Here is a 57,671-nt window from a genome sequence, read left to right on the forward strand (position 1 = left end):
AACTACTCAACTACTCAACTACTCAACTACTCAACTACTCAACTACTCAACTACTCAACTACTTTGGAAATCCACTTCTTCCAAACTTTTCTTTCACACTTCCAAACTCAGTACCTGCATAACCAATGCGTCTGCGAGAGGATTCAAGGAAGGAGTAGCTCTCCTTGTAGTATCATTATAGCAAAAGAGTGAATGTTTTGCAAGTTAAAAAATAATATTTTTTTGATAAAAGGACAGTCATTTTCATGACTGCCCTATCACTTGCTATTCCTTTTACAGGAGGATTACATCATGGGCATTCCGCCGCCCATGCCTCCTCCCATGCCGCCCATACCGCCAGCAGCTGGTTCTTCTTCTTTAATATCTACAACAGCACTTTCTGTTGTTAGTAGCATCGCTGAAATGGATCCTGCATTTTGCAATGCACTTCTTGTTACTTTCATCGGATCTACAATACCTGCCTGAATCATATCAACATATTTTTCGTTCAATGCATCAAAACCGTGGTTTTTCTCAGAATGCATTACTTTCTCAACAATAACAGAACCTTCAAGGCCTGCATTTTCAGCAATTTGTCGTAGTGGCTCTTCTAATGCTCGCTTCACAATTGCCGCACCAGTTTTTTCGTCGCCTTCCAGGGTGTCTACTAGTTCGCCCAAGGCTGGTACTACATTTACAAGAGCCGTACCACCACCGGCAACAATACCTTCTTCCACAGCTGCACGAGTTGCATTTAACGCATCTTCGATACGAAGTTTTCTTTCTTTCAGCTCTGTTTCAGTCGCAGCACCTACTTGAATTACAGCAACTCCACCAGATAATTTCGCTAATCTTTCTTGTAATTTTTCTTTATCAAAATCTGATGTGGTATCTTCAATTTGTGTTTTGATTTGAGAGATTCTTTCTTGAATTTTCGCTTGATCTCCATTACCTTCAACAACAGTCGTGTTTTCTTTGTCAACTTTAACAGTTCTTGCTGAACCTAACATATCAATATCAGCATTTTTCAACTCAAAGCCAAGTTCTTCAGAAATAACTTGTCCTCCAGTTAATGCCGCAATGTCTTCTAGCATCGCTTTTCTTCTGTCTCCAAAACCTGGTGCTTTAACCGCTACGCACTCAAAAGTTCCTCTTAGCTTGTTCACCACTAACGTAGCAAGCGCTTCCCCTTCGATATCTTCAGCGATAATAACCAGTTTTCTTCCTTGTTGAACAATTTTTTCTAACAATGGTAGTATTTCTTGTACATTAGAGATTTTCTTGTCTGTAATAAGAATATACGGATCACTGTATACAGCTTCCATTTTTTCAGAATCGGTTACCATGTAAGGAGAAAGGTACCCACGATCAAACTGCATTCCTTCAACCATGTCTAAGGTAGTTCCCATTGATTTAGATTCTTCAACGGTAATAACACCATCTTTACCAACCTTATCCATTGCATCGGCAATTAAGGAACCAATTTCTTCATCCGCCGCTGAAATAGCTCCAACCTGAGCAATCGACTCTTTTCCTTCGACTGGTAAGGAAATATTTTTCAGTTCTTCCACTGATTTTTCAACCGCTTTATAAATACCTTTTTTCAAAATCATTGGATTAGCACCAGCCGCAACATTTTTAAGTCCTTCCCGAACAATTGCTTGAGCTAACAAAGTGGCGGTTGTTGTACCGTCTCCGGCAACATCATTGGTTTTGGTCGCTACCTCTTTCACCAATTGCGCTCCCATGTTTTCAAACGCATCTTCCAGCTCTATTTCTCTTGCTATTGTCACTCCATCGTTAGTAATCAGAGGAGAACCAAATTTTTTATCTATAACAACGTTTCTTCCTTTTGGACCTAATGTAATTTTAATGGTGTCCGCCAGCTGGTTCACACCACTTTCCAAAGCGCGTCGTGCATTTTCACTAAATTTAATATCTTTTGCCATGTTTTAATACCCTCCTTGATGATTTTAATATCTCGATATGATCAATTTACTCAACAATCGCTAATACTTCACTTTGTCTTAAAATAGTAACTTCTTCACCGTCAAGTTTCACTTCTGTTCCGGAGTACTTTGAAAAAATAACTTTGTCACCTTTTTTTAATTCCATTTTCACTTCTTTACCTTCTACCATGCCACCTGGTCCTACTGCCATTACTTCTGCCATTTGTGGCTGCTCTTTAGCACTTCCCGGTAAAACGATACCGCTTTTTGTTTTTTCTTCTGCCTCTAGTTTCTTAATAACAACTCGATCTCCTAATGGTTTAATTTCCATACCTGATACTTCCTCCTTTTCCTATTTCAAGATAATTATTGACATTGTATTGTTAGCACTCACCGTCATCGAGTGCTAACACACTACTATCATATAGAAAACCGAATAAGGATGCAAGGTTATTTTTTGGCAAATACTAATTATTTTTCCTCTTTTTTCTAAAATAAATTCATATAACTTTGTTTTACTTCATTTTTCTTCCATTTCCTTTCTTTTTGTTTAGATAACCAAAAAACTCCTTGTCTCTTATCGACAAGGAGTCTGGAACCAAAAGGGCCTTTCCTATAAAAAAACTTCTATTATTTGTAGAAAATATTGGGCAGCAGGTTGCACCAACGGATAAAAAACAGGGATAAAGACGGCTGGAAGCAGATTACCTACAGGTACTTTTTTAATTTCTAAAATATTCATCGAAATTCCGATGATAAGCAAACCGCCTACCGCCGACATTTCTATGACAACCGCCTCGGTCAGCAAATCTGCCAGACTCCCAGCGGCGATAGTAATTAAGCCTTGGTAAATAAACACACTCACAGATGAAAGCAATACTCCTAGCCCCAGGGTTGATGCAAAAATCACAGAAGATACTCCATCTAACAGAGATTTTGCATATAGGGTCTCGTGATTTCCTGTCATCCCACTTTCAAGAGCTCCGACAATAGCCATTGCTCCTACACAATAAATCAAGCTAGTCGTCACAAACCCTTTTGCCACTAAGCCTTCTCCTTTTCCCACTCTTTTTTCCATCCATCGCCCCAGCACCTCTAGTTTCTCCTCAATTTCTAAGGCTTCCCCCATAATACCACCAAAGACAATGGAAAAAATGACTACCAGCATGTTTTCTGTTTTCAGCGCTCCTGATACACCGATCACAAAAACAGATAAGCCCAGCCCCTGCATCACAGTTTGCTTAAATCTTTCAGAAATGCCTTTTCGTAATAACAATCCTACGGTGCCGCCAATAAGAATAGCCACACTATTGATAATGGTGCCCAACATTAGGCATCTTCCCTTCTCTTTTCTGGTACCAGGTAATCATGTCAGGTAATCATGTGTTGTTTTAGGTTTTGCTATAAAAGCATCGGATCGTAGATATGAATAGACTCATGGATCAAGTTTCCATTCATTACGTCAAAGTACACCATGGTTCGTTGACCACCTTTTGTCACCCGAAAACTATGCACTAATTTTGGGGCGTAGTGGGTATCAAAAGACCTTACAACACTTAAACCGTTATATGTCATCATCCCAAGCTCACTTGTCCACTGCTTTCTAATGTCCTGTCGCGTGATAACCACCGGTGTGGTTGGCACTTGGGTACGGCAGTAGCCATTTTGTAATTGTAGTAACCGACCATCCACAGCCGACACCTGAACACGATAGGCATCACTGATAATCTCAATGTCATCCCTTAATGGAGCAAATAAGAAGGCATAAAAAGGTTCTTCTGTCGTTCCATTAACCGGTTGAAAGTAAACTTCTTTACTAAACTCGCCTTCATAGTCTATATAGCGAAGGGCTGTTTCCATTGCTTCTTCCATCGTAAGGTGAACCTCTCCCGGCGAAGGCATTAATGTCTGAAATCCTCTGATGCGTCCATTTTGAGCATCAATTTCAATTCTACTTTCCTTTCCATTCTCTTGTCGCAAAATCATTCTATAAGCATGAATTCCATTCCGAATGAAGACCGTTTCCTGTTCCGGAACAATTTCAACAGGTTCCAGAAAAGCCATAGCATCCCATGCTATTTCAACAGCTTCTTCTATCTCCATATATTCCGGATGGTAGTTCGGGGTAGCGCTATGGCGATAAAGAACCGCTATTTCCTGTATTTGCTCCGAAATCTGCCCAAGTCCTCCATCCGATCGGCTCGGATCCACCAACTTGTCCAGCCGTCCTTCGATGTTATGGTAAATCATTAGAAAACGCTGTAATTGATCCTGCATTTTTTCCAACATTTCCCTGTCGTAGTAACTAAGCTGTTCCTTCTGATTTTGATATTGGCGGTCTAAATGATTCATGATGACATTTCGTAAAGCCTCTATTCCTTCAAGCCCTTCCTGAAGGCGCTTATTCGGTTGATCCTCTCTTTCATTCAGCATCACCCATTGCTGGAAGGCAGAAGCTAGTTCTTCCAGTCCCCACTGTAGCCTCATTAATGATTCCGGCGATTCGCTTTCTAACAGTAAATCCATCTGTCTGATGCTATGCCTGGTGATCCGTTCAATATTTTCAGATGTCATCTGGCGGACAACTTCTAAATGATGTTCTTGTTTTTGTACTTCCCGGTATAAGAATCCATTTATTAAAAAACTGATAAACAGCACCGACGCAATAATGGCTGTCAGTTTATTTGCTTTCAAAAACCTTCCCCTCCTTTTGCCTGCATTTCTATTATATGAAAAATACGATTCCCTGACAACTTAATTTTTCAAGCCACAACTCTATCTGTTTAAGACACTTTTTGAAAGTGTATGATATAATATGTAAAACCAATTTTTATCAAACTTTATAAAACACTAAGGAGGTTCTTCTGATGGATTTAATCATCAAGAACGGAACAATTGTGACCGCTAAAGACACTTATGCAGCCGACGTGGGCATAAAGGATGGCAAGGTAGTTTTAATCGGCAAGGTTCTCAGACACTCAGATGCAGAAATCGTCGATGCGTCCGGAAAACTGATTCTCCCTGGCGCCATTGATAGTAATACGCATCTTGGAATGCCGTTAAATAATATTCAGGCTGCTGATGACTGTGCATCCGGTACTTGTGCAGCTGCCTGCGGTGGAACAACCACCATTTTTGACTATGTTATTCAACAACCGGGAGAAAGCATGATGGAAACCATTCGCAAAAGAAATGACCTTTTCGAAAAAGGGTCTTATATTGATTATTCCTTTAATGTTTCTCTTACCAATGTCACCCCTGAAATACTGAAAGAATTTAAAGAAGCTGTGGATTTTGGAGTCAATCAATTCAAAATTTTTATGATTTACAGCAAGGAGCATCTTATGACAGATGACGGCACTTTTGTCAAAGCCATGATCCTAGCCAAGGAGTTAGGTGCTCGGATGGCGGTACATGCTGAAAACCCTTATATTATTAATATGCATACGGAGGAATTTTTAGCCGAAGGAAAAGGGCATCCATGGTACCATTACCAAAGTCGTCAGGAATACGTTGAAACAGAAGCTGTGAAACGTGCTGTTTACTGGGCTACTTCCTTCAACACACCTTTATATATCCCACATTTAGCTTGCAAAGAAGGTTTAGACGAAATATCAAGAGCACGCAATGAAGGTTATGATATTCTGGCAGAAACATGCCCACATTATCTCTACTTCACCAATGAAGTTTATAAATATGAAGGGGCTCAAAACTATGTTTGTTCGCCACCTATTAAAGGACCAGAAAGTCAGGATGCTTTATGGGACGGCATTAAACGTGGGGATATTTCAATTGTTGCTACGGACCATAGCCCTTTCCAGTCCCATGAAAAGGCGGCCGGCTTAGAAGATTATACAAAAATTCCTAATGGCGTTATGGGAATCGAAAATATGTATCCTTATATGCTTAGTGAAGCGAATAAAGGTAGACTATCTTTCAACAAAGTAGTGGAAGTGTGTTCCAGTAACCCAGCGCATCTTTTTGGCTGTGCACCTCAAAAGGGCACGATTGCCATCGGCAGCGATGCCGATCTGGTCGTTTATGACCCAGAAAAAACCTTTGTAGTAAAACCCGAAAAAATGCATTCTAATGTCGATCACACTATTTGGGACGGTGTTGAATTTTCCGGGTATCCTATCAAGACATTCTCTCGCGGAAAATTAATTTACGATAACGAAAAATTTGTGGGCGAAAAAGGTTGGGGACAGTTTCTAAAGCGAAATCCACTTTATTAAAAAACATTTGTTCAGCATTTATGGAGGTTTCCTATGAAAAGGGTTAATTGTCTTAATTGTCGCTACTTTAAGATCACATGGAATCCTAAACATCCCAGAGCTTGCACTTTCTTTGGGTTCAAAACTTCCAAGCTGCCTTCTCAGCTAGTATTTGAATCTACAGGCGAAGCCTGTCAGCAGTTTAAGCAACGGCGTAAAAAAACGAATCATGATTGAAATTTTCGCACATGAATCATCACCTGATCTATATGCAGCGAAGTCATGCCTTCTACTTCATCGATAATACTTTGTTGGAGTTTTTGTAAGGTTTTAGGAATGGAGACTCCATAAACAACCCTAACCTCCAATTGAATTTCCAGCCCCGTGGCCGAATTTTGAACAAAGGTTCTACCTACGGGCTGTACTTCCGAAAACTGGTTGAAACTATAATGCACCAAACTTCGGATCACTCCGTCGGATATTGTATAATTCCCCTTATAGCTGAAGGTAGGTCGTACAACTGACTTGTAATGCTCCGGTGATCCGCTCTCTTTTCCAAGACTCCGGAGAGCCTTAATAGGATTAAGGAAGTATCCTGAAAAATCTTTCTTTAATTGCAGGGCAGGAACGGGAATGACATGCTTCCCTTCCTGCCTTCTTATCTTTTTTGCAAGTTCTATCTCTTCACGGCTTACTAAATCCTCTAACCATAGGACAGTCTCCGGTTCACCAAGAGATAGATGCTCGCTGATAATATCCACCATTTTCCGAGAAGTGCCCAACACCATAATCGATTCAGGCTTTTCTTTTTCCAGGGTTTCTATTACTTTCTGCCGATGCTGCCGATCCATAAACAAAGCTCTCCTAACAGCCCCCAATCGTGATGCTTCTCGCTTTGCTGATTTTCCTGCTAGAATTTTATTTTCTCTGATGAGCAGCCCATCATCAATAAGATATCGAATATCCCGTTGACTTGCCAGACTCATTGCTTGATAGCTTTTACCAGTCCCACTGCTTCCAATTAAAAAAATCACTTTCATTAGACAACCTCCGAGTTTTTAATGATCTATTGTCCTTTTTGTTTTTCACGATATTTCATATCCACCTTAACTAAAAATTTAAGAATTGCTTTTTCTTCATTGAAGGTAAATTCATCTAACAATTCAAAGAGCTCCCTTTGCTCCTGTTTTCGATATTCCAGCAATAAGGCTTCTCCTTGTTCTGTTAAAACCAGTTCTTTGATTCGTTTATCCTCATCAGAATCTGCTTTGTAAATCATTTTTCGCTCAGTCAAACGCTTTACAGCAGACGTGATATCGTTCCGTTTCAGTCCAGTTTCGGTTATGAGCTTTTGAATACTGCTCCCTTTTCCTTTGCCCATATAACTCATTAACATCAAGTCCAGTATTTGCAAAGATTTTTTTCCAGAAAAGTTTCTTTTTTTATCTTCTATGATTAATGCATGTAGCAGCTTTTCTATATACTCATAAATTTGAACATAATAATTTCTCATCACGATACCCCTGACCCTCTGTATGATTTTCATCATATTATACCACGAATGAAGGTCTGCGAGAAATTTCTTTAAGCACACTAAAAAGCTCGAATATACAGAGATATTCGAGCAAGAACATAATGGAGATTAAGGATTTTGTTGTTCATCTCTTTGCATTTTCAGCAAATATGAAATAACAAACAGACTATCGCTTAAATGAACATTCTCCTGAACAATGTTTTCCGGAAGAATAATATCCACCGGCGCAAAGTTCCATACCGCCTTGACAGGCAACTTAACCAACTGATCAGCTACATCTTGTGCATTTTCAGAGTTTGTACAGATAACACCAATGTCTACGCTTTTGTTTTTTGCAAATTCTTCTAGCTCATCAATGTCCAGCACCGGAACGTCTCGGATTTTCAATCCAATAAGTCTTGGATTTTTTTCAAACAGCGCCAACACATGAAACCCCTTTTTTTCAAAGTTCGAGTAATTAGCGATTGCCTGTCCTAAGTTTCCAGCTCCAACAATGACGGTGTTATAGTGTTCTGTCAAGCCTAAAATTCGGCTGATTTCCGTGTAAAGTTCTGATACATCGTACCCATAACCCTGTTGCCCGAACCCACCAAAACAATTTAAGTCCTGACGAATTTGAGAAGCTGTAAACCCAATCATTCCGCTGAGCTCTTTAGACGATATCCTTGTCACATCTTTTTCCATTAATTCTTTCAGCCGTCTATGATACTTTGGAAGTCTTCTGATAACGGCCATTGACACATCTTTGTGATCTTTTTTCAACTTTTTCACCTCTTTATCTCGGGATGACAGGATGTTCATAGTCTATTATAATATAAATGGAGTCATAAAAAAACGTTTTTTTTTTAACAAATCAAAAATTCTGCCAATACTAACTTTTATCCATCAAAAAGGAGCAAAAAATGATTATCTTATCTGTCAATCAACTAGTCAAAAGTTTTGGCACTGATCTTATTCTGGATCAGGTGTCTTTTTCCATACAGCAAAAAGAAAAAGTCGGTTTAGTGGGAGCCAACGGTGCTGGCAAATCCACACTTTTTCAAATGATTGCTGGCGAAATACCCTTTGATAGTGGAAATATCCATATTCCCAATCATATTCAGTTAGGACGCCAAGATCAACTGCTGCATTTCAAACCTGAAGAAACTGTTTTTGATCATTTGATCTCTATTTTTACGCCTCTAATACAAATGGAGTCTCAGCTGCGTGAAATGGAGGCGACAATGAGCAACCTTGGAACAGACCCTCATAAAAGCAGAGAATTAGAACTCCTTATGCAAGAGTATAGCCTGCTTACAGAAGATTTCGAAGCACAAAATGGCTATGGTTTCAGAAGTGAAGTTCGGGGGGTTCTGAATGGCCTTGGTTTTTATGGTGACGACTTTTATCAGAAAGCATCGCTTCTCAGCGGTGGCCAAAAAACCAGATTAGCCTTAGCACGTCTATTATTGAGCAAGCCCAACCTGATTTTACTGGATGAACCTACCAATCATTTAGACATTGATTCGGTCCAATGGTTAGAAGGATTTTTGAAAACCCACCCTTCCTCATTGTTAATCATTTCACATGACCGTTATTTTTTGGATCAGGTAACAGACCGAACATTGGAGCTTGATCAAACCCATTTGATGGACTTTACCGGAAGCTATAGCCTTGCATTAAAAAAGAAAGCGGCTCTATTGGAATCTATGGAACGTCGACGAACTCGTCAAATGAAAGAGGTTCGTCAGCAAGAAGATCTGGTGCGCAAATTAAAGCAACATGGAACAGAGAAACTGGCAAAACGTGCTGCCAGTCGAGAAAAAAAGTTATCCAAAATGGAAGTCGAATCAAAAAAACATGCCACCCCGGTGCTCTCTTCCCTACAATTTCAAATACAAAGAAGCAGCGGCCGCCACGTACTAACGGCTGAAGAGGTGAGCAAACAATGGCCCGGTCACTCCCCATTGTTCCAAGATATTTCTTTTACTCTGGAACGTGGTGACAGAATGGCTTTGGTGGGACCAAACGGCATCGGAAAAACCACCTTGTTTCGAATCGCGATGAACCTCACCGAAGCAACTCGGGGAACGATCCAGTTCGGCCATCAGGTAAAGCCGGCTTATTATCACCAGGAACTTACGCAGCTCAACGAAAAACTGACCGTACTGGAAGAGATGCAGGAGAGTTTTCCTCAGCAAAAAGATTCTTTTTTACGAACCTGTTTGGGCTCTTTACTTTTTTTTGGTGATGATGTTTTCAAACCAATACACCTTCTTAGCGGTGGGGAAAAAGCCCGACTTTCTTTGCTTAAAATCATGCTTTCTCCACATAATTTACTCCTGTTAGATGAGCCCACCAACCATTTGGATATCCCTGCCAGAGAAAATTTAGAGGTAGCTTTGAATCAATATGATGGTACCATCTTTTTCATCTCTCACGATCGCTATTTTATGAATCAGATCGCTACGAAAATATTAGAACTGACACCTTCCGGTGCCACTACTTATCTCGGGAACTACGATCAGTATTTAAGGAAAAAAAAGCAATTGGAACTCGAAGAAGACCTTTTACCATCGCCGGCCATCACCAAAACCCAAAGTAAGCAGGAGAAAAAAAAAGAGCGAGAACGGCGAATGCAGGCAAAATCTCATCAAAAGGCATTAGACCAATTAGAACAGGACTTGGAAACCGTAGAGGCGGCTATTGTAGAAACAGAAGAAGCAATGTGTTTACCGGAAGTGTTTCAAAATCCGGAGAAAAGCAAAAAGCTCCACCAGAAAAGGCAGGAGCTGGAAGCTACAAGAGATTCCCTTTACAAGGAATGGGAGTCCTTATTGGATTAATCCTTCCTAAAAAAGATTAACGTCTTTCGCCTATAGGAATGCTGGCTTTTGCGTTCAGATCCCATCCAGAGCGGTAACCTAGGCAGTAATCATGGTATCCTGCACAGGCAATCATTGCCGCATTGTCGGTACAAAGGGACATCTCTGGTACATAAAAGGTCTTTCCTTGCAGCTTGCAAGCTTCTTGCAAGCTGTTTCTTAAAAGACTGTTGGCCGCCACACCACCAGACAACAGAATCTGAGATAATCCTTGATCTTTCGCACAAGCCATAGTTTTCTTTACCAGCACATCCACTACGGCTTTTTGAAAACTGGCCGCCACATCCGGTATCGAAACTTCTATGTTTTTCATCCGACAACTGTTTAAGTAATTTAAAACAGCTGATTTCAATCCACTAAAACTAAAATCATAATGATCCTCTTCCATCAATGCCCTTGGAAATAGGATTGCCTCCGGATTCCCCTTTTGGGCTTGTTCATCGATAAACGGTCCGCCGGGATAGCCTAACCCTAGAGCTCTTGAAATTTTGTCAAAGGCTTCACCTGCCGCATCATCTCTTGTTTTTCCAAGAATTTCATAGTGACCGTATGTTTCCATTTTGATAAGATGTGTATGACCACCAGATACAATTAAAGCCAGTAAGGGTGGTTCCAATTCCGGGTATTGTATAAAATTCGCCTGCAAATGTCCTTCAATATGATGAACTCCGTTAAGAGGCACTTCCAGAGCGTAGGCCATCGCCTTCCCATAAGCTACTCCTACCAGCAAAGCCCCTACTAATCCCGGGCCATAGGTTACGGCTATCTGATGAATATCCTTCAACGTTTTTCCTGATTTTGTCAGAGCCTCTTCCACTACCTGGTGAATACATTCCAAATGATATCTGGAGGCTACCTCCGGCACAACGCCTCCAAATTTCCGATGTTCCGGAATCTGTGACGCAATCATATTGGACAACACCTTTCTTCCATCCTGCACAAGGCTTACTGCCGTTTCATCACAACTGGTTTCAATCCCCAGGGTTATCCAGCCTTTCGGTGGGTATATAAGCCTTTTATCCTTCGCCAGGTGCAATGCTCATTCCTCCTTTTCCTTTTGAAATGTTAGTATCTCCAAATCGGGAATCAACGATCTGTCCCAGTCCCATTAACTTAAATAAGAATGTAAAGACTTTTCCAATCACCGTTATTTCCAACAGTATAAACAAAAGTGTTCCTATCAATAATTCAATCATACTTCCCCATTCTTTATGAAGGCTTCTGGCTATTTTTCGACCAAAAGCAATTTTAACGGTGGTATTTGCGCCAAATTCCATCAACATAAAGGTTGGAATAACTACGGATATAAGGGGTGCTCCCACTACTGATATCGCAAGAATTAGAATAAGAATCCAGGCTCCTGCATTAACCAGCAGCCCTATCAACGTCTTCCTTCCTACCTCATCGAAGGAAGCTTCGGCCATGCGCTCGAATCTCTCCGGAAAAACAAGAATAGCAATCACACCTAAGATAAAAGCAACGATCTGTTTGATAAGAAAAATGATTGCCAATAAAGCAGCCAGTAACCCAATCCCACTGAACTGAAAAGGCATTCCCCCTAAGACATCGATATGACTTCCCTCAACCGTGGTATCTTCCAGTCGTAACCCGCTTCCCATAATGGCAATAGCATCTCCGCTAATATGAGAGTGGTCCTTTCCTTCCACACCTCCCAAAATGGAGATAACATCCCCCTGAGCGGAGGCTCTGGTTAATGCAACGGATTGAAAAATAGATACCACGTCTCCCTGCACATGCCCTTCCTGTAAGGCAATGGAGCTGAAAATACCAACAACATCGCCTTTAACCTGTCCACGAATTTCCGTATGACCAAAAAAAGTAACCACATCTCCATTCACTATTTCGTTATGATCCACCGTAACAGAACTAAAAAACTGAATTTGTTGACCTAGTTCAATGGTTTCTGTTGCCGCATTGGCAGGAAGAAGGAGAAGCCCTGTGAGAAATACCAATAAGCTTATGGTCTTCCAACTAAACTTTTTCATAGCCTTCCCTCCCGCGGACCCTTCATCATTTTCTGAATAGAGAAATGTACCAGCAACAATAATAACAACAGATTTACCACACCAAAAGCATACCATAGCTGATGATCCTGACTAAGCCTGGATATCAGGTCTACCACCAACAGGCAGGGCGCCAGAACGTACTGAATCATTCTCACAATAATCGTTTCGTAAATCCTTATGGCTGTATGCATCGCCGTAAACTGTGGTAAACGTGCCGCCACCAGGTGACTCAGCCATTGAATTGTTTCAATCGTTAACGCATGAATCATGATTAACATTCCCATCATCACCAGCAAATGACCGCTATGGTGTTTTTGAAGCACCTTCCTTTCTTTGTGGTAAAGATTTAAATCAATCCTACTCATTACCTGTCGATTAAAGTCCGTTGAAGGATCTAATAGCGGAAGTTGGCACATTAATTCATCTAACTCATCCAAAGGTTCATCTATGGGGTTTTGGTCGAATGGTTGGTTGTCCATATCATTTCCTCCTTCAACTTTTTTAATTCCGTTTTTAAAATTTTTCTGGCTCGAAACAAGCGGTTTTTTACCATCGATAAGGGGATATCAAGGATTTCTGCAATGTCTTGATACGATTTTCCTTGTTGATGATACAACAAAACAACAATGCGGTATTCTTGAGGCAGCCGATCAATCGCCGTTTCGATTTCCTGGCTGGCTTCCTGCTGCAAAAACGTTTTTTCCGCACTGGCATCTTCTCGATGGGTTTCAATTTCTTCTTCTAAAGGAATGGTTTCCAGTCTTTTTTTTCGCAAGGCATCAATAGTCGTATTGGTAGCGATTTTTAAGATCCAGGAAGAAAACTTTCGCTCCGGATTATATTGTTTTAAGTGACGATACGCTTTCACAAATACTTCCTGAGCCAAATCTTCCGATTCTTCCCGTTGCCGAACCATTCGATAACAAATGGAAAAAACCGGCTTCCGATAACGAGATACCAATTCTTCAAAGAATACTGTTTCACCCTGTAGTATTTTTTTTACAATCTGATCATCTTTCAGTGTCACAGGGATGCACCTCAACTTCTCTCTTACACTCCAATACGACTATTATAATAAAAAGTCTGCTATTGTTAACTCTTTCCACATAATGATGGCGTCTTCTCCATTATCATGATAATAGCCAGGTCTGATGCCAGAAATAACAAAATCCATGCTTTTGTACAGCTCTAAGGCTATGGTGTTGCTTTTTCGAACTTCCAATGTCATTCTTTGAGAAAACTTTTTTTTCGCTTCTGCCACAAGCGCTTCCATCACTTTTCGTCCCAAGCCTCGCCTCCGAAAGGAAGGGTGTACGGCCACGTTCGTAATATGAGCTTCTTCCATAATAAGCCACATACCCCCATAAGCAGCAATTTTCCCTTCTGTTTCTACCACTTGATACACGGCCAGTTTGTTTCTCATTTCTGCCCGAAAAGCGTGATGGGTCCAAGGCGTAGGAAAACACGCTTTTTCTATCTCAATGATCCCCGGTATATCTTCTATTTCCAGTTGCCTTACCACTATTTCATGAGAATTCATCCCTGTATTCCTTTCAGCTCTTCCTGTTTCTGTTTCCAAGCCCGTTCTGCCTGAGATGTTCTTAAATACAGAGGCCTCATTTCTGCCGACGAAATAAATTGATTTTTCTCCGCTTTCTTCATCGCACACAAGGCTACCGAAGCAGCCGATGGCGAGTTATGCAAAGAGTCAGCGAATGCTGCCTGTTGTCCCAGACAGGATTTTATTCGTTGTCCATGAATTTCCACAGCATCGCCAGAAAATAAAAAAGAGTGATTCCTTTTTTTAAGTATTTCCATCCACTCTAAAAGATGAAAAACATCTGGCGGCTGATGGGTCACCCACTCACCGTTTTGAAACTCGTAAGCCGCTGTGTAAACCAGATTTTTCTGAGCATCAATCATCGGAATACACCAACCAGCATAATGAGCATTTTGTGCTGCAAGCGCTTCCAAACTATTGACAGCAACCACCGGCTTTTGTAAGGCATGAGCAAGGCCTTTCACTGTTCCTGTTCCAATCCGGATACCTGTAAAAGATCCCGGCCCTATATTCGCCGCAAAAAAATCAACCTCCCGAAGGGTTGATTCGCAGGAGGTTAACAGCTGATCCATCATGGGTAAAAGCCTTTCTGAGTGAGTTTTCTTATAATGTGTACGTATTTCTCCTACCAGCCGGTTTTTTTCCATTAATGCTACGGCTGCAACCATCGAGCTACTTTCCATTGCCAAACATTTCATGATGCTACCAGCCCTTTCAGCTTAAGTTCATTAAAATCACCTAATGGGATAAAGCAAATCTTTCGTTGGTCGCTGTCCAGCCATCTTATCTCAATTTGCAACCGCTTATCCGGCAAATAAGCTTCCACCATATCCGCCCACTCCACCACAGAAATGCCATCTCCATCAAAGTATTCTTCTGCTCCCAGATCATTGAATTCCTGAGGGTCATTCATTCGATAGACATCAAAATGATAGACGGGCACATTGCCCTCATACTCCTGTAACAGGGTAAAGGTGGGACTCGTAATATCTTCCTTTACTCCAAGAGCAGCCCCTAAGGCTTTTGTAAACGTAGTCTTTCCTGCACCTAAATCGCCCCTAAGGCCGATAATATCTCCCGGTTCAAGGTTGCTTGCCAGCTTTTCAGCTAAGGCTTCTGTTTCTCGTTGGTTATTCACTTTCACGCATATCATCTGTATGACTTCTTCCCTTCATCAAGCACAGGCATCTGTCCTGTTTTCTATTCATCTTCCGTTTCCTGAATTTACATTTTCAGCAGTGGTGATATTTTTTTATATAACAGTAAGGTGAACACAGCAATCATAGTTCCCTTAAAAATATTAAAAGGCGTCACCCCATAAATCACCAAGCTTCGTACGTCTACAATACGGCTATTAGCAACATTTCCCATCTCAATAATCGCATCAATGGGCATAAACTGTGAATACATTGGTATTAACACAAAATAGTTAGCAACCGCTCCTAAGACAGCCATAATCAGTGTTCCTACCGCCACTCCTATAACGGCATGTTTCCGATCCTTTTTGTAATGATAAATCAAGGCTGCCGGCACCACATAAAATACGCCGATAATAAAATTCGCTAATTCTCCTACGCCTCCAGACCAGCTTTTTGTGATAAAGTGAAGTAAAGCTTTCACAAATTGGATCATTACCCCCGCCATAGGTCCCATGGCAAAAGCACCTATCAAGGCTGGCAGATCACTAAAATCCAACATTAAAAACCCAGGAAAAATGGGAAGCCCAAATTCCAGAAACATTAGAATATACGCAATAACCGCTAAAACGGCTATTCTAGTGAGATGCCTGGTTGTCATTTTATTTTTTGATCTTCTTTTACTGCTTCCTACAATTTCAATGGTTTTTTCCATAAGAACCCCCGTAAAGATAATTGGTAGTTGATGGCTGATCATTACCTTCAAGTACTCTAAAGAGTACAAGAACTGACAATCAAAGGATAAAAAAGACGCCCAAATTTCTTCAGGCGCCAGGTTTGAACAATCTATCCATACCATCTTCTCGCATCCAGACTATACTGTCGGCTCCGGAATCACACCGGATCAATCGATCTAAGTGATCGACTCGCGGACTATACCGCCGGTCGGGAGTTTCACCCTGCCCTGAAGATTATAAATTTATTATACGTTATCGCAAAACAATTGACAAGGTTTATTCCTGAGGAACTCCCTTCATCGTTAAACCGATGCGTTGTTTTTTTACGTCTACCTCCAATACTTTCACCCGTACTACATCACCGACAGCCACCACATCCAGCGGATGCTTTACAAATCCATTGCGAAGCTGAGAAATATGAACCAGCCCATCTTGCTTTACTCCTATATCCACAAAGGCACCAAAGTCGATAACGTTGCGAACCGTTCCCGTCAGCTCCATTTCAGGCTCTAAATCTTCCATCTTCATCACATCAGTTCTGAAAACTGGTTTAGGTAATTCTTCCCTAGGATCTCGTCCTGGCTTTTTTAGTTCCTTTACCATATCTTCCAATGTCGGAATGCCAATTTCCAATTCTTCCGCCAGTCTTTCCAAGTGAAGCCCCGACAGTTTTTCTTCCAAAACCCGTTGCCCCTCCGCTGTAAGATCCTGTACCGATAGTCCGGTTTTTTCCAACAGTTTTTTTGCCGCTTCATAGGATTCCGGATGCACGCCTGTTTTTTCAAGAGGGTTTTTCCCTCCTCTTATTCTCATAAAACCAGCACATTGCTGATAAGCAGCGGGTCCCAACCGAGAAACCTTTAAGAGCTGCTTTCGTTCTTGAAAAGAACCAATTTCATTTCGATAGATGACCATATTTTCCGCCACCGCTTTACTGATCCCTGCTACATATTGCAACAAGGAAGGTGATGCTGTATTAACATCTACGCCTACCCGGTTTACGCAGTCTTCCACCACTCCGGATAATCTTTCACCAAGTTGTTTTTGATTGACATCATGCTGATACTGGCCGACGCCTATGGCCTTCGGTTCTATTTTTACCAGCTCTGCCAGAGGATCCTGAAGCCTCCGGGCAATAGAAACCGCTCCACGTAATGAAACGTCCAGTTCCGGAAACTCTTTGGTTGCCAGTTTAGAGGCCGAATATACAGAAGCGCCTGCTTCACTGACGATAACATAGGCTACTTCATGAGAAAAATCCGGTATAAGAGAAGCAACAAACTGCTCTGTTTCCCGGGATCCGGTACCGTTTCCTATCGCTATCACGCTTACATCATGTTTTTTCACAAATTCTTTGATGACCTCGGCTGATTTAACAAATTCATTTTGTGGCGGTACCGGAAAAATAGTGGCTGTATCCAGTAATTTTCCAGTCTCATCTACTACCGCCAGTTTGCAGCCAGTCCGATAGGCCGGATCAATACCTAGTACCCGTTGTCCAGCTACAGGCGGCTGCATTAAAAGGCCGCTCATATTTTTTCCAAACAACTGAATTGCCGCCGCTTCTGCCCGTTCCGTCAGTTCAGCTCGTAATTCTCGCTCCAGCGATGGTTGTAACAACCTTTTCCAGGTATCTGCTGCAATTTCTTGATAGGTTTCATTTCGAGGGTCTTTTTCAGAGCAGCATAAGGTTTTTTCCAACTGAGCCACCATTTCTAGCTCTGGTGCGGCCAGTTGGATTTTAAGTGCCTCTTCTTTTTCTCCCCGATTAGCCGCCAAAATCCGATGATCCGGAATTTTTTTAACCGGCTCTGTATAATCATAATACATTTCATAAACAGTTTCCGCCTCTGGATCTTTAGCTTTTGTAATAAAATCCGCCTTCTCCCATAACAATCGCCTTAACTTTTTCCGAAGATCCCCATCGTCCGATAACTCTTCCGCTACAATATCCATAGCACCCCGAAGCGCTTCTTCTGCTGTGTTGATTTCCTTTTCCGGATTCAGATGATTCTCCGCTTCCCTCAATGGAGGAGTAGTAGGGATTCTTTCTGAAACCAGCCACTCAGCTAAAGGCTCCAGACCTTTTTCTCGGGCAACAGTAGCTCTGGTTCTCCTTTTAGGTCGATAAGGTCTGTAGATATCTTCAATATCCTGTAAAGACTTTGCCTTTGCCAGTTTTTCTTCTAGCGCTGGTGTCATTTCTTCCAAACCGGTAATCAACCGATGTACCTCTTCCCGTCGTTGTTCTAAGTTCTGAAGATAAGTAAGCCTCTCATGGAAATCCCGCAAGATTTCATCACTAAGTCCACCAGTCATTTCTTTTCGATATCTGGCAATAAAAGGAATCGTGTTGCCTTCCTCCAATAATGCCAAAATTTGAGAAACCTGAGTACTTTTAAGATTAAATTCACCAGAAAGTTGTTTGATTAAATCCATCGAAAAACTCCTTTGTTTCGCCATCTAGAGGGATGTTCTATTCCTTTCTTTGGCAAGTATTTTTACTTATTAGTATATCATAAGTAGCTATTAAGCTACATATCAAGTCTGAATCTAAGCTTAGTCCTATGATCCCTTTTGACATTTCAAACAAGTAAGATATAATTATATGTACCATTCAAAATTCAACGTATCCCTTACGAAAGCGCTTCAACAAAAACATTGACAAAATCTTTTATTCTTTGATCTTCACCACTGTTTAATGTTGCAGGGAGGTTCTCCAATGAAAAGAATCAAGTTTCCTCATTCTTACGTGCTTTTCTTTTATATCATTATTTTCGTCACCATACTAACCTATTTTGTACCTGCTGGTAGCTTTGAGCGTAGTACCGATGAAAACACAGGAATCACCTATGTTCTTGAACATTCATATAAAGTAACTGAACAGAAACCCGTATCACCTTTCGGCATGTTTGAAGGTATTCTTGAAGGCATGCTAGATGCTGCTGATATTATTTTCTTTGTTTTTATTGTTGGTGGTGCCTATAGCATTATTAATAAAACTGGTACTCTCACCGTATTTATTGCTCACGTAGCTAATCTAAATCAAAAAAAAGGAAAGCGTTTAATTGTTTTTATCATGATTATTTTTTCTCTCTGTGGCACTTTTTTAGGAACGGCAGAAGAAGCTTTGCCATTTTATCCTTTATTTATTACTATTGCTCTAACGCTAGGATATGATTCTTTCACAGGTGTGGCTATGGTACTTTTAGGAACAGGTGCAGGTTTTGCTGCAGGCATCTTGAATCCATTCACTACTGGAGTTGCCCAAATACTTGCTGATTTACCTCTGTTTTCTGGGTATCACTTTCGTTTTTTAACGTATCTTCTACTTTTGATACCCTCTATATGCTACGTCCTCAGGTACGTTAAGAAAATAGAAACGAATCCTACTGCCAGCATAACTTATGCAGAAGATCAGTTAAGAAATCAGAAGCTTGATTTTAATAGGATTCCTTCCTTAGAAAATACGCATAAGAGAGTACTTACTATTATTTTCCTTTCGGTACTTTTTTTAATCTATATTGTTACTTTTGGCGAGTTTAATACCACAAAAATGGCTGCACTTTTTATTGTTATGGGAATTTTGTCAGGAATTGTTGCCAAACTAGATTCGTCAGTAATAGCTACTGAATTTATAAAAGGATCTTCAAATATCATGTATGGCGCTCTCATTATCGGTCTTGCAAGAAGCATTACAGTGATTATGAAAAACGGCTATATTTTAGACTCTTTAATTTTTCATCTCGCTTCTAGCATTGAAGGCTTTGGAAAGATTGGAGTAGGCATAGGAATGTTTGTTGTTCAAAGCTTTATCAACCTTTTTATTCCATCAGGAAGCGGGCAAGCTGCAGCCGTTATTCCGATCATGAAACCTATAGGGGATTTAACCTCACTCTCACGTCAAACAGTGGTGCTTGCATATCAGTTCGGAGATGGATTTTCTAACATTATAAGCCCTACTTCCGGCTATTTCATGGCAGCCCTTGCTATCGGAAGAATCAGTTGGAAAAAATGGGCAAAATGGGTTCTGCCTTTATTTTTATATTGGACAATCATCGGTGTTTTACTAATTATATTGTCTATTACGGTTCAACTTGGACCTTACTAGAATATACATATACTGGAGTGTTTATATGTCAGGAATTAACGAAAATACAATCGACACTGAGGTTATGAAAGCCTTATCCGATGAAACAAGAGTAGAAATTTTATTCCTTTTGGGAAATAAGGAGTTAAATGTCAATGAAATCTCTAGTAACTGTAAAATTTCTAGACCTACTATCTCGCATCATTTACAAATCATGAAACGAGCGGGTGTTTTGGTATCTAGAAAAAGCGGGAAAGAAATTTACTATTCTGTGAACAAATACAAACTAACTTCTCTCGCCGAAAGCATTCTTGCTTTTATCTATTGGTAAAAACCTATGTTTGTAGTTCAATTGAATTATTTAGAATAAATCATCAATTCCGCAAATAATAGGTTGATATTTATCAACCTATAGTATATAATGCTGATTAAGGTCACAATGATATTACATTGTGATATTTTAATGTCTAACGCGTTGACATTCTTAAACCTATCGAAACGTTATTAGGAGGTGCATAGTGATGGATCAATGGATTAACAAAAGCGAGGTCATTTCCTTAGCAGAAAAACTAATTAGTATCCAAAGTCATAAAGAAAATCAAGGACAGGAGTTTAACATCGCTCACTTTATCAAAGATGTATTTCAAGCTGAAAAAATCATGACAGAGTTAGAAGAAATAGAGCCCCACAGACCAAACATTTACGGGTTTCTTCCAGGTAGTAATAGTGATCATTATTTCATGTTTAATGGACATATCGATACCGTACCAGGCTTTAATATGGAGTATGACCCTTTCAAACCATTTATAAAAAACGGAAGACTTTACGGGCGTGGTTCAGTAGATATGAAAGGTGCTCTCGCTGCAATGATTAGCGCCATCATTGCCATAAAAAGAAAGGGAATACCCTTAAAAGAAGGAGTCGTTTTTGCTGGAGTTATTGATGAGGAGCAATGCTGTAAAGGAACAGAAAGAATTGTTCGAACTAAAGCTATAACACCTACACTTGCTGTTATTGGAGAACCCACTAATCTTAAAACTGCAATTGCTCATAAAGGAATGGAATGGATTGAAATTGCTTTCCAGGGTCTCGCTACACACGGAAGTACACCACATAATGGAGTTAATGCTATTTATCTCGCTAATGAATTTCTTACCTTACTTCGAAATGAACTAGAACCAAAGCTAAAAAATAAAACCTATCCATTGCTGGGCTCCGCCACTATAAATCCAGGAGTCTTAAAAGGAGGAAATGATCCGAATATCGTTCCAGATCATTGTGTCCTTCAAATTGATAGAAGATGGCTCCCTAGTGAAAGTATTTTAGAGCTTTACGAAGAAATCGAACAAATCGCCACTAAGGCGATCTCTAAAATTAGTGGCGGAAGTTTTTTAATCAAAAGAATGGATGAAGCAACAGCCGCCCTTTACAATATGCCCCATAGCATATCACCAGACGATCCTTTTGTTATAGAAACTCTTCGCATTGCTGAAAACATCACCAAAGTTGAATCTGAACCTGTAGCTTTCCCCGGCTGGAGCGATGGAGCTCAGCTAAGTAACAATCTCGATACTTCTGTTATCGTTTTAGGACCAGGGGATATTACTCAAGCTCACTCTAATAATGAGTTTTGTTCCATCGATCAAATTTGGCAGGCTACCCAAATATATTATAGTCTCATAGAAAAATTTTGTCTGTAAGCTTTTTTCATCATCTTATACCATCAACGATCGAATAGGAGGGTTTTTATGAATAAAATCAAGATACCTCACACATATGTACTGTTGTTTATGGTTATTGTCATTGCTGTTATTATGACCTATATTGTTCCTGCTGGAGAGTTCCAACGCGTAGAAGACCCCGAAACAGGCAGAATAGTGGTTGTCGTTGATAGCTTTGAATATGTAGAACAAACACCTGTTACACCCTTTGGATTATTTGAATCAATTCCCCAGGGTATGGTTCAAGCTGGTCTTATTATTTTCTTTGTATTAATGATCGGTGGGTCTTTTGGAATTATCCAATCCACCGGAACCATTGATGCAGGAATCGGAACAGTAGTTAAATCTATGGCAGGAAAAGAAAAATTAATCATACCCATTATCATGTTTGTATTTTCTTTAGCAGGTTCTATGTTAGGAGTTGCCGAAGAAGTACTTCCTTTTTATCCTATTGTCATAGCTCTGGCTTTAGCACTTGGTTTTGATTCAATCACTGGAACAGCAATGATTCTACTTGGAGCCGGAGCAGGTTTCGCCGGAGCCTTCGCTAATCCTTTTACGATAGGCATTGCTCAGGGTATCTCAGGACTTCCCTTGTTTTCAGGATTTACATTTCGCTTAATTGCCTATGTTTTAATTCTCGGAGTCTCTATAATCTATGTTTATCGTCACGCTTCCAAAGTACAAAAAGATCCCACCAGTAGTCCCACTTATGAAGAAGACTTAAAGCGACAACATAAGTTAGACCTTAATGATTTGAAGGAAATGACAGCACGTCATAAAGCTGTTTTCACAGTACTGATTATTGGCATTGCTTTTCTTGCACTCGGAGTAGGCTTATGGGGTTTTTACATCAATGAGTTAACAGCTCTATTTCTCATCATTGGTATTACAGCAGGTCTTGTCGGTGGACATAAACCTAATCAAATTGCTGAAGAGTTCATTAAGGGTGCCCAAAGCTTAGTGTATGGAGCACTCATCATTGGTCTTGCTACAACAATAATGGTTGTCATGGAAAATGGTAATATTCTAGATACTACTATATATACTTTAGCTAACTTAGTAGAAGGCTTGCCTACCGTCCTTAGCGGAGTTGGTATGTTTTTCGTCCAAACGCTGATAAATATTTTTGTCCCATCAGGTAGTGGACAAGCAGCAGTATCTATGCCTATCATGGCTCCTATGGCTGATGTTGTAGGAATAACTCGACAGACAGCCGTACTTGCTTTTCAGTTTGGAGATGGTTTTACAAATGTAATTTCGCCTACCTCTGGATATTTTATGGCAGCACTGGCTATTGCTGGAATCAGTTGGGAAAAGTGGGCTAAATGGATGCTTCCTCTTTTTCTTATTTGGACAGTTATAGGCATCTTCCTAGTTTCAATAGCTGTTCTTATTGACTACGGGCCTTTTTAATTAATCCTTATGACAGCATAAGTAACTTCTCCAAAAAAAGTAAAGGATGTTACCATTCCACCACTCATCTACTCTATCATCAGATGCTACATCCTTCAGTAAAAACCTATCTATGATTTGTAACTATAAAAGGAGTAGCCGCGGCCACTCCTTTTAACTCTTATCTATTAACTATCCACTTTACCCTGTAACCTATACCCTGCTTTTCTAGCCTTTCCCTAATCGATCATCGCCATCCATAAGACTTTCATTAAGGGTTCCTTTTCCATAAGTCATTCCAGCAACAATAGATGGTCCTTTTTGACTGAAAGTTTCTTCGGTAAGTGATGGGTTTTTCTCTAAATGCTGCCATCCTTCTAATATAGGCTCTAAGACTTTTTTTGCTTCTTCTAATGGTTCTTTGATGCTCCGGTTTCCAGCATCGGTTACCAATTTATTGAGGTAAATATATACTTGCCGAGAAGAAATAGCCACTTCCGAATCTCCCCATAAAGTTGCTAGCAATTCGGTTAAAATAGCTCTGGCTTTATCAACCGCTCTTTCAAGCGCTTCTTCTTCTTTCGTTTCTATCGCATTGATGCCTCGATCAAAGGCTCCATCCAATCCTTCCAACATCATTACTACTAACTGAACCGGACTTGCATTTTCAACCTTTTCCGCTAATACTTCTTGCTCTGTCATAGCCTACCCCCTAACATCTGGCTCAGTGGAGACGGAGCCCCCATGCGCCTTTCCCTTATCTTTTACCTCTAACCTGTTCCCTTTTAACTTATACCCTGCTTTTCCGTTACCTGATCTTTTCCTTATCTTTTACCTCTAACCTGTTCCCTTATCTCCTATAACCTGCTTTTCTATAACCTGCTTTTTAACTCTAATCTCTTAACTTTTAACTTTTAACACCCTATAGGGTGCAGGCTGCTTTTCCAACTGCTTCTATCCCTATCCTTGTAACAACTGCAGTACCATTTGCGGTTGCTGGTTTGCCTGAGCAAGCATGGAGGTTCCTGCCTGCATCATCACGTTCATTTTCGTGTATTCGCTCATTTCCAGAGCCATATCCGCGTCTTCTATTCTCGAAAGAGCCGCTGTCATATTTTCCATCGTATTATCTAAGTTGGCAGAGGTATATTCCAATCGATTCTGGATAGCTCCCAGTTCCCCACGAAGCTGAGCTACTTGAATGATAGCGTTATTGTACACGGTGATGGCAGCGGTAGCGCTTTCTTCATCCGAAACGTTAAGAGAATGCTCAACCATGCCTTCAGAAAGTCCATCCGTAACCCCTTTTACCTGTCGATAGGAAGCACCTCTGACTCCGGTATTTCCATCCGGTGTTTCAGAACTGATATTAAGCTGTACCGCTCGAATATCTCCAACGGAAAGACGGAATCCCTGTCCCTGATTTGGTCCAATTTGTAAGTTAGCGACAAACTCCTTCGGAGTGCCTTCCAGGAATATAGATTGCCCAGCAAATCCTTCTTCTGTAGCCGTAAACACAATACGATCAACATAGGTCCCTACTGTGCTTTCAACGGTAATGTCTGTCCCTGAAGCGGTAGTTTCGGTTATAGTAATGGGGTTTCCTATATCAGTTGCAGTGAATGTTCCTTCGTCACCAATAGCCGTTTCTAAATTTGCTATTGTAGCGTCTAGATCAGCACCAATTTCCACTCCGGAATCATCATTGGTAAAAGTAAATTCCACGCCTCCAATAGTAATGGTTTCCCCTGCTACCGGCTGGCTTAGTAGTTCGAAGGAGTAAACTCCTTCTACTTCACTACCAGCTGTATTATCACTTGGTGTTATCACCTCAAAATTAACCGGTGTACTGATTCGATCTCTTTCAATACTATCAATTCCTGCAAAATCCATGCCTGTAATAATATCAATAATCTCTTCCAAATCTCTTGGGTTACCATCTCCATCGCTGATATCAATTGGTCGGTATGAACCTGTATAAGGCTCTACGGAACTGTCAAAAAACTCAATTTTTGTGCCACCAATGGTTAGAGTTGATCCAGCTTCCGGTATCTCATCAAACAGAATACTTCCTTCTGCATATCCGGTATCTACTTCCGCTTTACCACGAGCTGTGATTGGCTGTGCTTTTAGATCACTATCATTATAATCTTCTTCACTCATCAACCCAAAACCATGCAGGGCCAGTTTTGTCCCTTCAATCTCTATATTGCTATTACCACCTACCGAGGTGCTTCTAATTTCTATATTGCCACTACTAGTCAAAATAGCATTTCCTAAGTCTCCAATGGCATCATTAATAACTTCTACCATTTTGTCTTTTTGTTCTTCTTCCGAACTACTTCCATCGATACTGGCAAGACGTATCACTCGTTCTTCTCCATCAATGGTAATGGTCATGTCTTCGCTGGATAAATCCGCATCACCTTTTATTTGATGAGGTGACACAATCGTTGCTGCTTCTCCCGTACTCATACGGTGTACGGTTGTATTGGAATTTGGACCTTCATTTCCTCTCAGCAGGTTTCGAGTATTAAATTCTGTACCGTTAGCAATACGGTTTACTTCTGAAGTTAACTGGTCTATTTCTGATTGAATGGCTTCTCGGTCATCATCTGTGGTGGTTCCATTGGCTGATTGCACCGCAAGCTCGCGCATTCGTTGCAACATGGAATGCACTTCGTTCATAGCTCCTTCCGCCGTCTGGATCAGCGAAATACCGTCTAAAGTATTCTGGCTGGCTTTTCGAAGACCACGAATCTGGGTTTTCATTTTTTCACTAATGGCCATACCAGCCGCGTCGTCTTTTGCACGATTAATTCTGCGTCCAGAAGACAGTCTTTCCATTGTTTCAGATGCTGAATTGTTGTTTCGACTTAAAATTCGATGGGCATTTAATGCCGGGATGTTATGATTAATTCTCATGGGTGATTCCCTCCACTCTCTTATTTTTTATTGTCTGAACCCTCCATGGTATTGACGGCGGCACAATGCCCTCCCTGGCCTGTTGCCGATTCTTTCTTTTATGCCGTCCCGATTGCTCTTAGGACGTTCACCTGTGTTATCGTCATATTTCCAATGATACTTTAGGCTTTTCTTCGCACTCTTCGCGTCCTTTGCGATTCATGACTTTTGACTCTTCTCCTTTGAACCTGTTTTTATTTGTTTCTCATTTTTTCAAGTCACTGAATTTCCCTTTTTCTTGATCCACAGATTCTACAAATACCAGTACCTGAGCTACAATTTCGTATAACTCCTCCGGTATCTCTGTCCCAATTTCAAACTGAAGCAATTCTTTCACCAGCCTCTCATCTTCGTAGACGACCACATCATTTTCCTGAGCCTTTTGTATCATATTGTCAGCAACAAGCCCTTGTCCCCTTGCCATGACTTTAGGAGCAAAGTCCTTTTGAAGGTCATAACCCAGGGCTACCGCACGCTTTCTTTTTGTTTTTTCGTCCAAGGCTATACCCCCTCATAGCGTCACCGTGAGGTCAGTTGTTCTCTAGATTTGTAAATCCAGAAGACTACTTCTCAACCCACGAAATTTCTGCACTTCATCAGCCAAGGATAAGGTGTGCTGTTCTTCCTCGACACGAAAAGAAAAATCTTTTATTTCATAACCCAATTCTTCCATGGTTTCATGTAGTTTTTCAGAGAAACTTTCCATCCACTGACGATCTTCTTCTTTTTCCACACCCATTTTCATGACAATCTTTTTGTATTTAACGCCAACAAATATATTCAAGTTTCCTAAGTGAGAAGTTTCAAAGTTAAACAGTACGGACATATCCTTCGGATCAATTTTTTTCCCTTTTTGATCATTCATAAAAAACATTTGTAAGTTTTTGGCTTCGCCATTCATCATAAAGGGCAACTGGTATACCGCATCTTCCCTATTTAGTTGACTTTGCAGTTGCAGGGCATTCATTAGCTGCTCGGCTGATCTGCCGAAGCTTTCTCGATCACCAGAACTCATTGATGCCATTTCTTGTTCCGCTCCCTGCAGTACATTCCCTATCTGTCGATATAAATCCGGTGCTGGCGGCTGTCCTTTCCTGAGTGAGTCACCTGCCTGCTGCATTAGCTCCTGGAGTTGTAAAGCCGCTTGCCTTACCGGATGCTCCGGCTTATCTGAGTATTGAAGCAATCTTTCTGTCAATTCTCCCAATAACTGACCTATCTGGTTTTTGTTCTGTAAAAACAAACCGGTCTGTCTCACTTCTTCTAAATTAACCGGCATTGCGTTTTTAACCATAAGGGACAATACGCTGTCCTGTCGGCTTTCATCCGATGCCAGAGCTTTCAGAACCGTCATATTCTGGTTAAGCCGCTCCATTTGCTCTGGCGTTATGTTCCTCGGCTGTAATTCATGGTTTCGGCTTGTTCCGGGGTCAGTTTCTCCGGGTATCATAACTGACCTGGCTTCCGATTTTTCTGATACTTCTCCCATCTGCCGGATCATCTGGCTCAGTTGACTGATGCTTGTCTGCCGGTCGATATCTTCCGGTGCTTCTCTCACCACTTGCGAGCTGTTGGTCTGGATAATTTCCTGTTGTTTGAGGATCTGCATCATCTGTTGAAGGTTTTCCCGACTCAAAGGCATTTCATTCACCATTAAGGCTCTGGCTGCCTGTTTTGCCAAGATCATTTCTTCGCTTTCTCTTCCTAGGTGCGGCATCATCTCCTGCAGGTGCCGGCTGATAAGGGTATCCATTCCCGCCGGCACTTCCCGGGGCTTAGTGATCCCTTCTGGCAGCTTGTCAGGCAGTTTCTCCGATGACTGGTTTATCTGCTGGCCTTCATTTCCCTTTTGACCAGCTAATTCGGTTGTTTTTTCTGTGGCCGGTTTCATGTCAGCGAGCATTTCATTCATTTCTTTCCGATAGGTTGCTTCGGTTATTTCTCCCTTTATCCACTGCTGGGTCAATTCCAGAGCCACTGCCGTCATGGGCAGGTTTTGCTTTTCATGAAAGGCTAGGGTTTCCGGCTGAATTTGCTGCAAGGTATTCACCACTTCCATCCGCTCCATTAGCTGCCCCAGACTTGCCGTCATTTTCCCACCATATTCTGCGGAAACTGCCTGATTCAGGGTAACCTGATCCAGAGCAAATGAATCCATTCGCTGCAGCTTCTGAACATCTTCCACCGTCATATTTTGCTGCATATTTTCCACCGCACCTCTTAATTCATAAAGCTGGGCGATCCGTTCTTCCGTCAGAGGCAACTGCTGCAAACTAAGGGCTCTTGCCGCTTCAAAGTCTGTATGCTGTTGAAGTGCATGAGCACTGGCCCCTCGTTGTACCAGGTAAGTCTCCATCACTTGTTGAGCTTTTTCTGCTCCCTCCGGTGTTCGGCTTTCCGGTGGCAGAGCCTTCTCCGGATGGTCAGCAACCAATTGTTGACTCTGCACCAGGCTTTCCAACGTCATCGGCGCCTGTTGGCGCTGATGATGAGCGGCCGCTTCCAAACTGAAGTCGTTGAGTCTGCCGAGAAGCTCCGCCATTTTCAGCACTTGCTGATCTGCTTGGCTTAAATTGGTGATGGTTACTTTCTCCGCTATTGGTGCCAAATGGCTTAACTTTAAATCCCCACCCTGTCTTACCAGCTTCAAAAGTTGCTTTTCATCCAGCTTTCCCAACTTTTCCATCTGTTGCTCCAGCTTTTTTAAGATTGCTTCCTTTTCCTTTCCGTTCATTTTCTGAAGGGGTTCTTCACCAGTGCGAGATTCGCTATCCGTACTTCTTGAGGTTTCACCATTCTTTTCATCAGATCGGTTTTCATATTCCTGCAACCATCTGGCAATTTCGGTGACATCGGTTTTTTCAGCATTAATGCCCGCCTTTTGCATAGCTGCTACTTTCTCCGGATCCAATTTGTCTGTTACCGTTTTAACCGCTTCCTTTAGTGCTTCCATTCGCTGAATATTTTCTGCCGTCACCGGAACATTATTCTTTAGAAAGGATTTCGCCGTAACCATCCGCTCTTCATTTACTTCCAATCCTTCTGCACGAAGCTGACGGGCGATGTCTTCCTCCATTCGTTCCAAATCAGCTGCCGAAAGGGTTGATGCGGATGTTACCGCTAAGGAAGAAGGATGTTGCCGATGATAGGATGTCATTTGCTTCTCTCCCTCTTCCGATGCTTTCGGCAATCCACCTGTCGCCAAGCCTTTGTTTAACTTGTATAAGGTATCCAGCGTTGGTTCCATTTTCCCTTTCAAAGGTTCCAGCAAAATCTCTTCCCGAAGCTCTCTAAGGGCATATACTTTATCCATTATTTGCTGCACTGAATCAATCCTGCTTTTTGTCACATTCATCCCCATACGATCTAACGCCTTGATCGTATCTGTAACGTCTTTTCCCATTTTGCTACCATAAAGCTTGCGAGCAACTTTCTCTGCTTCTTCTGTGGTCATTTCTTTTTTTAATCCTAACCACTTTAAAAAAGAAAAATTTTCCGCTTTCTCCGGCGTTTCTTTAAGAAGCTGAGCTAATTCCTGCAATGAAGAGCGATCTAAATCGATGTTCTTTTCTATTAACGCTAATGCCTTCTGGGGGTTAAAATCTTCCATCACCTTACTTAGCAATTGTTTCGATGTCATAAAGGTCATGATATTTCCACGGGTTATTTCCACCCCATGATTTTGTAACGTCTCCAAGGCTTCTCTTGATTCTTGATTTGCTTTGATTTGAAATCTTTCAAGGACTTTGTCCGTTTCTTCTTTGCCTTTTTGACCTTCTGTTTCAGCCATTTGTTTATTTGCTGCCTTTTTGACTTCCATTTCTTCAATATTCTTCCGATCAATACTAACCATCTCTCCAGGTTTTTCCTGTATTTCCTGCCGAAGCATGGCTTTTACGATGCGGCTGTCTGAAATCCTCACTTGCACTTCCCGACCATTTTTTTTCATTAGTTCACCTGTAATGGTCTGTGGTGTCTGAGGTTTTTCATAGGTTAAGCTTTTTACCGGAACCGATATTTTATCAAAAAAGGATGAGATCATCGCTTACTACTCCTTCCAATCTTTTCTCTCTGCTATATTATCGACTACAAAGCCAAAAACCTTTAGAACCGTTATGAAAGTAAGCATTCATCAGAAAAGCGACGGATTTTTCCGCCGCTTCCCTTTTTGTTTATCTTTACGCTTTCTTATCCTGTGGATATTCTTCCTAAAAGGTGAATTGAGCACTCGCTTCTTGAAGTTCCTGAGCCAGTTTTGCCAGATCTTCACTGGTATTTGCTATTTCATCCATAGCCGCTGTTTGTTCTTCTACGGAAGCGGAAGCTTGTTGAGTGCCAGCCGCATTTTCTTCTGATATGGCTGCCAGGTTTTCGATCATTGAAATGATTTCATTTTTCTTTTCTTCCATCTCCTGACCTGATTCATTGAGACTCCTTAAAATATTTTGCATGCTCTCAATCGCTTCGGCAATGCCATGAAATTTCTCTGTCGTATCTTCAACGCTGGTATTTTGCTCTTCGATTACCGATCCTACGGTTTGTACATTAGATGCCGCTTTTTCTACCTTTTCTGTAAGGTTAGAAATAACTTTTGCAATTTCATCCGTAAAATGATTGGACTGCTCTGCCAGCTTTCGTATTTCATCGGCTACAACAGCAAATCCTTTGCCGGCTTCTCCTGCTCTGGCGGCTTCAATGGCTGCATTAAGTGCCAGAAGATTTGTTTGCTCCGCAATGCTTTTTATCATTACGCTGGCTTGCTCAATTTGCGAGGTGCTTTCCTGTGTCTCGTTCATGACAGCGTGTATTTCTTTAATTCCTTTTTTTGTTTCACCGGATTTACCAATCAGATGATTCATTTTTTCCAATCCTTCAGATTTATAGTGATCTACAAGGTCCGCCGACTCATTGAGCTGTTTCATATATTCCTGATTTTTTTCCATCGTGATGCCAAGAGTCTTGACATGTTCAGCACCTTTTTCAGTTTCTTTTGCCTGATCTGAAGCACCTTCCGCAATTTCTTCAATCGTCTTCGCCACTTCCGCTGCTGCTGTCGATGCTTCTAAGCTGGTAGAAGTCAGTTCTTCCGAAGATGCGGCCACATTATCAGCCTGACCTGCTATCTCTTTTACCAGCTTTGTGAGATTTTCCTGCATTACCGCCAAGGATGCTGTCATTTGTCCTATTTCATCTTTTTGTTTCTGGTATCGTTGCATTTTGCTGTCTTTCTCAATACTTAAATCGTATTTAGCCAAGCGGTCAACTACCTTTTGGATTTCTATGATCGGATTCGAGAAAGAATTTCCAACCAAAATTGACACAACAACCCCTATGGCTATCATCACGATCATGGTTATCATCAAGGTGTTTCGAAGTCTGGAGACTCCTTGTAAGATTTCATTTTCTTCTGCGACGGTTGCTATGATCCAGTCTGTACCGGGTATTTCTTCAAAGCCTGCATGAACATCAATCTGATTAAAAAAATATTGTCCATGGCCCTGTCGTTCTGCCAATATGGTTTCAAACAACTGCGCTACAGGTCTTAAGGATTCGTCTTCCTCTGCTGAACGAATAGGATTAAACTGATCGATGACCATTTCCCGGTTATGGTGAGCAATTACAGTCCCGTTTTCATCTATCACATAGCCATAGCCCGCTTCACCATATCCGATACCATCTACGATATAACTTAAAAAATTTCCGTCTCCAACAGCGACAATGGCTCCTACGATACGATTTCGATGATACAGCGGTACCGAATATACCATCACCACACCGCCTTCATCATCTGGGTTTACACTAACGGCTGGTGGCATCATAGCTCTTTTTCCTTCCAAGGATTCATGATAATATTCTCTTTCAGAAATATCGACAATATTTCCACCGATTCCATAGCTATCCGATAAATAAAGATTGCCATTAAGGTCCGCTACCCCTATTCGAATAAAGGGACTCTCTTCTGCCTCTGCTAATAAAATAGTCATTTTTTCATCTAAGTCTGCTAAAGGATCACTTAAGCGCTGAATTTTTCCTAATCCTTCCAGAAACACAAATTGTCCATCGATACTTACTTCGGCAATGACAGCCGCCTCCTGAGCCTGGGTCTGAAGCCCTTGAACCGCTTCTCCCAATACAGCGTTACTAGCCGTATTAATAGAGATAAAAGATAAGGTAACACTGAAAAGTAAAATCACCACCGTTAGTATACAGACCATTTTCATTTTAATTGATTTCATCCCATCACACCCTCCCCATTATATAAAAGCTCTCCCCTTTTTGCTCCCTTTATCAGAACACGACTGATGGTCAAAGGGTGGCTTTCTTATTTTGTTAATACCCTTTTTTTCTCCCATGACCCACTCCTAAAATCCGTCGCTTATGGATAATCATCGAAAGAGGGATGTTGCTTTTTTGAATTCTATGATATGATTTAAGAAATCTTTATAAATGCCGATAGTTATAGTGAAAAGTAGTCTCATCGTATGTTATTGTTGTATGTCATTTTTCTGATGTTGGAGTGATAATCATGTTAAATAGAGTAGAAGGTATCTTGTCGCCAGAGCCGGCACAAAAACAAGAATCAGCGCCTCAGGTACTCAAACCTGATCAGGCGAATTTTATGGATAAGCTAAGTCGTGTAAAATCTGATGAGGTAAGAGATCATCTTCAGGGTCTTTATGGAAAAATTAGCAAACAAGCTGATAAAATTTCTGAAAGGCTCTATTTAGATGATGTCCTACATTATAAAAAACTGGTTCGTGAATTTCTTGATGTAGCTACCAAGAATTCCCATCAGTTTTCGAAACAAAACTTTTTGGATCGGCGTGGACGGCACCGGGTGTATGCCATTGTTAAAAATGTGGATCGGGAATTGGATCATCTGACCAAAGAATTTATCAACCAGGAAGCAGATCGTATTTCTGTAATGAAACGGCTGGATGATATTAGAGGGATGCTGATGGATATTATGATGTGATTATCGTAAAAAGGGTGCTGATGACTTTCTAGTCATCAGCACCCTTTTTGGCTTTTCACCTTTTGAACTTTTAGTTGCTTTTCAACTACTTCTCAACAGCTGTTTTTCAATTACTTGCCAACCGCCTTTTGCTGCAAGTATCCATAAATAAAACGATCCAAATCTCCATCCATGACACCTTGAACATTCCCTACTTCTACGTTGGTTCGATGGTCTTTCACCATATTATATGGATGGAAAACATAGGAACGAATCTGGCTCCCCCAGGCAATCTGGTTATACTCTCCCTGCAGTTCGTCAATTCTTTCTTTATTTTCTTCTCTTTTCAACTCCAACAGCTTTCCTTTTAAGACTTTCATTGCCGCCTCTCGGTTGCTATGCTGAGAACGCTGGTTTTGACACTGTACCACCAGGCCCGTTGGTAAATGAGTAATCCTCACAGCCGAATCTGTTTTGTTGACATGTTGCCCACCAGCACCACTGGAACGATAGGTGTCAATACGAAGGTCCGTAGACTTTATCTCCACTTCCACCGTATCATCAATTTCCGGCGTTATATCCACAGAAGCAAAGGAGGTGTGTCGCTTTCCGGAAGAATCGAAGGGAGATATTCTCACCAGGCGATGAACTCCTTTTTCAGCTTTCAGATATCCGTACGCATTTTCACCTTTGACAAGAAAGGCAACACTTTTTATCCCGCCTTCCGGATCTGATTGCTGATCAAATATCTCCAGTCCAAATCCCTTAGATTCTGACCATCTGGTATACATCCGGTAGAGCATTTCAGCCCAGTCCTGAGCATCCAATCCGCCTGTTCCTGCATGAATCGCCACCACACAGTTCAGATGATCATATTCTTCATTCAACAAAGTGCGTAGCTCCATCATTTCTAATTTCTCTTTTACTTTTTCCAAGCCTTTCGTAAATTCCTTCTCGAACTCACTTTCTCCTTCTTCTAAAAAATACATCATGGTTGTTAGTTCTTCATGCTGACTTTCCAGAGAATGGTATTCTTCCACCTTGTCTTTTAGCTGCTTGCTCTTTTTCAACATTTCCTGAGCGCGTTCCTGATCATCCCAAAACCCTGGTTCACTCATTTTAAGTTCCAGTTCTTCTATTTGTTTTTCCAATACAGATACGTCAAAGAGAAGTCCCCATTTCTTTAATCTTCTCCTCCAGTTCCATCACTTCCTGACGATAATTGTCTAAATTAAGCATCTGTCTTTCAGCCCTTTCTTGTCACAGTGGGGACGGAGCTCATTTTCCCCGAAAGTCACGGAGTAAACGACCTGCCCTCCCCGCCTGTGCCTTTATTCCGCAATTTGCAATCTGTGACCTGCAACTATGCTATCTTTCAACAATTAGCCGAATCATGTGCATAATCTTTTTGCTTGACGTTGGCTTTTCTTCGTGCCCTTTGCGCCTTCGCGGTTAATACCCTATAGGGCACAGGTTGATTTGTTTTTTCTTTCTACTTTCTACTTTCTACTTTCCAACTTTTCACGCCCCACAACATTTTTTATATTTTTTCCCACTGCCACAAGAGCAAGGATCGTTTCTTCCTGGAGTTTTTTCACTTTTTACCGGCTGAGGTTTACCACCGCCGGCAGGAGCTCCGTTAGCACCAACTGGTGGATTCACTCTCACTACCGCTTTTCTCTCTACCTGACTGTCTTTTTCCAGATGAAATAAGTATTTCACTGTATCTTCCTGAATGTTTTGGATCATTTCCTGGAACATATCAAACCCTTCCGTCTGATAGGCTCTCACTGGATCTACCTGCCCGATAGCACGAAGGGAAATCCCTTGCTTTAACTGATCCATCGCATCAATATGATCCATCCATTTGGTATCTACTACCCGTAGCATAATGATGCGTTCAATTTCCCTCATTCGTTCTTCTTCAATTTCTGATTCTTTGACCTCATAATGAGTTTTGCATTTCTCAACAATAGATTCCTTCAAACTTTCTTTGGTAAGGCTTTCCACATCCTCCTGAGGGAAGAAATCCTTCAAACCAAATTTCTGCTGCAACCGTTTTTCCAGGGCATCCAGGTCCCACTCCTCCGGGTACTGACTGTTGGCTGTATATAGTTCAATGCTGGTATCAATAATGGTTTCTACCATGGCCATCACCTGGTCTCGTAAACTCTCACCATCCAGGACTTTACGCCGTTCATTATACATAACTTCACGCTGTTTATTCATCACATCGTCATACTGTAACACATGCTTACGAATGCCAAAGTTTCTTCCTTCTACTTTTTTCTGTGCATTTTCAATGGATTTTGAAAGCATGGCATGTTCAATGGCAACATCTTCTTCCATTCCCAGCTTTTCTACCATAGACTGCATTCGTTCACCACCGAAAAGACGCATTAAATCATCTTCCAGAGAGATAAAAAACCTGCTGGATCCTGGGTCTCCCTGACGTCCGGCACGACCACGCAGCTGATTATCAATCCGACGTGATTCATGCCGTTCCGTGCCAATAATGTGCAGGCCTCCGGCCTCAATGACTTGCCGCTGTTCTATATCTGTTTCTTGCTTGTATTTTTCATATAATCCTTCGTATTCTCTCGCTGCTTCTTGCACTTCTTCATCTTCCGGAATGGTTAAGGCTGTCACCATGCTTAACATATTTTCATCAAAGCCTTTGGCTTTTAAGTCTTTTTTTGCCATAAACTCCGGATTACCGCCCAGCAAAATATCGGTCCCACGTCCTGCCATATTGGTAGCAATCGTAACCGCACCTTTACGGCCTGCCTGAGCAACAATGTCAGCTTCCCGCTCATGATGTTTCGCATTTAACACTTCGTGCGAAATGCCTTTTTTCTTTAAGAGCGTGGAAAACAGCTCGGAATGTTCAATAGAAATGGTTCCTACTAGAATCGGTTGCCCTTTTTGATGCTTTTCCTCTATTTCTTCTGCAACTGCCTGATACTTCCCATTGACGGTTTTGTAAATAGCATCCGGATGATCTTCTCTTGCAATGGGTTTATTGGTAGGAATTTCTACTACATCCATCCCATAAATAGACTTAAACTCTTCTTCTTCTGTTTTTGCTGTACCGGTCATGCCGGAGATTTTTTCGTACATTCGAAAGTAGTTCTGAAATGTAATCGTCGCCAGGGTTTTTGATTCTCTTTGAACATCAATTCCTTCTTTTGCTTCAATCGCCTGATGAAGCCCATCGCTATAACGACGACCGAACATAAGCCTTCCTGTAAAGTCGTCTACAATAATGACTTCGCCATCTTTTACGACATAATCTTTATCTCGTTTCATTAACGCATTTGCTTTCAATGCCTGATTAACATGATGGGACAGCTCCATATTTTCCGGATCAGAAAGGTTTTCAATCGAGAAATCTTTTTCTGCCCGCTCTACCCCTTCTTCTGTTAATGCTACGGAGTTGGCTTTCTCGTCAACGCTATAATGGGTTTCATTCTTCAAAGTTTTTACAAATCGATTCACTAAAGAATACATTTGTGTTGATTTTTCGCCTTGACCAGAAATAATCAAAGGGGTTCTGGCTTCATCAATCAGAATGGAGTCTACCTCATCCACAATCACATAGTTAAGTTCTCGCTGTACCATGTTTTCCTTTTGGATTACCATATTGTCCCGAAGATAATCAAATCCAAATTCATTATTCGTTCCGTAAGTGATGTCCGCCGCATAGATTTCTTTTTTTTCTTCCGGCTTTAACCCATGGACATTAACACCTGTAGTTAAGCCTAGAAACTCATAGATTTTTCCCATCCATTCACGGTCACGTTTTGCCAGGTAATCATTGACGGTGACCACATGGACACCCTTTCCTGTCAAAGCGTTTAGATACACCGGCAGTGTTGCTACCAATGTCTTTCCTTCTCCTGTTTTCATCTCGGCGATCCTACCCTGATGCAACACAATACCGCCATAAAGTTGTACACGGTAATGTTTCATTCCCAGTACCCGAAAAGCTGCTTCCCGAACCGTTGCAAAAGCTTCCGGAAGAATATCGTCCAAGGTTTTTCCCTGCTCTAATTTTTCCTTCAATAGGGATGTCTGTTTTTGTAAAGCTTCATCCGTTAATTCACCATAGGTATCTTCCAATGCCTCAATGGCTTTTACCTGTTTGTCCATCCTTTTTAGTTCCCGTTCACTGTAACTTCCAAAAACTTTTTCAAATAATGCTTTCAACTCATTCACCTCATTAATTATTTACCTTTTAAGAAATTTTCCATGATGATCAACCTGTAGCATTCGTGCCCGCTGATAATGCCCCACTCCCAAAAATAGATGCTGTATCCAAAAAAACAATCCCAGTGAAATAAACAGATCTCCCGGCGAAAAAATTTGTGCCACCGGATAGAAGGAAGGTGGGGTAAACCGTTTTGCAAAAAAAGACATAAGCGTAGTCGTTTCTTCTATCAAGGTGTAGTGGGGAAGCCTTCCTGCTTCGATCAAAGAAAGACGATTCAAAAATCCAGCTTGTTGCAACGCATCCGCTGAAATTAAGATGGTGCCATTACTCAGAAAGATAACGGCAAAATTCATGATGCTTCCCGCTATAATGAACCACACCACTTTATGCCCCAGATTAAAAAACAAGGCAATAAACAACATCCCATAGCTCAATGCATAAAGAAGCATTCGGTGATGAATAAACCAGGTACTACCGGCTAACATCATAAAAGACAACACCAGTTGTAACAAAAAGGCAGCAATCAACAACACCGGCATCCGTATATGCATTAATCTCATGTTTTTCACCGTGCCTCCCCGAAAGAAAGCAACTACCGTTCCTAAAACTAATGCTTCAATGAACACGAAATCACATCCTCACGATTAGCTTCCCTTTCCTCACTTAAGCACTCCAACAATAATTCTTTTTATCATGACTATCATTATATCAGAAAAACCACAAAAAAAAACAACCTACCGGATAGTAATCCGACAGGTTGATATTTTTTTGCTTCTTTACTCAAATTCCGGCTCAATAAGCCCATAATTTCCATCTTTCCGTTTATACACTACATTCACTTCGCTTGTTTCATCATTTGCATAGACATAGAAGTTGTGGCCTACCAATTCCATTTGCAAAACCGCTTCTTCATGACTCATCGGCTTAACCGCAAATCGCTTGGTTTTTACAATCCGAGCTTCTTCTTCCTCCTGTTTTTCCTGAGCTGGAATATTTTCAAACCGAATGGTCTCATAATTATTAATGCGATTTTTCTCTAATTTTGTTTTATGCTTTCTTAACTGGCTATCCAACTTATCTACCACTCGATCAACGGTGTTATACATATCTTTTGTAGATTCTTCAGCCCTCAGTACGGAGCCGCTTAGGGGAATGGTCACCTCCATAATTTGCCTTTCTTTTTCTACTGAAAGTGTAACCTGTGCTTCCGCCTCCTTGTTGAAATACTTTTCTAACTTATCCAGTTTCGATTCAATGGTGTCTCGCAGAGAATTTGTTATGTCAAAGTTTCTGCCTGTTACGATTACTTTCATATTTCCAGCCCCTTTCCAACATGTTTTCTTTCTAATGTCTCTCCTGGCTGCTGCTTCATGATTTTCCATGAAGTATGTATCTTACTTTATACCCTATTCTTTTTTGATCAAACCAGCAATTATTCACTCTGTTTTATCTCTTTTTCCATTTTTCGTTACCAAGCTGTGGATAAGTCTGTGGATTGTGGATAAAAACACTTCTTTCCTGTGGATAATGTGGGTAACTCTGTTGATAACTTGGAATCAGCAGGTTCGTTTATGTGGAGAAAATGGGGAAAACCGAAGTAACAAAAATAGTTTTCCACATTCTAAAAAGTCAAGTGCAAAAACTAAATAAAAGCCGCCTAAACGACTTTTATAGAACAGAAGCTGACCTGGTCTTTGCCCCCACACTCGCCTGCTGGAAGGTTTGCTCCGGGTTCGCCGTCACGCCACTTCTCTCGAGCATTATTGCCCGGCAGGACTTACTCCTAAGCCGCACCATGCTCCACAACACTTTTGGCTGTGTTACGTGGGTCCTTTTGCCTGCGACTGGCATGGACTTGCAACCACAGACCTTCTGTTCCGTTTCCATTATACCATACAACCATATCGCTGTGCGTCTATTCTCATTAGACACGATGATCCTTTTTTTCTTTTTTGTCCATAAATAAGGAAGGCTGTTTTTGCTTGGTATTGGCATAACCATGAATCGCTTTTTTCCCTTTTTGAATCTGTTGAATCTCCCCTTTAAGTGTTTCCATAAAAGTTTTCATGGTTTCCCTATTTTCATTATCGATGGCCGACACTTGTTGGAGTTTTTCTTGAATTTCTTGAGTTGTTTCTTGTAACTTCTTTACTTCCTCCGCTTCAAAAATACCTTTTGGCACTTGATCCAAGTATAAATACCCGGTTTTATCCTTTAGTTTCTGTATTTGCTCCAAAAAAAGCTTGTCCAAATCATCGATAGATTCCATCATTCGGTTACGCTCTTCCACGCAAATTAAAAAAGCTTCCTGATTGAAAGCTTCATCAGAAATTTTCAGCATTTCCTTTTGTTTCACAGTTAAATTCAGGAGATCCGATAGGATCTCCTGCTTTTCTATCAATAGATTAATAGCATTCTTTAGAGAAATTCCACTATTCATACATACCTCCTAAAACTGCATTAACTGTTGCTGCAACCAGTCTGCCTGATTGTTCATTTGCCCCATTGCTTTTTCCATCGCCGTAAACTGAGCCCATAGTTGTTCTTCTCTTCGAGCTAGTCTGCGTTCTTCACGTTCGATTCGTTGATTAATCGATAGAATATCTCGATCCGATACACTCAAACTGCTATTTTTTGTAACAAAATCTACTAACATATTCCCCTGCACAGAACGCAAAGTATCAGCATGATCGCCTACCCCTAATCGGCGAACATTATCCTGCATTCCCGCTACCATTTCATCGCTCATACGTTGAAAAAGACCGCTTTCTGCTTTTCGCTGTGCCGGATCTTCCGCATTGGAGGTTTTGAACAAAAGATTTACCACTCCTTCTGCGTCTTCGTTAATCGCATCTCGTAACCGGTCTTCATCGATGACAAGTTTTCCACCGTCCTGGTAATTCCCAGTAGTAATACCAATCTGTGTAATCTGATTAAAAGCACCTGTGGCTCCTTCCACTTCCTGATACATGCCTAAACGGAGATTTTGCATCATACGGGTCATGGATTCATCATTTCTTAACAGACCACTTTTCGCCCGTTCTTCCCACATCTCAACTTCACTATCAGACATCGCTCTTTTTTCTTCGTCTGTCAATGGTCGATAGTCCCGATACTCTTCTTGCTTAAGCTGTTCGTTCACATCATCCAGCAATTTATTATATTCATCCACAAAATCTCTAATTTTCTCTACCATACCGTCCACATCGGTTTGAACGCTGACGGTGGTGACTTCATTCAAAGGTGCGCCACCCTGAACATCCAAGTGAATGCCAAAAATCTCAATATTGTTGCTGTGATGTTTAATTTCTTCTCCATTAAACTCAATGATGGCATCCTGACCTTCTCTTTCTATTTTCCCTTCCGCATCAAAAGCTTCAAACATATTAGCTCCCAGACCATCTTCAAGGATTGTAAAAGACTGCTCCAATCCGGTTTCCCGGGTGGTAATCATCATTCTTCCAAAGTTAGCATCATAAGAGGCATTTAAGCCAAGGCTATTGCCATCTTCATCTGTGGCATTCCGAATATCAGCCGCTAACGTGGAAACTCGGTCTCCGGACTTCACCGTAAACTCTTTGGTGGTGTCTCCCACTTGAATGCTTAAGGTTTTCTCTTCCACTCCATCTTCAAATTGAAAGGTTCTTCCGTCTTCCGAGGTAATTGCCGCCATATCTTTTGAAGTAATGCTCCCTACCTCAGCTCTTTGTTTTACTTCCACTGTATGATTTCCTTCAATGGCGTTGGCATTAGCTCGTGCTCTTACAACAGATTCATTAGAGGACTGGGCACTTTTAATCCAATCAAATTGATTCACATCAGAGGTTCTGATTTGACCACTGTAACTTACCTGGTTTAACCCAAAGCTTTGCCTGCTGTCTAAAACAAACTGAGCTATCCGTTTGTTCATATCATGAGCCGCTTCCTGACGCCATTGAATGGTCTGGCTTCGCTGATGAAAGCGATCCACTCTCATTCGTTCTACCTTCATCATCTGATCAATCATATCATGGGTATCGATTCCGGAGTTCAATCCACCGAACCGCATTCGATCCATCATTTTCCTCTACTCCTTTCTATTACGCTGTCCTTAAAGATCAAGACAGTCCCTAGCCACGTTCATCTACCAAGATTCCTGCTACTTCCAACATATTCGCTACCATATCCACCAGTTTTTCCGGTGGAATTTCCCGAATCACTTCATCCGTTTTTGTATTAATCACTTTTACCATAACTCTATTCAGCTTATCATGGGAAGAAAACTCAAAATGTCGGTTTAGCGGCTCAAAACTTTTATTGGCCTGATCCAGAGCATCCTGAAGATTTTCAACTCTGTCACCTTTTTCCATTTGTTTTTCCATTCTTTCTTGCTGAGTGACTCTATTTTCTCTTCTTTTTTCGTTGTTTTCTGTTTCAGCCACCGACCCCTGGCTTCCCTGCCTTAACTGTACACGCTCAGCCATCTGTGCTGACTGTACACGATCCGTAGCAATACCATCTATTTTCATATTACTCCCTCCCTGGAATGGTGCGTATTTGGTTCTTTGAATCCTTCCCCTTCTGAAAAAGCACACAATTAACCTGTTATAAATAGTATCGGATAAAATTCAAAAAAGTTTACCTTCTTTTCAATATTTATGAACAATGATACAATATTAGTTTAGAATCAGGAGTAACTAATAAAATCATTCTGTAACCTAAGTACTAAGTCGATACTTTAGTACTTAGTCGATACTTTGGGAGGTAATGCTGATGCAGCGAGAAATTGAAAAAGACTTTTTTTTACGAAACGGCTTTGCCTATTCTACCGATCAGTTTGATCCGGAAAAAGTAATTATCACCCCTTCGGTATACGAAGTTATTCGAGTGATTAACGGCGTTCCTCTTTTCTGGGAAGCTCATCTAGATCGGATGCAGCAGTCCCTTTCTTTACTGGGATATGATATCTCTTTCGAACCAGCAAAAATCCATGACCAGTTGCACAAACTGATCCAAAAGAACCACGTCAGTGATCATAACATAAAAGTGTTGATGAACCATCTGGATGAAAAGCCGCTAACCTTATACCTTTTCTTTATTACCAGTTATTATCCATCCAAGCGGCAACTCGAACAAGGGGTTCCTGTTATAAGGATTGCGGCTGAAAGAGAGAACCCCAAAGCCAAGGTAATTGCTACAAAGTTTAGGGAACCTATCCAAAAAGCCATCCAAGCGGCAGGTGCTTATGAAGCTTTACTGATCAATGGAGCTGATGAAATCACAGAGGGCAGCCGCTCTAATTTTTTCGTTGTGAAAAATGGCCAGTTTTACACATCACCTTCCCAGAAAGTATTGGAAGGAGTGACTCGCAAAACGGTTTTATCCTTACTTGGCCGACTAGGGTATTCTTGCACAGAAAAGCCTATTACCCGAAAATTAATGGAAAGTGCCGATGGCCTGTTTTTAACCGGTACTTCACCAGGAGTTCTACCGATTAGCCAGGTGGACCAACAGGCCTTTCCTTCTGCCCACGTAAAAGAAATACAGGAAATACAAGGCTTGTATCAGCATTTTGTCAAAACCTATATTGCCATTAATCAGCCATCAGCTACTTTACCTTAGCTCGCTTCCTTTAACCGTAAAATAACCGTTAACCGTAAAATAACCGTAAAAAATGAACAACAAAAAATATAACCGAGGCATTATTGTCTATGCCTCATTAAAAATGAAGGAAATCAGGAGGAATAGAAAATGAAAATTGGAATCGTGGGACTGCCCACAACAGGAAAAACCACCTTATTTAACTTACTGACCGGTGCCGAAGAAGAAACGGCCGGTTTTGCTACAGGGAAGGTGGAAGCGCACACTGGCATTGTTAAAATACCCGATGAACGCATTGACTTTTTAGCCACTCACTACCAGCCAAAAAAAATCACTCCGGCTACGATAGAGCTAACAGATGTACCTGGACTGGTTCAAGGAGCTAGTACAGGCAAAGGGGTGGGTAACCAGTTTCTGGACACCATTCGAAAAGTAGATGCATTGATTCACTTGGTAAGGGTTTTTGAAAATGATCAAGTACTGCATCCAGAAGGTTCTAACGACCCTATGCGTGATATTGAAACCATTAATATGGAACTTCTTTTTTCTGATCTGGGGGTTATCGAAAACCGGATCCAGCGGATTCAAAGCGGAAAAAAAGTGACGAAAGAACATCTGGCTGAAAAAGAAGTGCTAGAAAAGTGCCAGGAAGCTCTTGAAAATGGAAAGCTGATTCACGAACTAAACCTGGAAGAAGAAGAACAAGAATTATTAAAAACCTTTGGGTTTTTATCAGAAAAACCAATGATGATCGTTGTCAATATTGACGAAAATCAACTTTCCGAGGGAAAATACCCGGCACAGGATACGCTGGAAAGTTATTGTAAAGATCGTCACTTACCATTAATTGCTCTTAGCGCTAAATCCGAACAGGAAATTAGTCAGTTGGAAGATGAGGATCGGGAAATGTTTATGGATGAACTGGGTATCCATGAGCCTGGTATCCACCGGGTAGCACGGGCAGCCTACGATTTGCTGGGCCTTATTTCTTTTTTAACCAGTGGAGAAGACGAAGTCCGGGCATGGCCTATCCGAAAAGAAACCATTGCCAAAAAAGCCGCCGGTAAAATTCATACTGATATTGAAAAAGGATTTATTCGTGCTGAAGTAACCGCTTTTGAAGATTTTAAAGAAAACCCTTCCACCGTTAAACTCAAGGAGCTTGGAAAAGTCCGTTTAGAAGGAAAAGAATACCTTGTAAAAGATGGGGATATTATCAATTTCCGCTTTAATGTTTAATCAGTAAACAAGATCATTTTATCGACGACGGCGCCGCCCAAAGCTGCTCACCTGGCTTTTGGTGGCGTTCCCTTTTTGGTTAAGCTCTATTTCAAGCTTTTTCTTTTTGCATTCAAAACAATAATCCCCATAATCTACCGCAACACCACAGGTTTTACAAACCCTCATCATACTTCGCTTTTCCAACAGCGAGATGCGACCTTCCCGCACATAACGCATAATCAAGGACCGGCTCACCCCTGTAGCTTCTTCAGCCTCCAGTACAGTTGCTCCCGGATGGTCATAGACATAATCTCTTACTCTTTTATAAGGATCTCCTGACTCTTTGGCGCATTCCAGACAGAGAAGCTCTCCTTCCGGCTGATCCATCACCAAATGACCACAAACAGGACAATTATGGTATCGCATTCCTTATTCACACTCCTTCATATCTCAAGAATAAAGACACTTCGCATCTTATAAAGGATTAATCGTCAGGGGTACTCCTATGCTTTCCTTATCCAGCATAAAAACAACCCCTGCCTATGATTATATCATAAACAGGGGTTCCACACCCACTCCACTCTTTTTCTTTTCTGAATCTTAAGAGGATTTAACACTTTCCATTGCCTGTTTCCATGTATCTCTCATCTCTCGTGTTAAGTTTACCGTTTCTTTCAGTTTTTCGATGCTTTTTTCTGAATTGGCTGCTATCAAGTGGTAATGAATAAACTCATACATTTTGAACAGTTCATCAGAGATTTCATATTCCTGATCCAAACCGTTCATTAGTTCAAGAAAAATATTTTGAGCCCGCATATTAAAATGATGTGCTTTTTCCATGTCCTTTTTTTCAATGGCTGCCACCGCTTGGTTGATAAACCGGATAGCACCATCATAGAGCATTACCACCAGTTCTTGCGGAGATGCTGTCATTACTTGGGATTGCAAGTAGGGATTCGCTTGTTTGGGCCCATTCTGTGCGGTTGATTTTGTTTTTTCCTGGTAGGACTCTTGGTTCAGGTTTACCTGTTTTTGCATTTTGTAAATTTTAGGATTCTGCATCTGTTTGTTTTCTGGATAAGGGTTATTCATCGCCATTTTAACACCTCTTTAGTATTTTATCTTCTTGATTTATGATGATCCATTGATAATTTGTCTATTGTTATAATGCGTTCAATACTATTATCGGCTAAAACAGCTAAAACTTAACCCTATAATTGAATATCCAGATTGCCTCCCAAATGAGGAGTTACCGATTGTTCCAACATTTTTGTATTGGCATCCAACATTTTTTCTAAACCTTCCATTTGAGAGGAACCACCATCCATTGCCATCTTAAGCACGGATACACTGGCTTCCTGTTGAAGTTTCATCTGGTTCAGTGCTATTGACATAGCCGCTACATCCATTCCTTCATCCCTCCCATCACCGTTTCCACTTCTTCTTTCCAAACCTGAAACGCAGGAATCACCTGATCTGTCATCTGCATCTCCATTTCATCCGCTTTTTTTTGGTGATAACTTTCTAAAAAGCCTCCCACTTCGGACATCAATTGCCTGGTCGAATCATTAAACTTATTTTCCGGCACTTGAGCCGCCATCGGTAGTACGGCTTTCTGAAGGCTTTCAATTCCTTTCATTGCATTCTCCAGAAGCATTATCGTCTCATCATACCGCTCTGCTTCTACCTGTTTTTGCATTTGAATAAAGGCTTCATTAATCACACCGGTAAGGTTCATGATCTGATCCACCATGTTTTGTGATAGTTCCATTCATTACCCTCCCTGCATCTTTTCCCTTGATTATAACATACTTACCCATTATATCCTTCCTGTAAAAAGGTTTTTATTTCTCCCAGAGATTTCCCTTCCAGTCCCCAATCCTGTACGGTGCACCCAGTTTGATAATAATCCTCATCATTCAACGCTGACGCCAATACAATGACGGAATCCATCACTGGTGTTTCAATTCCTAACGCATCTCCCAGACTCGCCAGTGCCACCAAAGAACATTTTGTATCTTCTACCAAATACCGATCCTGAAGGCTGCTGGGTCCTTTTAACGGATTAAAGGCATTACTGTCTCGATAGCATTCATAAAGGGTTTCTCTTTTGGGCGCATACCCCATTTTATAAAGACGTTCTACCGCTGGAATTCCTTTATAGCCTAAAGCCTGACAAATGGAAAGTCGTTCCTGATCCACCCGTTCATTCACCCGGGCAACGGAAGGCGTGATCCCTTCCCGGTAATGATAATGCTCTCCATTAAAGTATTCAATTTTCCCGGCATTTAATACGACCGGCGCTGGATGAGACACCGGATTTCCGTTATTTAAAGAGCTTTCCAGCACATCTCTTACCGGCTCAATAGATGGATAAATATGCTTGGTCAGTTCTGCCATTTCATCGTTATACTTTGAAGGAAAGGTTGCAAAGTATAATTTCTTACACTCCAGTAATATCAGTGCTTCATTCTGCTCACCATTGCTTCGGGCCGCATAAGGCAATGAATGAATCTCCGCCACCCGAATTTGATGATTTCCCAATTTTTCATATAGTTTTCTCGCCATGATCAAAGCGCCACCGGTACTACCCGGAGCCAGTAGAATTCGTGCATCCGGTTTAAGGTGTTCTGCCAATTCTTCCGCCAGCTTTGCAATGGTGTATGCCGGCAACACCGGCATAATCAAGTCTACGTCTTCCAGCGCTTCATCAATATTTGAAGTCACCTTATTGAGAGTCGCTTTTCCTGTAGCTCCCACACCGTCCAATTGAATGGTTTTTTCTGAAAACAAAGATTCCAGCCGGTTACGGTATTGATCATTTACGTAAAAGTTTACTTGATGACCTTGCAGCGTTAAATCTGCCGCTGCCGCTAAAGCCCCATTTCCACTTCCAATGATACATACTTTTAATTTCATATATCAAATCCCTCCCGTCGATTCTTGTGCGCCCCTTATTATATGGGAGAGAACTAAAAGATACAAGCCTTCTATCCGATCTTTTTCCTATTTTTCTAACAAGAAATTCCTAAAAGGCTATTGAATCAATGTGTATTTTTTTATATACATTTTGGATGATATGTATCAAATAATCCTTTTACCGCTTGAATCCTTTTTTGATTAATGGTACATTGTCATTATATGCTATCAATCCCTATTCACTTGTGAAGGTAATGACAAAGACACCTTCGCTAATTTATATTCCTTATTGGAAGGAGATTCTATATGGAAAAGAAGTCAGAAAGTTATGATTTCATGAAGAAAATATGCGATGATGAGTTGTCTGAAATACTGGATTTATTATCCGGCATTTCTTCTATTATGATGGATCTAACCATTCATAACGAATATCTGGTTGATGACTGTCTGGAGCGGATCGGCCACTATACAAAAGCCTCCCGAGTGTATGTTTTTATGTTTCGTGATCAACTAAACTATATGGATAATGTTTATGAATGGTGCAATGAAGGTGTTTCTTCTGAGATCAATATGTTACAACATTTAGCCACCGATGATTTTCGTTGGTGGATGGTTAAGCTCCTGAAAAGAGAAATTATTTTTATTGAAGACGTAGCGTCAATGGACGCCTCCGCCAGTGCCGAAAGAGAAATTTTATTAAAACAAGGAATCCAATCCCTGATTACCGTCCCTATTTTTTATCGTCAAGAATTGATCGGGTATATCGGGATTGATTTTACAAAAGAAAAAGCTAAGTGGAATGTCTCTTGTCCTTTCATCCTAAAACTTGTTTCCGAACTTTTTTCTTCCGGCTTTGAACGATTGCGACAGGAAAAACTTCTTTATGAGTCTCAACCAACCGATAGTCACAGTCCGCTTTCTCCCTGCGAAAGCATTCCTCCTGGGGTTTCATTTCCAGCTGGATCAAAAGCTGAAAATGTGAACGGAATGATCGAAGAACTGTTTTATTATATCGATGCAGATTTGCGTCTTTTCGATCATATAGAAAAAAAATTAGCACCTGAAAACCCCTTTATCTTTATCAATAAGTATGACTTTTTTCAGATCTTAATGATTCTCCTACAAAACAGTATTGACGAAGTAAAACGTTATCAAAAAAATGCCTTAGACGGTCATAGCAGCTATCTCAGTATTAAAACCCGTCAGAATACAGACTGTGTTGTGATCGAACTGTTGGATAGCGGAGAAGGATTTTCACATCATGACAGTACAGAAGTTTTTAATCCTTTCTTTACTACCAAAGAATTAGGAGAAGGAACAGGGCTTGGCCTTACCTACGCTTATGACCTTATCGTCAACAAATACCATGGTAGTATCCAGACTGGAAACTGCCAGGAAGGTGGTCTCGTTACCATAAAACTACCCATCTTTCAATAACAAGGACGCTTTGAGTCTATTATCATCGATAATTAAGAATGGATCATTCCGTTCAAATATCCTTTAGGGTACCTGTGCTATTCCCTAGACCATAAAAAGGAGCTGACCTTATGCAAGTCCATCAACGAATGAAATCAAACGTTATATCTGTTAAGCCCATAGATCCTTTGAGCAAAGTGCTTGACATAATGGAGCAACAAAATATCAATGGCACTCCGGTGATAGATGATGCCAATCATCTAATCGGTATGATTGTCAAGGCCGATATTTACCGGTTTTTAATGGATCCGGGCCATTACAAAAGTTGTCCTGTGGAATGGGTTATGTCCTCAAACGTGGTTTACGGCGAAACACATGAGGATTTAGTAACCATCGCTAAACGTTTACGTGAACATGATATCGTTGCCTTGCCTATTCTTGAGAAAGATATCATTGTTGGGATTGTTTCGATTGAAGATATCCTTGATCATTTCATTGAAACCCATCCGTAAAAGCACAGCCAAAAGGCTGTGCTTTCTTACTCTTCACTCTGTTCACTGTATTATTTTCTTATGTTAGAGGCAATCTTATTCCCACCGGTCTGGATAAACTGGACCAGGATAACTAATAATGCGACGGTGGCGTACATAACCGTTGCTTCATAACGCAAATGACCATAGCGATATGCCAAGTCTCCCAGTCCTCCGGCACCCACCAATCCTGCCATGGCCGTTGCACCTATCAGAGAAATGATTGCTGTTGTCAACCCTAGCACAATAGAAGGTCTTGCCTCTCGAATCATGACATGCCAGATGATCTTTGGCGTTGTAATTCCCATGGACTCATAAGCTTCAATCACACCGTCGTTTACTTCTAAAAGAGCTGATTCCATTAACCGGGCCACAAAAGGTGCTGTGTGAATGACTAAAGGAACCAACACACCTTTGACCCCAATCGAAGTTCCTACCAGTAATCGAGTGAAAGGCAGGATAAAAAACAATAAGATAATAAAAGGGACGGAACGAAAAAAATTAATCACCATGTTGATTCCACTGTAAAAATACTTGTTTTCGTAAGCACCACCATCTTTGGTTAAAATGAGGCATACGCCTAAGGGAAGCCCCAACAAAACAGCAAACAACATGGCGATTCCTACCATTTGAAAAGTCTCAAGGCTGGCTTTTACCATTATTGGTGCCCATTGATCAAGAAACAGCTTCATGCGAACCAACTCCTTTAAGAATTTCAGTGCGAATGCCCTTCTCTTGCAGATAACGCAAACATTTTTCTGTTTCTATCTTATTACCCTGCAATTCAACCAAAAGCTTTCCATAATGATCTTTTTTCAAAGGAACCATATTGCCAGAAAGAATATTTGGATAAACATCAAACTTTTTTGCGACTTCTGCTAACACTGGTTTGTCCGCAACATTTCCAACAAAGGATAACTCGACAATCAAATGACCTTCAACCCAAGAGCCTTCTATAAGCGTTTCGGCACCTGAGGGAAATTGACTGTTGATAAATTTTTGTGTCGTGGGATGCTTTGGCGATGAAATCACTTGAAGTAAACTTCCTTCTTCTACAATCTTTCCAGCTTCCATTACGGCTACCCGATCACAGATTCGCTGAACTACCGCCATTTCATGGGTAATAAGCAAAATAGTAATCCCAAAATCCCGATTAATCTGGTTTAATAACTCTAAAATAGCCTCTGTCGTTTCCGGATCCAGAGCGCTGGTTGCCTCATCACATAACAACACCTTTGGACGATGAGATAAGGCTCTGGCAATGGCCACTCGTTGTTGTTGACCACCAGACAACTGTGATGGATAGGCCTGTTCTTTCTCCAACAGTCCCACCACCGATAAATATTGGTGAACACGCTTTTTAATGTCACCAGCCTTTAATCCGATCAATTTTAATGGCAGTGCAATGTTTTCATAAACCGTAGCGGTTTTCAGCAAATGAAACCCTTGAAAAATCATCCCCATATCCTGCCGCTTTTTTCGCAATGCTTCTGCGGTCAAGTTTGTTAAGGTTTCACCATTAAAAACAACTTCACCAGCCGTCGGCTTTTCTAACAAGTTCGCTACCCGAATCAAGGTGCTTTTGCCTGCACCACTGTGCCCAATAATCCCATATATTTCTCCCCGATTTACCTTTAAGGACACCTGATCCAAGGCCAGGTTTGTCTGGGCTTCTGTTTTGAATTCTTTTGATATATTCTGGAACTCAATCATTGTTCATTTATCCTTTCCGTCCTCCTGTTTCCGGATCTTTTTACCACCCGGGAACAATGGAACCTTGAAATCGTTCTTCAATGAATGCTTTGATATCATCCTGATAATAATATTCCATCAACTGAGCAATCGCAGGATCATCTTTATTCTCAGCTCTGGCGGCGACCACATTCACATAGGGTGAATCTCCCGGCTCCATTAGAATAGAGTCCGTGGTAGGAACAAAGCCATACTCAATAGCAAAGTTGGAATTAATAACAGCTGCCGTTACCTCTCCTAACTGTCGGGGCAACTGAGATGCTTCCAGTTCTATGATATGGAAATTCATAGGGTTTTCTGCAATGTGGTTGACAGTCGCTTCTACGCCTACCCCTTCTTCCAAAGTGATAAGACCGGCACTTTCCAAAAGAATCAATGCTCTCGCGCCATTAGTAGGATCATTAGGAATGGCAATACGATCCCCTTCCTGAAATTCCGAAATATTTTCCAAAGATTCAGCGTACAAAGCGATAGGAAAATTGATGGTATATCCTACGTCTACCAGATCAAGATTTCTTTCTTCGCTGAACTTCTCCAGATAGGGCTTGTGTTGAAACATATTTAAGTCTAATTCACCTTCTGCCAAAGCAATATTAGGCATTACATATTCTGTAAACACTTGCAGTTCAATGGTTATTCCATCCTCCGCAGCCTTTTCCTTAACCTGCTCCATTACCTCTTCATGCGGTCCCGGAGTCACACCGATGATCAAATGATTTGGATCCAATGTATTTTGTGCATCCGAACTGCCACAACCACTTAGTAAAAAAAGTATTCCTACCATCCATAAGACTATTATTTTTTTCATGTTCATCATCCTTTTCTATAAGTTTGTTTTTCTGTCAAATAACCGCTTTTTCCCTTCCCTCCATTCCTCCTTTTTGAACAATAAAAAACTCTCTGTCAAGACAGAGAGGCAATTTAGTAAATCACATTGACTCTCTCATCTTCCGGAAATTCCGCAGGATTTAGCACCTTTAGCTGTTATCGATCTGATAAACAGTTATGGTTGCCGGGTTTCATCGGGCCAGTCCCTCCACCACTCTTGATAAGAGTTTCATATTATTCGGTTGTTTGTTTTCACTTGCAATTTTCTAAACCTGTATAGCATATTAATATGGATTTGTATTTTTGTCAACTATTTTCATCATTCTTTTTTTCAAAATATTTTCCAAGCATCTCTTCCGTTAAGGGACGACTAATATAGTAGCCTTGAACCATATCGCAATCAAAGTGCTCCATTGCTTGAAGTTGTCCTTCGTTTTCCACCCCTTCCGCAATAACATCCAGATTCATATTATGTGCCATCGTAATAACTGAATCAATCATTACTTCTGTGTCTTTATCTGTTTCCATTCCCTGAACAAATGCTTTATCAATTTTCAATGTATTAATCGGAAGATGTCTTAAATAAGACAGGGAAGAAAATCCAGTTCCAAAATCATCTAAAGAAATTTTCACGCCTATCCCTCTTAGCTCATTTAGGATTGTCACGGCTTCATCAAAAGAATGAATAAAAACACTTTCTGTCATTTCTAATTCCAGTAATGACGGATTAATCTTATACTTGTTTACGTATTTTTTTACCATATCTACAAAGCCACGGCTTCTGAGCTGTAAGGTTGATACATTGACAGACATCGTAAGCTTGTGCGATAGCCTACCGTTAAAGGACGCCAGTTTTTCACAGGCCTTTGACAGTACCCATTCTCCAATAGCAAGAATCTGTCCGGATTCTTCGGCTACCTGGATAAATTCATAAGGAGATACAGAACCAAATACCGGGTGATGCCATCTCAACAACGCTTCAACCCCCCTGTCTTCTAAGGTCTTAGCAAATACTTGCGGCTGATAGCATAATGACATTTCCTGGTTCTCTAAGGCCCTTCTCATCCCTTTTTCCAGATCCATTTTTCTTCTTAAATCAAGTTTCATCGATTCATGAAAAAAGGTATATTTATTACGCCCTTCCTTTTTTGATGCACTAGTGGCCGTATCAGCATGTTGAAGCAAGATCCCCACCGTATCACCATGCTCTGGATAAAGGGCAATGCCAAAGCTTATATTCAAGTAAACCTCTGTGTCCCGAGAAGAAATTGGTAAAGCAAATTTCTTTCGAAGGCTATTTATTTTTTCCAGCACCGTCTCTAAATCCTTGATTTCTGGAAGAACACAAACAAAATCATCACCACTCATCCGAGCTACCGTACCACTTTGATTCTCTTCCGCTAACAACCTTTCTCCTACCTGAGTTAATACTTCATCGCCGAAGGTGTGTCCGTAGGTATCATTGATTCGTTTAAAATGATCTAGGTCAAAATAAATGACCGCTAGTTTTTTATTTGCCTCCTGGTGCTTTAATAGCATTTTCCCAAGAAAATCATGTACATAACTGGCGTTCGGAAGTTTTGTCACAGGATCAAAGTAGGCTAGGTCTCGCAGCCTTCGATTTCTTGACTCAATTTTATCAACCATGATGTTGAAACTTTCCGCTAATTGGTGAAATTCTTCAAAACTGTCTGTTTGAACTCGCCTCTCGTAATTCCCTCTGGCAATTTCCTTAGTTTGAGCCAAGAGCTCCTGGAACGAATGGGTTATTTTCCGTAAATTTCGCCGTGTAATACTGGCAGACAAGACAAAAAATATCAGCATTACCAGAAAACCCACGAAAACAATCCTTTTTACCGTACCATACAACGTATCAACGGATTGATAAACAATCGTATACCAATTGGCATTTTCGACAGGGTAAGCAGTAATCCAGTGGTCCCGGTGCTTCCCGGTATAAAAATCTTTTTCCTGAATTCCTTCTCTTATCATCTGAATATTGGGATCCATCTCTCTCTGGTATACCTTTTCCAGTTCTTTGTAGGAAATATAAACACCTCGGCGGTCAGTGATAGCCACCAGCATATTATTTCCATAGCTTTCACTCAACTGTGATGACAAAAGGCTGATCTGCTCTAAATTCAAATAGGCTACCAATACCTTTGATTCATGCTTCATCGCCACTGTCAAGGCAGGACTTCCTGTCTGCTGTGAAATAAAGCTCGTAGAAAAATAGGCTTTCTCCTGACGGTTGGCGATTTGGTAATATGCCTGATTCACCCGGCTAATTCCCAACAAATGCTGGTCAAAGGGTGCCATATACCGAACACGACCATTTTCATCAATGATCTCTAAGCCTTCCAGATAATCGGCATGAGTCACCACCGTTTCCAAATATTCCATTGTCTTATCGGTTGATAGAATTTGCCGATCCATTATATCCGCAATTTCTTTCAGATCTGCTATGGGTTTATCCAACATTTGGCTAATCCGCTGTGCAATGGTAGAGGTAATAATATGATTTTTTTGTTGCATCTCTTTTTCATTGTAATAAATAATAATTGACACTACCAGCAGACCTACCATCAGAATAGGTAATAGCACCGCAAGAATGTTGCTGCGAATAATGTAGTCACGTAATTTTCGACTTTTTTTCATGCTTATTCCACCTTAACAAATTGACCATTCTGAATGGTGTATTTGAAAATTTCCCTGCTGGCATCACCATATTCATTTATTTCAATAAGACCTTGTAACCCTTGAAAGCTTCTGATATCTATAATAGCATCTTTTACCTGCTGCGAGGTTATTTCTTTCGAATCCAAAGCCTTTATTCCCTCAAACAAAACCGTTGCCGCATCATGAGCAAAAACCGCTGAAAAAGATGGTTCTTCTTCGTATCGTTGTCGATATTCATCTGCAAAATCTTGGTACTCCTTTTTTTCACTATCCTGATTTATCAAGCTAACAATCCGAACACCTTCTACGGCGATTCCACCATGAGAAATTAAATCCGTTGTCATCGACCAGGTTGATAAAAGAATTGGCATTTCAACTCTTAGTCGTTCTATTTGCTGGCAGAACATAGCCGCATCAAAGGCTGAAGATAAAATGATCAATGCATCCGGCTGGCTATCTACCACCTTCTGGATGGTTTCTAAATAATCGATGCCTTTCTCAGAAGAAAAAGCCAAGGACATTACTTGCTTTTCTCCCCCTGTTTCAAAAGATTCAGCGAAAAAATCGCGAATCACGGCTGTATAGGCACGATTGGACTGGTCGTAAAGAACCATCACCCTCCTAATTTCCGGTTTCTGTTGATAAATTTCGGCCATAAAGATGGCTTCATCACGATTAGACGAAACCACACGAATCAGGTAATCATCCTTTTCACTTAACTCATCAGAACTCATAGTAGGGGTGACCATTAACATTTCTTTTTCGTTAATAAAGGGAAGGGTTTTTTCAGCCATGTTGCTAGTCATATGACCAATAATAAACTTAATTCCTTGCTGATAAAGGGCCTTATCTGTTTCCAAAGCCTTTTGTGGATCATTTTCATCATCCTTTACCACTATCTTTACTTCCCTTCCATGAATCCCTCCCATTTCATTTATCTTTTGAACCGCAATCATCAACCCATTACGCCCACTAACCCCAAGCTCTGATGCCGCACCGGTAAGCCCTGCGGAAAACCCAATGACCAACGGTTCTTCTTGTCTGCCTAAGCTGAAGAAAAAGAAGCCTATCAGCATTACCATCAGCAACAACCCTATGATCAACGTTTTTGTTTTCGGTTTCATTTTCATGCCTCCCCAAGGCTCGCCTTCATCCAATTTTATCCCAAATCTTTCTTTTACATATAATACCCTTCCATAAGTCCTGCAAACTTCTATCCTCTACAAAGAAGCCTACTCATTCAAGTCATAAGCAGGTACAAAAAAAGACACAGCCTTTGCCATGTCCTATCAGTCTTTTTGTTTTTTTATATTCGCCTGTCCATGATCAGACCTAAGGTAGTCGCTTTTGACCGCTCTGCAATTTCAATGGCTGATTCTGTTGGAAAAGCGGCCACTAGGTTGCCACTGTTTTTCATCGTTACTCGAAATTGACGACCTCCAGTAGCTTCATCTAGCCGATAACTAACATTATAATCTGTATTCTCTACCAGTTTTTGCAAACTCTCATACACTTTATTGACACTCTCCTGCACCACTTTTTTGACCGAAGGATTACTGATATTCTTTTCCTGCTCAAGGCCTTGCTGCCTCGGAGTCTTAAAGTTATCATAGGCATGAGTAGGAGGCTTTACAATAGGCCTCAGGATAGAGTTTGACGTTTCTATAATCAAAAGCATACACCTCCTTCTCAATTAGTTGCTGATAGTACCCTAAGCTTTCCTAAAACACCGTACCTATTTCCTTTATTATACCATGCCGGAATAAAATCATCAATATTTTCTGATAACGACATTTATACAATACCGTTCTTGGGTTATGCCCTTCTACGCCCTTTGAAAACCATTAGGCACATACTTCATCTAACTCTTTAATGATAAAAAGAGACAGATGTTTCATCAGGTCCACCTCATCCATTGGCTCATTTTCTGTGTTTAATACTCGAACATAAGGCCTGGTTGGCTGTTCCCGATTGTTTCTTACTACCATGGCTTTTTCTCCATTAGATAAGCGAACAATTTGTCCCGGTGGATAAAGATCTACATTTTGCATAAAGGCACGAAAAACCTTTTCATCATAGCCTTTATGCACCTGCGCCATAATGATTTCAACAGCTTGATATACCGGCACCCGATCTCTATAGCAACGGTCACTGGTCACCGCATCAAAGATATCCGCCATGGAAACAATTTGTGTCAGTAGATGTACTTTATCGCCGGAAAAACCATTGGGGTAACCGCTACCATCCACCCGCTCATGATGAGACATAATAATGGCTTTCGTATAAGCACTAATGGACAGATTATCTTTAACCATTCGATAACCTTCCTCCGGATGGGTTTTCATTAGCTTCCATTCAGCTTCTGTCAGACTTCCCTGTTTATTAAGTATTTCATCTGGTATGGCTATTTTTCCAACATCATGAAGCAAAGCTCCCACACCCAGTTCTTTAATCTTATCCGGTGGCAACCCTAAGGACTGAGCCGTCAAAACCGAAAGAACCGCCACATTTAAACTGTGGGTATAGGTATACAAGCTGGAAGACATCAGTTCTGCCATATTCATCGTAGCACCTTTATTTCGCTGCAGATTTGCCATAATATCATCGAAAGTACTCTTGACTCCTTCGTAGTGTTGATCACTAATATACCGAGTTGCCATTTTACTGTTTCTTTGCTCTTTTAATTCTTCAAAAATTTCCTTGATTTGCAATACTGCCTTTACGCGGACTTCCTGATCAATAGCACTGGCTATCTCTACTCCACGAGACAACGCATCATCCACATACACCGCCGGAATGTTTTTACGTTTTAGTTGAAATATATAAGAATCTGTCAACTTAACACCTGATCGTAATAACACTAATCCTTTTTCGTCATATACTGTTTTTCCCAGTTTTACACCAGCTGTCAAGCCGGAAGTAGACATAATTCTCATTTCATCTATCTCCTTATGTAGATACCTTTAAACAAAATGCATCTAAAAGTTTCATCGATCTAAGGGTTTCCACTGTATTGGTTAATGATCAATATACGATTTGATCATTTCTTCCATTTCCCGATGCCATTTTTCTAGAGATTCAACAATCGCCATACTCATCTGCTCTTTCATTGCTTCATGTTCTTTGTCTCTGTAAAAATCCAAATATTTATCCACTTTTTCCATCAAGTCTTTGTGCAAGGATTCAAGCTTCGACGCCTCTTCATCTTTCGCCAGAGGTAATAAAGCCATCTGGACACTTTCCGTCCCCTTCACAACATCTTCCAGAAGTTGGATCGTTTCTTCATAACGAAGTTCTTCCAATTGTTTTATCATATGATCTACTGCTTCATGAATAGTCTTCATCAACTCTTGCGCCTGTATCATCATTTCTCTGTTTTCTTGCATTAGTAGCCTCCTAGCCCTAGT

Annotated in this window: 53 protein-coding genes and 2 riboswitches; of the genes, 12 read left to right on the plus strand and 41 right to left on the minus strand. The window is 40.9% G+C overall.

The window, feature by feature from the left end:
* Positions 1 to 284 precede the first annotated feature (284 nt).
* From groL to BLV55_RS04560, 4 genes are all read right to left on the minus strand, one after another.
* Positions 285 to 1,928: a chaperonin GroEL gene (gene groL / locus BLV55_RS04545; RefSeq protein WP_093311689.1), complete on the minus strand. Its 1,644-nt coding sequence runs from the start codon at positions 1,926 to 1,928 to the stop codon at positions 285 to 287.
* Between the two features lie 46 nt (positions 1,929 to 1,974).
* Positions 1,975 to 2,259 carry a co-chaperone GroES gene (locus tag BLV55_RS04550; protein ID WP_093311691.1) on the minus strand — a complete coding sequence of 95 codons (285 nt, stop codon included), beginning with the start codon at positions 2,257 to 2,259 and terminating at the stop codon, positions 1,975 to 1,977.
* Between the two features lie 282 nt (positions 2,260 to 2,541).
* A complete protein-coding gene (locus BLV55_RS04555) occupies positions 2,542 to 3,258 on the minus strand; it encodes a DUF554 domain-containing protein (RefSeq protein ID WP_093311694.1) in 717 nt (238 codons plus the stop codon).
* A 71-nt stretch (positions 3,259 to 3,329) separates the two neighbouring features.
* Complete coding sequence (locus tag BLV55_RS04560) at positions 3,330 to 4,622, minus strand: hypothetical protein (protein WP_093311696.1); 1,293 nt, start codon at positions 4,620 to 4,622, stop codon at positions 3,330 to 3,332.
* Positions 4,623 to 4,795: 173 nt separating this feature from the next.
* Here BLV55_RS04560 and hydA point away from each other — a divergent pair, with 173 nt between their 5' ends.
* On the plus strand, positions 4,796 to 6,163 hold the full coding sequence (gene hydA / locus BLV55_RS04565; RefSeq protein WP_093311699.1) for a dihydropyrimidinase: 1,368 nt from the start codon (positions 4,796 to 4,798) through the stop codon (positions 6,161 to 6,163).
* A gap of 33 nt (positions 6,164 to 6,196) precedes the next feature.
* Complete coding sequence (locus tag BLV55_RS04570; protein ID WP_093311701.1) at positions 6,197 to 6,379, plus strand: hypothetical protein; 183 nt, start codon at positions 6,197 to 6,199, stop codon at positions 6,377 to 6,379.
* On the opposite strand, the gene BLV55_RS04575 is transcribed toward BLV55_RS04570, so the two are convergent.
* The 3 genes from BLV55_RS04575 to BLV55_RS04585 form a co-directional block, all read right to left on the minus strand.
* Positions 6,370 to 7,182, minus strand: a complete 813-nt coding sequence (locus BLV55_RS04575; protein WP_093311704.1) for an Asp23/Gls24 family envelope stress response protein — start codon at positions 7,180 to 7,182, stop codon at positions 6,370 to 6,372. The genes BLV55_RS04570 and BLV55_RS04575 overlap by 10 nt on opposite strands.
* 26 nt (positions 7,183 to 7,208) lie before the next feature.
* Positions 7,209 to 7,655 (minus strand): MarR family winged helix-turn-helix transcriptional regulator, encoded by a 447-nt coding sequence (locus BLV55_RS04580; protein WP_093311705.1) that lies wholly within the window; start codon positions 7,653 to 7,655, stop codon positions 7,209 to 7,211.
* A 129-nt stretch (positions 7,656 to 7,784) separates the two neighbouring features.
* Positions 7,785 to 8,438 carry a redox-sensing transcriptional repressor Rex gene (locus BLV55_RS04585; protein ID WP_278279996.1) on the minus strand — a complete coding sequence of 218 codons (654 nt, stop codon included), beginning with the start codon at positions 8,436 to 8,438 and terminating at the stop codon, positions 7,785 to 7,787.
* Between the two features lie 140 nt (positions 8,439 to 8,578).
* Between BLV55_RS04585 and BLV55_RS04590 the strand changes: the two genes are divergently transcribed.
* A complete protein-coding gene (locus BLV55_RS04590; protein WP_093311709.1) occupies positions 8,579 to 10,501 on the plus strand; it encodes an ABC transporter ATP-binding protein in 1,923 nt (640 codons plus the stop codon).
* A gap of 16 nt (positions 10,502 to 10,517) precedes the next feature.
* On the opposite strand, the gene tsaD is transcribed toward BLV55_RS04590, so the two are convergent.
* The 9 genes from tsaD to BLV55_RS04635 all read right to left on the minus strand — a co-directional run bounded on the left by tsaD (position 10,518) and on the right by BLV55_RS04635 (position 18,440).
* A complete protein-coding gene (gene tsaD / locus BLV55_RS04595; protein WP_242870033.1) occupies positions 10,518 to 11,576 on the minus strand; it encodes a tRNA (adenosine(37)-N6)-threonylcarbamoyltransferase complex transferase subunit TsaD in 1,059 nt (352 codons plus the stop codon).
* Positions 11,557 to 12,546 carry a hypothetical protein gene (locus BLV55_RS04600; protein WP_093311711.1) on the minus strand — a complete coding sequence of 330 codons (990 nt, stop codon included), beginning with the start codon at positions 12,544 to 12,546 and terminating at the stop codon, positions 11,557 to 11,559. The genes tsaD and BLV55_RS04600 overlap by 20 nt, the downstream gene beginning before the upstream one ends.
* Positions 12,543 to 13,046 (minus strand): hypothetical protein, encoded by a 504-nt coding sequence (locus tag BLV55_RS04605; protein WP_093311712.1) that lies wholly within the window; start codon positions 13,044 to 13,046, stop codon positions 12,543 to 12,545. The genes BLV55_RS04600 and BLV55_RS04605 overlap by 4 nt, the downstream gene beginning before the upstream one ends.
* On the minus strand, positions 13,013 to 13,594 hold the full coding sequence (locus BLV55_RS04610; RefSeq protein WP_176968260.1) for an RNA polymerase sigma factor: 582 nt from the start codon (positions 13,592 to 13,594) through the stop codon (positions 13,013 to 13,015). The genes BLV55_RS04605 and BLV55_RS04610 overlap by 34 nt, the downstream gene beginning before the upstream one ends.
* A gap of 42 nt (positions 13,595 to 13,636) precedes the next feature.
* Positions 13,637 to 14,107, minus strand: a complete 471-nt coding sequence (gene rimI / locus BLV55_RS04615; protein WP_093311715.1) for a ribosomal protein S18-alanine N-acetyltransferase — start codon at positions 14,105 to 14,107, stop codon at positions 13,637 to 13,639.
* Positions 14,104 to 14,826, minus strand: a complete 723-nt coding sequence (gene tsaB / locus BLV55_RS04620) for a tRNA (adenosine(37)-N6)-threonylcarbamoyltransferase complex dimerization subunit type 1 TsaB (RefSeq protein WP_093311718.1) — start codon at positions 14,824 to 14,826, stop codon at positions 14,104 to 14,106. Before tsaB ends, rimI begins: the two co-directional genes overlap by 4 nt.
* Complete coding sequence (gene tsaE / locus BLV55_RS04625; protein WP_093311719.1) at positions 14,823 to 15,281, minus strand: tRNA (adenosine(37)-N6)-threonylcarbamoyltransferase complex ATPase subunit type 1 TsaE; 459 nt, start codon at positions 15,279 to 15,281, stop codon at positions 14,823 to 14,825. The genes tsaB and tsaE overlap by 4 nt, the downstream gene beginning before the upstream one ends.
* A 71-nt stretch (positions 15,282 to 15,352) precedes the next feature.
* Complete coding sequence (locus BLV55_RS04630) at positions 15,353 to 16,123, minus strand: ECF transporter S component (RefSeq protein ID WP_242870034.1); 771 nt, start codon at positions 16,121 to 16,123, stop codon at positions 15,353 to 15,355.
* A riboswitch (FMN riboswitch) is annotated at positions 16,118 to 16,240 on the minus strand. (Overlaps the previous gene by 6 nt.)
* Positions 16,241 to 16,277: 37 nt before the next feature.
* On the minus strand, positions 16,278 to 18,440 hold the full coding sequence (locus BLV55_RS04635) for a Tex family protein (protein ID WP_093311721.1): 2,163 nt from the start codon (positions 18,438 to 18,440) through the stop codon (positions 16,278 to 16,280).
* Between the two features lie 283 nt (positions 18,441 to 18,723).
* Here BLV55_RS04635 and BLV55_RS04640 point away from each other — a divergent pair, with 283 nt between their 5' ends.
* From BLV55_RS04640 to BLV55_RS04655, 4 genes are all read left to right on the plus strand, one after another.
* Positions 18,724 to 20,112 (plus strand): YfcC family protein, encoded by a 1,389-nt coding sequence (locus BLV55_RS04640; protein WP_093311722.1) that lies wholly within the window; start codon positions 18,724 to 18,726, stop codon positions 20,110 to 20,112.
* Between the two features lie 25 nt (positions 20,113 to 20,137).
* Positions 20,138 to 20,422: an ArsR/SmtB family transcription factor gene (locus BLV55_RS04645; protein WP_093311725.1), complete on the plus strand. Its 285-nt coding sequence runs from the start codon at positions 20,138 to 20,140 to the stop codon at positions 20,420 to 20,422.
* A gap of 190 nt (positions 20,423 to 20,612) precedes the next feature.
* Positions 20,613 to 21,791 carry a M20 family metallopeptidase gene (locus BLV55_RS04650; protein ID WP_093311727.1) on the plus strand — a complete coding sequence of 393 codons (1,179 nt, stop codon included), beginning with the start codon at positions 20,613 to 20,615 and terminating at the stop codon, positions 21,789 to 21,791.
* Positions 21,792 to 21,839: 48 nt separating this feature from the next.
* Positions 21,840 to 23,228, plus strand: coding sequence for a YfcC family protein (locus BLV55_RS04655; protein WP_093311728.1), 1,389 nt, complete (start codon positions 21,840 to 21,842; stop codon positions 23,226 to 23,228).
* Between the two features lie 207 nt (positions 23,229 to 23,435).
* On the opposite strand, the gene BLV55_RS04660 is transcribed toward BLV55_RS04655, so the two are convergent.
* The 5 genes from BLV55_RS04660 to BLV55_RS04685 form a co-directional block, all read right to left on the minus strand.
* The gene (locus tag BLV55_RS04660) at positions 23,436 to 23,909 is read right to left on the minus strand and encodes a flagellar export chaperone FliS (protein ID WP_093311730.1); all 474 of its coding nucleotides are present in this window, start codon (positions 23,907 to 23,909) and stop codon (positions 23,436 to 23,438) included.
* 258 nt (positions 23,910 to 24,167) lie between these two features.
* On the minus strand, positions 24,168 to 26,132 hold the full coding sequence (locus tag BLV55_RS14840) for a flagellin N-terminal helical domain-containing protein (protein ID WP_278279997.1): 1,965 nt from the start codon (positions 26,130 to 26,132) through the stop codon (positions 24,168 to 24,170).
* 244 nt (positions 26,133 to 26,376) lie between these two features.
* Positions 26,377 to 26,670, minus strand: a complete 294-nt coding sequence (locus BLV55_RS04675) for an EscU/YscU/HrcU family type III secretion system export apparatus switch protein (RefSeq protein WP_093311733.1) — start codon at positions 26,668 to 26,670, stop codon at positions 26,377 to 26,379.
* Positions 26,671 to 26,712: 42 nt separating this feature from the next.
* The gene (locus BLV55_RS04680) at positions 26,713 to 30,213 is read right to left on the minus strand and encodes a DUF6240 domain-containing protein (RefSeq protein ID WP_093311735.1); all 3,501 of its coding nucleotides are present in this window, start codon (positions 30,211 to 30,213) and stop codon (positions 26,713 to 26,715) included.
* A gap of 166 nt (positions 30,214 to 30,379) precedes the next feature.
* Positions 30,380 to 32,407, minus strand: a complete 2,028-nt coding sequence (locus BLV55_RS04685; protein WP_093311737.1) for a methyl-accepting chemotaxis protein — start codon at positions 32,405 to 32,407, stop codon at positions 30,380 to 30,382.
* Positions 32,408 to 32,697: 290 nt separating this feature from the next.
* On the opposite strand from BLV55_RS04685, the gene BLV55_RS04690 reads away from it, so the two are divergent.
* Complete coding sequence (locus BLV55_RS04690; RefSeq protein ID WP_093311739.1) at positions 32,698 to 33,147, plus strand: YaaR family protein; 450 nt, start codon at positions 32,698 to 32,700, stop codon at positions 33,145 to 33,147.
* Between the two features lie 110 nt (positions 33,148 to 33,257).
* On the opposite strand, the gene prfB is transcribed toward BLV55_RS04690, so the two are convergent.
* The 7 genes from prfB to BLV55_RS04725 all read right to left on the minus strand — a co-directional run bounded on the left by prfB (position 33,258) and on the right by BLV55_RS04725 (position 41,847).
* Positions 33,258 to 34,365 (minus strand): peptide chain release factor 2 gene (prfB, locus tag BLV55_RS04695; protein WP_207646022.1). Its coding sequence is split into 2 segments (ribosomal slippage): positions 33,258 to 34,289 and positions 34,291 to 34,365, totalling 1,107 coding nucleotides; the frame shifts between segments, so codons are not numbered across the junction.
* A 282-nt stretch (positions 34,366 to 34,647) separates the two neighbouring features.
* The gene (gene secA, locus BLV55_RS04700; protein WP_093311742.1) at positions 34,648 to 37,335 is read right to left on the minus strand and encodes a preprotein translocase subunit SecA; all 2,688 of its coding nucleotides are present in this window, start codon (positions 37,333 to 37,335) and stop codon (positions 34,648 to 34,650) included.
* A 21-nt stretch (positions 37,336 to 37,356) separates the two neighbouring features.
* On the minus strand, positions 37,357 to 37,965 hold the full coding sequence (locus tag BLV55_RS04705; RefSeq protein ID WP_093311744.1) for a DUF5317 domain-containing protein: 609 nt from the start codon (positions 37,963 to 37,965) through the stop codon (positions 37,357 to 37,359).
* A 150-nt stretch (positions 37,966 to 38,115) separates the two neighbouring features.
* Positions 38,116 to 38,652, minus strand: a complete 537-nt coding sequence (gene hpf / locus BLV55_RS04710) for a ribosome hibernation-promoting factor, HPF/YfiA family (RefSeq protein WP_093312281.1) — start codon at positions 38,650 to 38,652, stop codon at positions 38,116 to 38,118.
* 611 nt (positions 38,653 to 39,263) lie between these two features.
* Positions 39,264 to 39,779: a flagellar export chaperone FlgN gene (gene flgN / locus BLV55_RS04715; protein WP_093311747.1), complete on the minus strand. Its 516-nt coding sequence runs from the start codon at positions 39,777 to 39,779 to the stop codon at positions 39,264 to 39,266.
* 9 nt (positions 39,780 to 39,788) lie between these two features.
* On the minus strand, positions 39,789 to 41,399 hold the full coding sequence (gene fliD, locus BLV55_RS04720) for a flagellar filament capping protein FliD (RefSeq protein ID WP_093311748.1): 1,611 nt from the start codon (positions 41,397 to 41,399) through the stop codon (positions 39,789 to 39,791).
* 49 nt (positions 41,400 to 41,448) lie between these two features.
* Complete coding sequence (locus BLV55_RS04725; protein WP_093311751.1) at positions 41,449 to 41,847, minus strand: flagellar protein FlaG; 399 nt, start codon at positions 41,845 to 41,847, stop codon at positions 41,449 to 41,451.
* A 244-nt stretch (positions 41,848 to 42,091) separates the two neighbouring features.
* Here BLV55_RS04725 and BLV55_RS04730 point away from each other — a divergent pair, with 244 nt between their 5' ends.
* A complete protein-coding gene (locus tag BLV55_RS04730) occupies positions 42,092 to 42,940 on the plus strand; it encodes an aminotransferase class IV (protein WP_176968262.1) in 849 nt (282 codons plus the stop codon).
* A 129-nt stretch (positions 42,941 to 43,069) separates the two neighbouring features.
* Entirely contained in the window at positions 43,070 to 44,158 is a 1,089-nt protein-coding gene (ychF, locus tag BLV55_RS04735) for a redox-regulated ATPase YchF (RefSeq protein WP_093311756.1), read from the plus strand.
* An 18-nt stretch (positions 44,159 to 44,176) separates the two neighbouring features.
* On the opposite strand, the gene BLV55_RS04740 is transcribed toward ychF, so the two are convergent.
* The 5 genes from BLV55_RS04740 to BLV55_RS04760 all read right to left on the minus strand — a co-directional run bounded on the left by BLV55_RS04740 (position 44,177) and on the right by BLV55_RS04760 (position 47,059).
* A complete protein-coding gene (locus BLV55_RS04740) occupies positions 44,177 to 44,566 on the minus strand; it encodes a hypothetical protein (RefSeq protein ID WP_093311759.1) in 390 nt (129 codons plus the stop codon).
* Positions 44,567 to 44,740: 174 nt separating this feature from the next.
* The gene (fliS, locus tag BLV55_RS04745) at positions 44,741 to 45,238 is read right to left on the minus strand and encodes a flagellar export chaperone FliS (protein WP_242870035.1); all 498 of its coding nucleotides are present in this window, start codon (positions 45,236 to 45,238) and stop codon (positions 44,741 to 44,743) included.
* A 113-nt stretch (positions 45,239 to 45,351) separates the two neighbouring features.
* Positions 45,352 to 45,549 carry a YjfB family protein gene (locus BLV55_RS04750; protein WP_093311761.1) on the minus strand — a complete coding sequence of 66 codons (198 nt, stop codon included), beginning with the start codon at positions 45,547 to 45,549 and terminating at the stop codon, positions 45,352 to 45,354.
* The gene (locus BLV55_RS04755) at positions 45,540 to 45,911 is read right to left on the minus strand and encodes a DUF8042 domain-containing protein (RefSeq protein WP_093311764.1); all 372 of its coding nucleotides are present in this window, start codon (positions 45,909 to 45,911) and stop codon (positions 45,540 to 45,542) included. Before BLV55_RS04755 ends, BLV55_RS04750 begins: the two co-directional genes overlap by 10 nt.
* Before the next feature lie 41 nt (positions 45,912 to 45,952).
* A complete protein-coding gene (locus BLV55_RS04760; protein WP_093311766.1) occupies positions 45,953 to 47,059 on the minus strand; it encodes an NAD/NADP octopine/nopaline dehydrogenase family protein in 1,107 nt (368 codons plus the stop codon).
* A 306-nt stretch (positions 47,060 to 47,365) separates the two neighbouring features.
* On the opposite strand from BLV55_RS04760, the gene BLV55_RS04765 reads away from it, so the two are divergent.
* Together BLV55_RS04765 and BLV55_RS04770 are read left to right on the plus strand one after the other, a co-directional pair.
* Positions 47,366 to 48,496, plus strand: coding sequence for an ATP-binding protein (locus BLV55_RS04765; RefSeq protein WP_093311769.1), 1,131 nt, complete (start codon positions 47,366 to 47,368; stop codon positions 48,494 to 48,496).
* 110 nt (positions 48,497 to 48,606) lie between these two features.
* Entirely contained in the window at positions 48,607 to 48,987 is a 381-nt protein-coding gene (locus tag BLV55_RS04770) for a CBS domain-containing protein (protein ID WP_093311771.1), read from the plus strand.
* A gap of 50 nt (positions 48,988 to 49,037) precedes the next feature.
* Here the strand turns inward: BLV55_RS04770 and BLV55_RS04775 are convergent, their stop codons facing one another.
* The 8 genes from BLV55_RS04775 to BLV55_RS04810 all read right to left on the minus strand — a co-directional run bounded on the left by BLV55_RS04775 (position 49,038) and on the right by BLV55_RS04810 (position 57,650).
* Positions 49,038 to 49,697, minus strand: coding sequence for a methionine ABC transporter permease (locus BLV55_RS04775; RefSeq protein WP_093311773.1), 660 nt, complete (start codon positions 49,695 to 49,697; stop codon positions 49,038 to 49,040).
* A complete protein-coding gene (locus BLV55_RS04780) occupies positions 49,681 to 50,718 on the minus strand; it encodes a methionine ABC transporter ATP-binding protein (RefSeq protein ID WP_093311776.1) in 1,038 nt (345 codons plus the stop codon). The genes BLV55_RS04775 and BLV55_RS04780 overlap by 17 nt, the downstream gene beginning before the upstream one ends.
* Before the next feature lie 40 nt (positions 50,719 to 50,758).
* Positions 50,759 to 51,565, minus strand: coding sequence for a MetQ/NlpA family ABC transporter substrate-binding protein (locus BLV55_RS04785; RefSeq protein ID WP_093311779.1), 807 nt, complete (start codon positions 51,563 to 51,565; stop codon positions 50,759 to 50,761).
* A gap of 132 nt (positions 51,566 to 51,697) precedes the next feature.
* A riboswitch (SAM riboswitch) is annotated at positions 51,698 to 51,812 on the minus strand.
* Between the two features lie 79 nt (positions 51,813 to 51,891).
* Complete coding sequence (locus BLV55_RS04790; protein WP_093311781.1) at positions 51,892 to 54,243, minus strand: bifunctional diguanylate cyclase/phosphodiesterase; 2,352 nt, start codon at positions 54,241 to 54,243, stop codon at positions 51,892 to 51,894.
* A gap of 2 nt (positions 54,244 to 54,245) precedes the next feature.
* Positions 54,246 to 55,388, minus strand: a complete 1,143-nt coding sequence (locus BLV55_RS04795; RefSeq protein ID WP_176968263.1) for an ABC transporter substrate-binding protein — start codon at positions 55,386 to 55,388, stop codon at positions 54,246 to 54,248.
* Between the two features lie 182 nt (positions 55,389 to 55,570).
* Positions 55,571 to 55,936 (minus strand): flagellar protein FlaG, encoded by a 366-nt coding sequence (locus BLV55_RS04800; protein WP_176968264.1) that lies wholly within the window; start codon positions 55,934 to 55,936, stop codon positions 55,571 to 55,573.
* A gap of 172 nt (positions 55,937 to 56,108) precedes the next feature.
* A complete protein-coding gene (locus BLV55_RS04805) occupies positions 56,109 to 57,200 on the minus strand; it encodes an HD-GYP domain-containing protein (protein WP_093311788.1) in 1,092 nt (363 codons plus the stop codon).
* A gap of 81 nt (positions 57,201 to 57,281) precedes the next feature.
* Positions 57,282 to 57,650 carry a DUF8042 domain-containing protein gene (locus tag BLV55_RS04810; protein WP_093311790.1) on the minus strand — a complete coding sequence of 123 codons (369 nt, stop codon included), beginning with the start codon at positions 57,648 to 57,650 and terminating at the stop codon, positions 57,282 to 57,284.
* Positions 57,651 to 57,671 lie beyond the last annotated feature (21 nt).

The organism is Tindallia californiensis (assembly GCF_900107405.1).
Taxonomy (GTDB): Bacteria; Bacillota; Clostridia; order Peptostreptococcales; family Tindalliaceae; genus Tindallia; species Tindallia californiensis.

Bases quoted from the DNA above. Each gene is read 5' to 3' on its own strand.
- groL (WP_093311689.1), bottom strand. From the start codon at position 1,928: ATGGCAAAAGATATTAAATTTAGTGAAAATGCACGACGCGCTTTGGAA.
- BLV55_RS04550 (WP_093311691.1), bottom strand. From the start codon at position 2,259: ATGGAAATTAAACCATTAGGAGATCGAGTTGTTATTAAGAAACTAGAG.
- BLV55_RS04555 (WP_093311694.1), bottom strand. From the start codon at position 3,258: ATGTTGGGCACCATTATCAATAGTGTGGCTATTCTTATTGGCGGCACC.
- hydA (WP_093311699.1), top strand. From the start codon at position 4,796: ATGGATTTAATCATCAAGAACGGAACAATTGTGACCGCTAAAGACACT.
- BLV55_RS04570 (WP_093311701.1), top strand. From the start codon at position 6,197: ATGAAAAGGGTTAATTGTCTTAATTGTCGCTACTTTAAGATCACATGG.
- BLV55_RS04575 (WP_093311704.1), bottom strand. From the start codon at position 7,182: ATGAAAGTGATTTTTTTAATTGGAAGCAGTGGGACTGGTAAAAGCTAT.
- BLV55_RS04580 (WP_093311705.1), bottom strand. From the start codon at position 7,655: ATGAGAAATTATTATGTTCAAATTTATGAGTATATAGAAAAGCTGCTA.
- BLV55_RS04590 (WP_093311709.1), top strand. From the start codon at position 8,579: ATGATTATCTTATCTGTCAATCAACTAGTCAAAAGTTTTGGCACTGAT.
- BLV55_RS04600 (WP_093311711.1), bottom strand. From the start codon at position 12,546: ATGAAAAAGTTTAGTTGGAAGACCATAAGCTTATTGGTATTTCTCACA.
- BLV55_RS04605 (WP_093311712.1), bottom strand. From the start codon at position 13,046: ATGGACAACCAACCATTCGACCAAAACCCCATAGATGAACCTTTGGAT.
- rimI (WP_093311715.1), bottom strand. From the start codon at position 14,107: ATGAATTCTCATGAAATAGTGGTAAGGCAACTGGAAATAGAAGATATA.
- tsaB (WP_093311718.1), bottom strand. From the start codon at position 14,826: ATGAAATGTTTGGCAATGGAAAGTAGCTCGATGGTTGCAGCCGTAGCA.
- tsaE (WP_093311719.1), bottom strand. From the start codon at position 15,281: ATGATATGCGTGAAAGTGAATAACCAACGAGAAACAGAAGCCTTAGCT.
- BLV55_RS04630 (WP_242870034.1), bottom strand. From the start codon at position 16,123: ATGGTATGGATAGATTGTTCAAACCTGGCGCCTGAAGAAATTTGGGCG.
- BLV55_RS04635 (WP_093311721.1), bottom strand. From the start codon at position 18,440: ATGGATTTAATCAAACAACTTTCTGGTGAATTTAATCTTAAAAGTACT.
- BLV55_RS04640 (WP_093311722.1), top strand. From the start codon at position 18,724: ATGAAAAGAATCAAGTTTCCTCATTCTTACGTGCTTTTCTTTTATATC.
- BLV55_RS04645 (WP_093311725.1), top strand. From the start codon at position 20,138: ATGTCAGGAATTAACGAAAATACAATCGACACTGAGGTTATGAAAGCC.
- BLV55_RS04650 (WP_093311727.1), top strand. From the start codon at position 20,613: ATGGATCAATGGATTAACAAAAGCGAGGTCATTTCCTTAGCAGAAAAA.
- BLV55_RS04655 (WP_093311728.1), top strand. From the start codon at position 21,840: ATGAATAAAATCAAGATACCTCACACATATGTACTGTTGTTTATGGTT.
- BLV55_RS04660 (WP_093311730.1), bottom strand. From the start codon at position 23,909: ATGACAGAGCAAGAAGTATTAGCGGAAAAGGTTGAAAATGCAAGTCCG.
- BLV55_RS14840 (WP_278279997.1), bottom strand. From the start codon at position 26,132: ATGAGAATTAATCATAACATCCCGGCATTAAATGCCCATCGAATTTTA.
- BLV55_RS04680 (WP_093311735.1), bottom strand. From the start codon at position 30,213: ATGATCTCATCCTTTTTTGATAAAATATCGGTTCCGGTAAAAAGCTTA.
- BLV55_RS04685 (WP_093311737.1), bottom strand. From the start codon at position 32,407: ATGAAATCAATTAAAATGAAAATGGTCTGTATACTAACGGTGGTGATT.
- BLV55_RS04690 (WP_093311739.1), top strand. From the start codon at position 32,698: ATGTTAAATAGAGTAGAAGGTATCTTGTCGCCAGAGCCGGCACAAAAA.
- hpf (WP_093312281.1), bottom strand. From the start codon at position 38,652: ATGAAAGTAATCGTAACAGGCAGAAACTTTGACATAACAAATTCTCTG.
- flgN (WP_093311747.1), bottom strand. From the start codon at position 39,779: ATGAATAGTGGAATTTCTCTAAAGAATGCTATTAATCTATTGATAGAA.
- fliD (WP_093311748.1), bottom strand. From the start codon at position 41,399: ATGATGGATCGAATGCGGTTCGGTGGATTGAACTCCGGAATCGATACC.
- BLV55_RS04725 (WP_093311751.1), bottom strand. From the start codon at position 41,847: ATGAAAATAGATGGTATTGCTACGGATCGTGTACAGTCAGCACAGATG.
- BLV55_RS04730 (WP_176968262.1), top strand. From the start codon at position 42,092: ATGCAGCGAGAAATTGAAAAAGACTTTTTTTTACGAAACGGCTTTGCC.
- ychF (WP_093311756.1), top strand. From the start codon at position 43,070: ATGAAAATTGGAATCGTGGGACTGCCCACAACAGGAAAAACCACCTTA.
- BLV55_RS04740 (WP_093311759.1), bottom strand. From the start codon at position 44,566: ATGCGATACCATAATTGTCCTGTTTGTGGTCATTTGGTGATGGATCAG.
- fliS (WP_242870035.1), bottom strand. From the start codon at position 45,238: ATGGCGATGAATAACCCTTATCCAGAAAACAAACAGATGCAGAATCCT.
- BLV55_RS04750 (WP_093311761.1), bottom strand. From the start codon at position 45,549: ATGGATGTAGCGGCTATGTCAATAGCACTGAACCAGATGAAACTTCAA.
- BLV55_RS04755 (WP_093311764.1), bottom strand. From the start codon at position 45,911: ATGGAACTATCACAAAACATGGTGGATCAGATCATGAACCTTACCGGT.
- BLV55_RS04760 (WP_093311766.1), bottom strand. From the start codon at position 47,059: ATGAAATTAAAAGTATGTATCATTGGAAGTGGAAATGGGGCTTTAGCG.
- BLV55_RS04765 (WP_093311769.1), top strand. From the start codon at position 47,366: ATGGAAAAGAAGTCAGAAAGTTATGATTTCATGAAGAAAATATGCGAT.
- BLV55_RS04770 (WP_093311771.1), top strand. From the start codon at position 48,607: ATGCAAGTCCATCAACGAATGAAATCAAACGTTATATCTGTTAAGCCC.
- BLV55_RS04775 (WP_093311773.1), bottom strand. From the start codon at position 49,697: ATGAAGCTGTTTCTTGATCAATGGGCACCAATAATGGTAAAAGCCAGC.
- BLV55_RS04780 (WP_093311776.1), bottom strand. From the start codon at position 50,718: ATGATTGAGTTCCAGAATATATCAAAAGAATTCAAAACAGAAGCCCAG.
- BLV55_RS04785 (WP_093311779.1), bottom strand. From the start codon at position 51,565: ATGAAAAAAATAATAGTCTTATGGATGGTAGGAATACTTTTTTTACTA.
- BLV55_RS04790 (WP_093311781.1), bottom strand. From the start codon at position 54,243: ATGAAAAAAAGTCGAAAATTACGTGACTACATTATTCGCAGCAACATT.
- BLV55_RS04795 (WP_176968263.1), bottom strand. From the start codon at position 55,388: ATGAAACCGAAAACAAAAACGTTGATCATAGGGTTGTTGCTGATGGTA.
- BLV55_RS04805 (WP_093311788.1), bottom strand. From the start codon at position 57,200: ATGAGAATTATGTCTACTTCCGGCTTGACAGCTGGTGTAAAACTGGGA.
- BLV55_RS04810 (WP_093311790.1), bottom strand. From the start codon at position 57,650: ATGCAAGAAAACAGAGAAATGATGATACAGGCGCAAGAGTTGATGAAG.